The 57,671-nt window shown below is 34.9% G+C and carries 58 protein-coding genes, 2 pseudogenes and 3 riboswitches (1 of these 63 cut by a window edge); of the genes and pseudogenes, 35 read left to right on the top strand and 25 right to left on the bottom strand.

Annotated elements, in window-relative coordinates; all coding sequences use genetic code 11:
- The 3 genes from glmS to AC1Q51_RS26470 form a co-directional block, all read left to right on the top strand.
- Positions 1–421 carry the 3' end of a glutamine--fructose-6-phosphate transaminase (isomerizing) gene (gene glmS, locus AC1Q51_RS26480; protein WP_000334155.1) on the top strand. It extends 1,382 nt beyond the left edge of the window, so 421 of the gene's 1,803 nt are visible here — the last part of the coding sequence; its start codon lies off the left edge, out of view; it ends in the stop codon at positions 419–421.
- Between the two features lie 273 nt (positions 422–694).
- Positions 695–2,659: a S9 family peptidase gene (locus tag AC1Q51_RS26475; RefSeq protein ID WP_139213342.1), complete on the top strand. Its 1,965-nt coding sequence runs from the start codon at positions 695–697 to the stop codon at positions 2,657–2,659.
- Between the two features lie 107 nt (positions 2,660–2,766).
- Positions 2,767–3,333 (top strand): DUF4256 domain-containing protein, encoded by a 567-nt coding sequence (locus AC1Q51_RS26470; RefSeq protein WP_000147403.1) that lies wholly within the window; start codon positions 2,767–2,769, stop codon positions 3,331–3,333.
- A 72-nt stretch (positions 3,334–3,405) separates the two neighbouring features.
- Here AC1Q51_RS26470 and AC1Q51_RS26465 read toward each other — a convergent pair whose 3' ends face one another.
- Together AC1Q51_RS26465 and AC1Q51_RS26460 are read right to left on the bottom strand one after the other, a co-directional pair.
- Positions 3,406–3,912, bottom strand: coding sequence for a DoxX family membrane protein (locus AC1Q51_RS26465; protein ID WP_061660795.1), 507 nt, complete (start codon positions 3,910–3,912; stop codon positions 3,406–3,408).
- 157 nt (positions 3,913–4,069) lie between these two features.
- Positions 4,070–5,371, bottom strand: coding sequence for a DUF5068 domain-containing protein (locus AC1Q51_RS26460; protein WP_000038602.1), 1,302 nt, complete (start codon positions 5,369–5,371; stop codon positions 4,070–4,072).
- 439 nt (positions 5,372–5,810) lie between these two features.
- On the opposite strand from AC1Q51_RS26460, the gene AC1Q51_RS26455 reads away from it, so the two are divergent.
- On the top strand, positions 5,811–6,587 hold the full coding sequence (locus AC1Q51_RS26455; RefSeq protein WP_002094237.1) for an SDR family oxidoreductase: 777 nt from the start codon (positions 5,811–5,813) through the stop codon (positions 6,585–6,587).
- Between the two features lie 37 nt (positions 6,588–6,624).
- Here AC1Q51_RS26455 and AC1Q51_RS26450 read toward each other — a convergent pair whose 3' ends face one another.
- From AC1Q51_RS26450 to AC1Q51_RS26435, 4 genes are all read right to left on the bottom strand, one after another.
- Positions 6,625–7,293, bottom strand: a complete 669-nt coding sequence (locus tag AC1Q51_RS26450; RefSeq protein ID WP_061660792.1) for a methionine ABC transporter permease — start codon at positions 7,291–7,293, stop codon at positions 6,625–6,627.
- Positions 7,268–8,308 (bottom strand): methionine ABC transporter ATP-binding protein, encoded by a 1,041-nt coding sequence (locus AC1Q51_RS26445; protein WP_016084002.1) that lies wholly within the window; start codon positions 8,306–8,308, stop codon positions 7,268–7,270. The genes AC1Q51_RS26450 and AC1Q51_RS26445 overlap by 26 nt, the downstream gene beginning before the upstream one ends.
- 12 nt (positions 8,309–8,320) lie before the next feature.
- Positions 8,321–9,133 carry a MetQ/NlpA family ABC transporter substrate-binding protein gene (locus AC1Q51_RS26440; protein WP_097925016.1) on the bottom strand — a complete coding sequence of 271 codons (813 nt, stop codon included), beginning with the start codon at positions 9,131–9,133 and terminating at the stop codon, positions 8,321–8,323.
- 85 nt (positions 9,134–9,218) lie between these two features.
- A riboswitch (SAM riboswitch) is annotated at positions 9,219–9,333 on the bottom strand.
- Positions 9,334–9,412: 79 nt separating this feature from the next.
- The gene (locus AC1Q51_RS26435; RefSeq protein WP_097925014.1) at positions 9,413–10,321 is read right to left on the bottom strand and encodes an NAD(P)-dependent alcohol dehydrogenase; all 909 of its coding nucleotides are present in this window, start codon (positions 10,319–10,321) and stop codon (positions 9,413–9,415) included.
- Between the two features lie 157 nt (positions 10,322–10,478).
- On the opposite strand from AC1Q51_RS26435, the gene AC1Q51_RS26430 reads away from it, so the two are divergent.
- From AC1Q51_RS26430 to AC1Q51_RS26410, 5 genes are all read left to right on the top strand, one after another.
- Positions 10,479–11,243 carry a DUF6612 family protein gene (locus tag AC1Q51_RS26430; RefSeq protein ID WP_000713524.1) on the top strand — a complete coding sequence of 255 codons (765 nt, stop codon included), beginning with the start codon at positions 10,479–10,481 and terminating at the stop codon, positions 11,241–11,243.
- 66 nt (positions 11,244–11,309) lie between these two features.
- On the top strand, positions 11,310–12,746 hold the full coding sequence (locus tag AC1Q51_RS26425) for an FAD-binding oxidoreductase (RefSeq protein ID WP_000746313.1): 1,437 nt from the start codon (positions 11,310–11,312) through the stop codon (positions 12,744–12,746).
- Positions 12,743–13,276 carry an MFS transporter gene (locus tag AC1Q51_RS26420; protein ID WP_000222367.1) on the top strand — a complete coding sequence of 178 codons (534 nt, stop codon included), beginning with the start codon at positions 12,743–12,745 and terminating at the stop codon, positions 13,274–13,276. The genes AC1Q51_RS26425 and AC1Q51_RS26420 overlap by 4 nt, the downstream gene beginning before the upstream one ends.
- A gap of 78 nt (positions 13,277–13,354) precedes the next feature.
- Positions 13,355–15,073, top strand: coding sequence for a DUF3981 domain-containing protein (locus AC1Q51_RS26415; protein ID WP_098284246.1), 1,719 nt, complete (start codon positions 13,355–13,357; stop codon positions 15,071–15,073).
- 118 nt (positions 15,074–15,191) lie between these two features.
- Entirely contained in the window at positions 15,192–16,451 is a 1,260-nt protein-coding gene (locus tag AC1Q51_RS26410; RefSeq protein ID WP_223266695.1) for a multidrug effflux MFS transporter, read from the top strand.
- Between the two features lie 33 nt (positions 16,452–16,484).
- Here AC1Q51_RS26410 and AC1Q51_RS26405 read toward each other — a convergent pair whose 3' ends face one another.
- Positions 16,485–16,931 (bottom strand): hypothetical protein, encoded by a 447-nt coding sequence (locus AC1Q51_RS26405; protein ID WP_000282869.1) that lies wholly within the window; start codon positions 16,929–16,931, stop codon positions 16,485–16,487.
- Between the two features lie 274 nt (positions 16,932–17,205).
- On the opposite strand from AC1Q51_RS26405, the gene AC1Q51_RS26400 reads away from it, so the two are divergent.
- Positions 17,206–17,709: a hypothetical protein gene (locus AC1Q51_RS26400; RefSeq protein ID WP_000756523.1), complete on the top strand. Its 504-nt coding sequence runs from the start codon at positions 17,206–17,208 to the stop codon at positions 17,707–17,709.
- 16 nt (positions 17,710–17,725) lie between these two features.
- Here the strand turns inward: AC1Q51_RS26400 and AC1Q51_RS26395 are convergent.
- Positions 17,726–17,942 (bottom strand): annotated as a pseudogene (locus AC1Q51_RS26395) (DUF3951 domain-containing protein).
- A 169-nt stretch (positions 17,943–18,111) separates the two neighbouring features.
- Positions 18,112–18,217: riboswitch (SAM riboswitch) on the top strand.
- A gap of 136 nt (positions 18,218–18,353) precedes the next feature.
- Between AC1Q51_RS26395 and AC1Q51_RS26390 the strand changes: the two are divergent.
- The 5 genes from AC1Q51_RS26390 to AC1Q51_RS26370 are packed head-to-tail and all read left to right on the top strand — an operon-like array spanning position 18,354 to position 23,653.
- Positions 18,354–19,271 (top strand): ABC transporter permease, encoded by a 918-nt coding sequence (locus tag AC1Q51_RS26390; RefSeq protein WP_097925012.1) that lies wholly within the window; start codon positions 18,354–18,356, stop codon positions 19,269–19,271.
- Positions 19,272–19,287: 16 nt separating this feature from the next.
- The gene (locus tag AC1Q51_RS26385) at positions 19,288–20,292 is read left to right on the top strand and encodes an ABC transporter permease (protein WP_071713799.1); all 1,005 of its coding nucleotides are present in this window, start codon (positions 19,288–19,290) and stop codon (positions 20,290–20,292) included.
- Entirely contained in the window at positions 20,249–21,259 is a 1,011-nt protein-coding gene (locus tag AC1Q51_RS26380) for an ABC transporter ATP-binding protein (protein WP_090978586.1), read from the top strand. The genes AC1Q51_RS26385 and AC1Q51_RS26380 overlap by 44 nt, the downstream gene beginning before the upstream one ends.
- Entirely contained in the window at positions 21,256–22,029 is a 774-nt protein-coding gene (locus AC1Q51_RS26375; protein ID WP_000205645.1) for an ABC transporter ATP-binding protein, read from the top strand. The genes AC1Q51_RS26380 and AC1Q51_RS26375 overlap by 4 nt, the downstream gene beginning before the upstream one ends.
- Positions 22,030–22,042: 13 nt before the next feature.
- Positions 22,043–23,653, top strand: a complete 1,611-nt coding sequence (locus tag AC1Q51_RS26370; RefSeq protein WP_090978583.1) for a peptide ABC transporter substrate-binding protein — start codon at positions 22,043–22,045, stop codon at positions 23,651–23,653.
- A gap of 24 nt (positions 23,654–23,677) precedes the next feature.
- Here the strand turns inward: AC1Q51_RS26370 and AC1Q51_RS26365 are convergent, their stop codons facing one another.
- Entirely contained in the window at positions 23,678–24,145 is a 468-nt protein-coding gene (locus AC1Q51_RS26365; protein WP_053565429.1) for a YusW family protein, read from the bottom strand.
- Positions 24,146–24,318: 173 nt separating this feature from the next.
- Here AC1Q51_RS26365 and AC1Q51_RS26360 point away from each other — a divergent pair.
- Positions 24,319–24,523 (top strand): annotated as a pseudogene (locus tag AC1Q51_RS26360) (hypothetical protein).
- Positions 24,524–24,564: 41 nt separating this feature from the next.
- Here AC1Q51_RS26360 and AC1Q51_RS26355 read toward each other — a convergent pair.
- The 4 genes from AC1Q51_RS26355 to proC all read right to left on the bottom strand — a co-directional run bounded on the left by AC1Q51_RS26355 (position 24,565) and on the right by proC (position 30,278).
- Positions 24,565–26,205, bottom strand: coding sequence for a peptide ABC transporter substrate-binding protein (locus AC1Q51_RS26355; protein ID WP_000731063.1), 1,641 nt, complete (start codon positions 26,203–26,205; stop codon positions 24,565–24,567).
- Positions 26,206–26,609: 404 nt separating this feature from the next.
- The gene (locus AC1Q51_RS26350; protein ID WP_090978581.1) at positions 26,610–28,250 is read right to left on the bottom strand and encodes a peptide ABC transporter substrate-binding protein; all 1,641 of its coding nucleotides are present in this window, start codon (positions 28,248–28,250) and stop codon (positions 26,610–26,612) included.
- A 132-nt stretch (positions 28,251–28,382) separates the two neighbouring features.
- A riboswitch (SAM riboswitch) is annotated at positions 28,383–28,487 on the bottom strand.
- Between the two features lie 152 nt (positions 28,488–28,639).
- Complete coding sequence (locus AC1Q51_RS26345) at positions 28,640–29,473, bottom strand: aldo/keto reductase (protein ID WP_097925009.1); 834 nt, start codon at positions 29,471–29,473, stop codon at positions 28,640–28,642.
- Position 29,474: 1 nt separating this feature from the next.
- Positions 29,475–30,278 carry a pyrroline-5-carboxylate reductase gene (gene proC, locus AC1Q51_RS26340; RefSeq protein ID WP_090978577.1) on the bottom strand — a complete coding sequence of 268 codons (804 nt, stop codon included), beginning with the start codon at positions 30,276–30,278 and terminating at the stop codon, positions 29,475–29,477.
- Between the two features lie 186 nt (positions 30,279–30,464).
- Here proC and pnuC point away from each other — a divergent pair, with 186 nt between their 5' ends.
- A complete protein-coding gene (gene pnuC, locus AC1Q51_RS26335; RefSeq protein WP_053565424.1) occupies positions 30,465–31,115 on the top strand; it encodes a nicotinamide riboside transporter PnuC in 651 nt (216 codons plus the stop codon).
- 67 nt (positions 31,116–31,182) lie between these two features.
- Here the strand turns inward: pnuC and AC1Q51_RS26330 are convergent, their stop codons facing one another.
- From AC1Q51_RS26330 to modA, 3 genes are all read right to left on the bottom strand, one after another.
- Complete coding sequence (locus AC1Q51_RS26330; protein WP_000353546.1) at positions 31,183–32,034, bottom strand: GRP family sugar transporter; 852 nt, start codon at positions 32,032–32,034, stop codon at positions 31,183–31,185.
- Positions 32,035–32,334: 300 nt separating this feature from the next.
- Positions 32,335–33,009, bottom strand: coding sequence for a molybdate ABC transporter permease subunit (gene modB / locus AC1Q51_RS26325; RefSeq protein ID WP_002152004.1), 675 nt, complete (start codon positions 33,007–33,009; stop codon positions 32,335–32,337).
- Positions 33,010–33,014: 5 nt separating this feature from the next.
- Positions 33,015–33,821 carry a molybdate ABC transporter substrate-binding protein gene (modA, locus tag AC1Q51_RS26320; RefSeq protein ID WP_016513343.1) on the bottom strand — a complete coding sequence of 269 codons (807 nt, stop codon included), beginning with the start codon at positions 33,819–33,821 and terminating at the stop codon, positions 33,015–33,017.
- A gap of 160 nt (positions 33,822–33,981) precedes the next feature.
- Here modA and AC1Q51_RS26315 point away from each other — a divergent pair, with 160 nt between their 5' ends.
- On the top strand, positions 33,982–34,902 hold the full coding sequence (locus tag AC1Q51_RS26315; RefSeq protein ID WP_139213340.1) for a substrate-binding domain-containing protein: 921 nt from the start codon (positions 33,982–33,984) through the stop codon (positions 34,900–34,902).
- A gap of 65 nt (positions 34,903–34,967) precedes the next feature.
- Here AC1Q51_RS26315 and AC1Q51_RS26310 read toward each other — a convergent pair whose 3' ends face one another.
- Together AC1Q51_RS26310 and AC1Q51_RS26305 are read right to left on the bottom strand one after the other, a co-directional pair.
- The gene (locus tag AC1Q51_RS26310; RefSeq protein WP_001060018.1) at positions 34,968–35,069 is read right to left on the bottom strand and encodes a DUF3948 family protein; all 102 of its coding nucleotides are present in this window, start codon (positions 35,067–35,069) and stop codon (positions 34,968–34,970) included.
- A gap of 254 nt (positions 35,070–35,323) precedes the next feature.
- On the bottom strand, positions 35,324–36,190 hold the full coding sequence (locus tag AC1Q51_RS26305; protein ID WP_023520844.1) for a LysR family transcriptional regulator: 867 nt from the start codon (positions 36,188–36,190) through the stop codon (positions 35,324–35,326).
- 127 nt (positions 36,191–36,317) lie between these two features.
- Between AC1Q51_RS26305 and AC1Q51_RS26300 the strand changes: the two genes are divergently transcribed.
- On the top strand, positions 36,318–37,286 hold the full coding sequence (locus tag AC1Q51_RS26300) for a DMT family transporter (protein ID WP_142316442.1): 969 nt from the start codon (positions 36,318–36,320) through the stop codon (positions 37,284–37,286).
- A gap of 21 nt (positions 37,287–37,307) precedes the next feature.
- Positions 37,308–37,448: a YrzO family protein gene (locus AC1Q51_RS26295; protein WP_000894065.1), complete on the top strand. Its 141-nt coding sequence runs from the start codon at positions 37,308–37,310 to the stop codon at positions 37,446–37,448.
- Between the two features lie 60 nt (positions 37,449–37,508).
- Here the strand turns inward: AC1Q51_RS26295 and AC1Q51_RS26290 are convergent, their stop codons facing one another.
- On the bottom strand, positions 37,509–37,604 hold the full coding sequence (locus tag AC1Q51_RS26290; protein WP_001059387.1) for a DUF3948 family protein: 96 nt from the start codon (positions 37,602–37,604) through the stop codon (positions 37,509–37,511).
- Positions 37,605–37,941: 337 nt separating this feature from the next.
- On the opposite strand from AC1Q51_RS26290, the gene AC1Q51_RS26285 reads away from it, so the two are divergent.
- On the top strand, positions 37,942–38,547 hold the full coding sequence (locus AC1Q51_RS26285; protein ID WP_090978573.1) for a lysophospholipid acyltransferase family protein: 606 nt from the start codon (positions 37,942–37,944) through the stop codon (positions 38,545–38,547).
- A gap of 72 nt (positions 38,548–38,619) precedes the next feature.
- Here AC1Q51_RS26285 and AC1Q51_RS26280 read toward each other — a convergent pair whose 3' ends face one another.
- Positions 38,620–38,715: a DUF3948 family protein gene (locus AC1Q51_RS26280; RefSeq protein ID WP_001060007.1), complete on the bottom strand. Its 96-nt coding sequence runs from the start codon at positions 38,713–38,715 to the stop codon at positions 38,620–38,622.
- A gap of 305 nt (positions 38,716–39,020) precedes the next feature.
- On the opposite strand from AC1Q51_RS26280, the gene AC1Q51_RS26275 reads away from it, so the two are divergent.
- The 5 genes from AC1Q51_RS26275 to AC1Q51_RS26255 all read left to right on the top strand — a co-directional run bounded on the left by AC1Q51_RS26275 (position 39,021) and on the right by AC1Q51_RS26255 (position 43,440).
- Positions 39,021–39,998 carry a LacI family DNA-binding transcriptional regulator gene (locus tag AC1Q51_RS26275; RefSeq protein WP_001273903.1) on the top strand — a complete coding sequence of 326 codons (978 nt, stop codon included), beginning with the start codon at positions 39,021–39,023 and terminating at the stop codon, positions 39,996–39,998.
- 161 nt (positions 39,999–40,159) lie between these two features.
- Positions 40,160–40,489 carry a PH domain-containing protein gene (locus AC1Q51_RS26270; RefSeq protein WP_090978572.1) on the top strand — a complete coding sequence of 110 codons (330 nt, stop codon included), beginning with the start codon at positions 40,160–40,162 and terminating at the stop codon, positions 40,487–40,489.
- Positions 40,490–40,607: 118 nt separating this feature from the next.
- Positions 40,608–41,444 carry a YitT family protein gene (locus AC1Q51_RS26265; RefSeq protein WP_000248045.1) on the top strand — a complete coding sequence of 279 codons (837 nt, stop codon included), beginning with the start codon at positions 40,608–40,610 and terminating at the stop codon, positions 41,442–41,444.
- 138 nt (positions 41,445–41,582) lie between these two features.
- Positions 41,583–41,939: a YxeA family protein gene (locus AC1Q51_RS26260; protein WP_000728423.1), complete on the top strand. Its 357-nt coding sequence runs from the start codon at positions 41,583–41,585 to the stop codon at positions 41,937–41,939.
- A gap of 736 nt (positions 41,940–42,675) precedes the next feature.
- Positions 42,676–43,440, top strand: a complete 765-nt coding sequence (locus AC1Q51_RS26255) for a TatD family hydrolase (protein ID WP_053565421.1) — start codon at positions 42,676–42,678, stop codon at positions 43,438–43,440.
- 116 nt (positions 43,441–43,556) lie between these two features.
- Here the strand turns inward: AC1Q51_RS26255 and AC1Q51_RS26250 are convergent, their stop codons facing one another.
- Entirely contained in the window at positions 43,557–45,206 is a 1,650-nt protein-coding gene (locus tag AC1Q51_RS26250; protein ID WP_492331805.1) for a DUF2334 domain-containing protein, read from the bottom strand.
- 240 nt (positions 45,207–45,446) lie between these two features.
- On the opposite strand from AC1Q51_RS26250, the gene AC1Q51_RS26245 reads away from it, so the two are divergent.
- Positions 45,447–45,980: a transglycosylase SLT domain-containing protein gene (locus AC1Q51_RS26245; protein WP_098251195.1), complete on the top strand. Its 534-nt coding sequence runs from the start codon at positions 45,447–45,449 to the stop codon at positions 45,978–45,980.
- 33 nt (positions 45,981–46,013) lie between these two features.
- Here AC1Q51_RS26245 and AC1Q51_RS26240 read toward each other — a convergent pair whose 3' ends face one another.
- Positions 46,014–46,775 carry a DUF4931 domain-containing protein gene (locus AC1Q51_RS26240; RefSeq protein ID WP_098235941.1) on the bottom strand — a complete coding sequence of 254 codons (762 nt, stop codon included), beginning with the start codon at positions 46,773–46,775 and terminating at the stop codon, positions 46,014–46,016.
- A gap of 136 nt (positions 46,776–46,911) precedes the next feature.
- Positions 46,912–47,040 carry a hypothetical protein gene (locus AC1Q51_RS26235; RefSeq protein WP_053565418.1) on the bottom strand — a complete coding sequence of 43 codons (129 nt, stop codon included), beginning with the start codon at positions 47,038–47,040 and terminating at the stop codon, positions 46,912–46,914.
- Between the two features lie 420 nt (positions 47,041–47,460).
- On the opposite strand from AC1Q51_RS26235, the gene AC1Q51_RS26230 reads away from it, so the two are divergent.
- Together AC1Q51_RS26230 and abc-f are read left to right on the top strand one after the other, a co-directional pair.
- Positions 47,461–47,595 (top strand): RAxF-45 family protein, encoded by a 135-nt coding sequence (locus AC1Q51_RS26230; RefSeq protein ID WP_098284244.1) that lies wholly within the window; start codon positions 47,461–47,463, stop codon positions 47,593–47,595.
- A gap of 73 nt (positions 47,596–47,668) precedes the next feature.
- Positions 47,669–49,600 carry a ribosomal protection-like ABC-F family protein gene (abc-f, locus tag AC1Q51_RS26225; RefSeq protein ID WP_141541711.1) on the top strand — a complete coding sequence of 644 codons (1,932 nt, stop codon included), beginning with the start codon at positions 47,669–47,671 and terminating at the stop codon, positions 49,598–49,600.
- 340 nt (positions 49,601–49,940) lie between these two features.
- On the opposite strand, the gene AC1Q51_RS26220 is transcribed toward abc-f, so the two are convergent.
- Positions 49,941–50,138, bottom strand: a complete 198-nt coding sequence (locus AC1Q51_RS26220; protein ID WP_000369254.1) for a hypothetical protein — start codon at positions 50,136–50,138, stop codon at positions 49,941–49,943.
- Between the two features lie 368 nt (positions 50,139–50,506).
- On the opposite strand from AC1Q51_RS26220, the gene AC1Q51_RS26215 reads away from it, so the two are divergent.
- From AC1Q51_RS26215 to AC1Q51_RS26195, 5 genes are all read left to right on the top strand, one after another.
- A complete protein-coding gene (locus AC1Q51_RS26215) occupies positions 50,507–52,234 on the top strand; it encodes an ABC transporter substrate-binding protein (RefSeq protein ID WP_000730676.1) in 1,728 nt (575 codons plus the stop codon).
- 108 nt (positions 52,235–52,342) lie between these two features.
- The gene (locus AC1Q51_RS26210) at positions 52,343–53,299 is read left to right on the top strand and encodes an ABC transporter permease (protein ID WP_000860687.1); all 957 of its coding nucleotides are present in this window, start codon (positions 52,343–52,345) and stop codon (positions 53,297–53,299) included.
- Positions 53,300–53,311: 12 nt separating this feature from the next.
- Complete coding sequence (gene opp4C / locus AC1Q51_RS26205) at positions 53,312–54,235, top strand: oligopeptide ABC transporter permease (protein ID WP_000447957.1); 924 nt, start codon at positions 53,312–53,314, stop codon at positions 54,233–54,235.
- 10 nt (positions 54,236–54,245) lie between these two features.
- Positions 54,246–55,226: an ABC transporter ATP-binding protein gene (locus AC1Q51_RS26200; protein WP_065229648.1), complete on the top strand. Its 981-nt coding sequence runs from the start codon at positions 54,246–54,248 to the stop codon at positions 55,224–55,226.
- Entirely contained in the window at positions 55,223–56,188 is a 966-nt protein-coding gene (locus AC1Q51_RS26195; RefSeq protein WP_063546235.1) for an ABC transporter ATP-binding protein, read from the top strand. Before AC1Q51_RS26200 ends, AC1Q51_RS26195 begins: the two co-directional genes overlap by 4 nt.
- Before the next feature lie 34 nt (positions 56,189–56,222).
- Here the strand turns inward: AC1Q51_RS26195 and AC1Q51_RS26190 are convergent, their stop codons facing one another.
- The gene (locus AC1Q51_RS26190; RefSeq protein WP_000766424.1) at positions 56,223–57,095 is read right to left on the bottom strand and encodes a Cof-type HAD-IIB family hydrolase; all 873 of its coding nucleotides are present in this window, start codon (positions 57,093–57,095) and stop codon (positions 56,223–56,225) included.
- 441 nt (positions 57,096–57,536) lie between these two features.
- On the opposite strand from AC1Q51_RS26190, the gene AC1Q51_RS26185 reads away from it, so the two are divergent.
- Positions 57,537–57,644, top strand: coding sequence for a DUF3948 family protein (locus tag AC1Q51_RS26185; RefSeq protein ID WP_000664237.1), 108 nt, complete (start codon positions 57,537–57,539; stop codon positions 57,642–57,644).
- Positions 57,645–57,671 lie beyond the last annotated feature (27 nt).

The raw sequence follows: 57,671 nt of genomic DNA, 5'->3' as shown, positions 1-57,671 counted from the left end.
TAACTGTTTCTTCATCGGACGTAGCGTAGACTTCTACGTAGGATTAGAAGGTGCGTTAAAACTAAAAGAAATCTCTTACATCCAAGCAGAAGGATTCGCTGGAGGAGAGTTAAAACACGGTACAATCGCTTTAATCGAAAATGGTACACCAGTTATCGCACTTGCTACACAAGAGCACGTAAACCTTGGAATTCGCGGCAACGTGAAAGAGGTAGTAGCACGCGGAGCTAACCCATGTATCATCTCAATGAAAGGCTTAGAAATGGAAGGAGACAGCTTCGTATTACCAGCTGTACACGAAGCACTAGCACCGCTAGTAGCAGTTATTCCATTACAACTTATTTCATACTACGCAGCACTTCACCGCGAGTGTGACGTTGATAAGCCACGTAACTTAGCTAAGTCTGTTACTGTTGAGTAGGAGATTGGTAGGTTAATAAATATAGTTGTAGCTTTAAAATAAATTTACAAATTTGCACCCCTTTAGATATTTTATCTAAAGGGGTGTTTTTGTGTCGAAAAATAACATCTAGAATTGGTAAGTGGATAGAACCCTATAGATTAAAGTTTTACTTTATCGAATTCACTTTTATTTATCTGAATTTTCCATTATTATTTTAAGTATTCATGAACAATTTCTTTGATTACGACAAAAAGAGACGAGAGATTTATGGACATTTCAGGGGGGATATTGATGAAAACGATTAAAAAAACATATCTAAGTATAGAAGAGGTTATTTCATTACCAACCTTATCAAGTACAAACATAAGTGATGATGGTAAAAACGTAGCATTTGTAAAGAAGACGGCTGATTGGAAAGACAATACATATAGGAATCATGTATGGATATATGAAAAAGATAAGAAGCAGAGTTACCCATTATCAAATGGGGATATAGATAGTACACACCCATTATGGTCTCCGGATGCTAAGTGTATCGCATATCTTAGTCCAGTTGGTGATGGGAAAAATCAGATATTTGTTAAGTCGCTAGATGGTTATAGCGAGGTTCAAATTACTGATGAGAAGGAAGGAATTAGTACATTCAAATGGGATCCTGCTGGTAAAGGTTTTTATTATGTTGCACAGTCAAAAGAATGTGAGGAAATAAAGAAACGTAAGGAATTATATGGAGATTTCCATCATGTAAGTAAAGAACACCAGAATAATTGTTTATATTACATTGAAATAGAAAAGGTGATACAAAGTGATACAGATGAACACGAGAACAGAGTTGTTTATCGATTAACTGATGGTAAGGATTTTCATATCCATGAATTTGATATTTCAAATGATGGTAAAAAGGTTGTATTTATGGCGACACCAAGCTCAAATATGGCAGATTATATAAATGGAGATCTATACATACTCCATATTAAAGCTGGAGAGCTACAAAAGCTGAATGTGGATAAATTGTTGGGAGGGAGTGTTTGCTTTTCTCCAGAGGGCAGCAAAATTTGTTACTCAGCAAGCATAAGAGAGAGGGATTACTATAGAAACTATATACAAGATAGTACGTTAGAGATATATGATATTCATAATGGAGAGCTAATTCAACCTTTAACAGATTTTGATAGTACGGTTATGCCATTACAGTGGACAGCTAAAGGGATTTTAATTAGATGGCAGAATAAAACGAATTATCTTATTGGGTTGCTAGCTGAAGATGGAACTGTGGAAATACTAAGCGAAAAAGTAGATGGCTTTATAATGGATGCTTCTATAACAAAGGATGGCAAATATATATCCTACAATAAGGCAATAACAAATGAAACCTTTGAAATCTATTTAGACGATGAAAAAATAACGGATGAAAATAGCTTTTTCAAAGGGAAACTTAAAAGTAACAGGGAAATCATCTCATGGAAAAGTAGTGATGGTCTTGAAATAGAAGGGGTTATATCCACCCCAGTAGAGTTTGATATAAATAAAAAATATCCTTTATTAGTAGTAATTCACGGCGGTCCGGCTTGGGCATCTTTTCCGATATTTTCAGACTGCTTCAATGAGAAATATCCGATTGAACAGTTTGTTGAAAAAGGCTTTATCGTTTTAGAACCAAATTACAGAGGAAGTTCAGGTTATGGTAATGAATTTTTAAAAGCTAACTATAGAAAACAGGGGATTGCTGACTACGATGATGTTATATCTGGAGTGGATGAACTAGTAGAAAAAGGGATGGTAGACAAGGATAGAGTAGGAGTTATGGGATGGAGCAACGGTGGATATGTATCAGCTTTCTGTTCTACATTTAGTAGTCGATTTAAAGCTATTTCAGTTGGCGGTGGAATCACTAACTGGAGTACCCATTATGTAAATACAGATATACCTTACTTTATTAGAATGTATTTAGGAAATACTCCATGGGATGATCCAGAGATATATACGAAGACATCACCTATGACGTATATTGAATCAGCTTGTACGCCTACCTTAATTCAGCATGGAGAAAAGGATGCAAGAATTCCAATTACAAATGCATATGATCTATATCAAGGATTAATGGATATGGAAGTGGATACAGAATTAATTATATTTAAAGGAATGGCATATAGTCCTAATCAGCCGGGAATGAATGTAGCTATTATGAAGCAGAATTTGATGTGGTTTTCACACTATATTCTTGGAGAAAGTATGGAGGGTTTTAGAACTTTATAATGGATGTTTGTACAACACATAAGGCTGAAACGGTCTTCATCTTGAGATGATTTATTATAAAATATATACTTAAACTAATATCTGTACACACATCAGGGAGGACTAATATGACAGGAAATAAAAATGACTTACTAGTAGAAAAACGTCAAGAGTTATTGAAAGTATTGCAAGCTCGTTTTGAGAAAAATATGAACCGCCATGAAGGTCTTGAATGGGCTAAGGTTGAAGCTAAGATAGAAGCTAATGCTGAAAAATTATGGTCACTTAACGAAATGGAAGTAACTGGCGGTGAGCCGGATGTTGTCGGTTATGATGAAGAAAAGGACGAATATACTTTCTATGATTGTTCAAAGGAGAGTCCTAAAGGCCGCAGAAGTCTTTGTTATGATCTTGAAGCGTTAGAATCAAGAAAAAAACATAAACCAGAAAATAATGTTATTGATGTTGCAAATGCTATGGGCATTGAACTATTAACGGAAGAACAATATCGGGAATTGCAACAACTTGGGGATTTTGACATGAAATCATCAAGTTGGGTACAAACACCTTCAGATATTCGAGAACTCGGTGGTGCTCTATTTTGCGATTATCGCTTCGGACATGTTTTCGTGTACCACAATGGAGCAGACTCTTACTATGCTGCCAGAGGTTTTCGTGGCTCGTTAAAAGTTTAAATTAGGATAAATAAGAAAAAGAGCCTATACTCAGGCTCTTTTTCTTATTTATATTTTAAAAGTAAACTGTTACTACGCAGTTTTACTTAATTTATATGTTCCGTGGTTATTTTTACGGAAAAGTTTAGGGAAAACATAGTCATCTAATCCAATACGTCCAGCGTTTTGCCCTGCAACTAAAATGAACATAGTTAAAATAAGCAGATTTGGGTTTACACTAACAGTTCCGCTTAATAAAAATGAAAGATTCATTATGATTCCGAAAAATGCAGCTGTTTTTGTTAATCCGCCTAAAATTAAACCTAGACCTACTAAAATTTCTCCCCATTGAACTAAAAAGCTAAATAGGTCTGCGTTTGGAAGAACAAAATTTTGAAGAAAATCTGCCCACCAACTTTGTACTGCAGGATGGTCACCTGATGCTTGAGCGATAGCGCCCTTTAGAAAACCACTTGCATCAAAAGATTGTCCGAAAACTTTACCTATCCCAGCAGCGAGCCATGCATATCCTATGTAAAATCGTAAAAATAATAATATGAAAGCAGCACGTTTATCAGTTCTTAAAAAATTGATAACCATTGAAATCCCTCCAATATTCTATTTACATGTTTATTATATATCCATTGTGAAAAAATTCACAATGGATAAAGTGTGAACAAAAATGGTGTTTTTATAAAATGAAAAAGGCATATAACAATCATATGTTATATGCCTTTTCTATTATATATTTATTAATTTATTTAGGTAATGTAAATTTAGCTTTTTTACCTTGTGAAATATCTTTAGCTTCTTTATTTCTCATAGGTCCTAACTCAATCTCAAAGCTTTTGTCTTTCCAAATCTTTTCATACTGCTCTTGATCTAAAATATATACTTGTAGTAACTCTCCAGATGTTCCTGTTTTGACTGAAGCATTATAGTCATAATTTAATAGCATACCTTCATTAATCGTATATTGTGTACCATCATTCACTCTCAATGTAGAGCTTATAGGAGACAGTGAAACGTCTTGAGCATCTTTGTTATCAAGCTTGAATTTTACTGTTAACAGAACAAGACCGTTTTTAAAATTTGCAAAGCGTGGAGCTTCGACGGAATTTGGTGTGAATTGAGTGAATTGGTATCCGTCTAATGTAACATTAACAGCGCCTAATTCTTGATTGTTATTAATACTTGATTTCTCTTTTAACATTTTTTTATCGCCCATGTTATTAGCTGTAGCTTTATCTTGGTAGAAAGTATTATCTGTTGCAACTTTTTCAGCACCCTGTTTGTTTAAACTTAATGAAAAGCTTCCAGGATTTCCGATTGGAGCATCAAATTTTCCTTTATTAGCTTGTGCAGTTGGGACTGTGACTGAGACTGTTGAGAGACTTGAAATTTTCGCTAGATCATCTTTTCCGAATGGATAAGCGATATAACCAGAAATAGTTTCTCCTGCTTTTACTAAGTAATCATTCGTTGGAGCAAGTTTAGTTGGGAGCTGATCTTCTTTTGGAATTAAATCTTTATAGTTACTATATGCTTTCTGCGCGCCAGTAAATGACATGTCCAATGCTGGCATATAATAAATATCTTTAGCTGAACTATTTTTTACGCTGTAGTTCACAAGAATAACTCCGCCTTCTGTTTGACGATTAAACGGAATATCGAAGTTTGTATGGAATCCATTTAATTCAACTAATGTGTAACTATTCATTGATACTGAAACATCTTCAGCTTTATAGACTTGTGGTTCTTTATTTTCAAAAAGAACTTTTGTTTTACCACCTGTTTCTTTTTCCATATAGGAAATCAGCTTAGAGTAGTCGCTTGATCCAGTAGCTGTATTTTCAGGCTTTTTATCTTCAGTTTTTTTATCTTCGGATTTTTTTTCAGTAGGTTTACTTTCTTTCGTTGTATCTGTTTTTTCCGTTTTGCTTTCTTTTGTTGCATTCTCTTTTTGTTCTTTATTTGTCGTATCGCTTTGACCACAGCCGGTTATTACAAAAGCTGCTACGATTACTGCAGAAAATAAAGAAAGTAATTTTTTTGACATATTTCTTCCCCCTATTTGTTTAAAACTAAATTCTCACATTAGCCCCACGTTTTATTATAAGAAGGTTAGTCAATATTTGCCAGTATTTTTCTGATTATTTTCATTATTTATTATATTATAATATAATAAATTCGATAGAAGTTTGGAATGGAATATTGGTTTTTATTTTTTTATCATTTGAAATAGTACATCATATTGGTATGATAGAAACAGAGATATATGGAAAGGAGACAAGGACTCGATATGTGGATGAACTTGTAATGATTAGAAATTGGATAGATGAATTTTTCTCTCATAAGTGAGGGTTTATTTAGCTATTTGTAAATCATGCAAGGACTGCATAGTTGGCTTGTACATCCCTTTTGTAAGGACAGAGGTCTAGGTGGGGAAATTTATATCTCTTATATAAAATATGCGTCCTTTAAACTTGGAGGAGTATATGATGAACCAATTAAAAAATAAAGTAGCAGTTGTTACAGGCGTAAGTCGTCTAGACGGTATAGGAGCAGCGATTTGTAAAGAATTAGCTGAGGCAGGATACGATATATTTTTTACGTATTGGACGGATTATGATAAAGAGATGCCTTGGGGCGTTGATAAAAATGAACAAATACAATTAAAAGAAGAGCTATTACAAAAAGGTGTTAGAGTATTGAGCATGGAGTTAGATTTAACTCGGAATGATGCACCGAAAGAGCTTTTAAATAAAGTTACTGAACAATTAGGGTACCCTCATATATTAATTAATAATGCAGCATATTCTACGAATAATGATTTCTCTACGTTGACTGCTGAAGAATTAGATAAGCATTATATGGTTAATATTCGTGCGACTACATTGCTCAGTAGTCAATTTGCCCGAGGATTTGATAAGAAATCTGGTGGTAGAATTGTTAATATGACTTCGGGGCAATTTCAAGGTCCTATGGCAGGAGAACTAGCTTATGCGACAACGAAGGGAGCTATTGATGCTCTTACTAGTACGTTGTCAGCAGAAGTAGCTCAATTAGGAATAACAGTGAATGCAATTAATCCAGGACCAACCGATACAGGATGGATGACTGAAGAGATAAAACAAGGGTTAAAGCCGATGTTTCCTTTTGGCAGAATTGGTGAGCCAAAAGATGCAGCTAGACTCATTAAATTTTTAGTAAGTGAAGAAGCTGAGTGGATTACGGGGCAAGTTATTCATTCAGAAGGCGGATTTAAAAGATAAAAAGAAGGTATCTCACCCTGGTGAGATACCTTCTTTTTTAATCTTTCTTCAGTCTTCGTGCAACCCCATTACCTAAAGACTGTAATCCTTGAACGAGGATAATTAGAATAAAGACGGTTGCATACATTACTTCAGGTTCATAGCGTAAATGTCCGAAGCGATATGCTAAGTCCCCTAGCCCGCCAGCACCTACAAGACCAGCCATTGCTGTTGCGCCGATTAAGCCAATCGTTGCAATTGTTAATCCAAGTACAAGGGAGGGACGAGCTTCTTTAACCATGACGTGCCAAATGATTTTTATAGTAGAGACTCCCATCGCTTGATAGGCCTCAATAACCCCTCGATCTACTTCTAGTAAGGCTGTCTCCATTAAACGTGCGATATAGGGAGCTGTGAAGACGACAAGTGGTACGATAACACCTTGCACGCCAATGGATGTTCCCATTAGAAACTTTGTAAAAGGTAAGATGAAGAATAATAGAATGATAAATGGAAGAGAGCGAATGATATTAATAACTGTATTAAGAATAGGATAGATGATTTTATTTTCACGCTGCCCACCAGGTCTCGTTAAAACAAGTGTGACGCCAAGTGGCAGTGCAATAAGGAGTGAGATGAGTAATGAAATAGATGTCATTTGAAAGGTTTGAATTGTGGCTTCCCATATGACTTTACCCCATTCATCCAAAAAGGACTTGTTTCCCATAATCTGTTCTACCTCCTTCTACGATGATTCCTTGCTCTTGTAAAAATGATAAAGCACGGTGGATTTCATTTTGTTCTCCTTGCATATGAACGACTAGTTTCCCATATGCTTCATGTTTTAACTGCGTAATATTACCGGATAAAATATTCGGATACACTTGGAAACGTTTTGTGGCAACAGCTAAGGCAGGTTCACCTGAAGTAGTGCCAATAAATGAAAGTGTTACAATTTCTCCAGTATTCTGTAGTTCTTTCTGTACCTCTTCTGGAATTTTAGCTGCAAAGGCGCTATTTACAAATTTCTTCGTTGTTACATGTTGTGGGTTTGTGAAAATATCTTTCACAGTCCCGCTTTCGACTACAGATCCATGTTCCATAACGGCAACGCGGTCGCATATACGTTGGATAACGTTCATTTCGTGTGTAATGAGTAAAATCGTAATTCCAATTTCTTCGTTAATCTTTAATAACAAATCAAGAATAGAATCAGTTGTTTCTGGATCTAAAGCGCTCGTTGCTTCATCACTTAATAACACTTCAGGCTCATGTGATAGTGCACGTGCAATTGCAACGCGCTGTTTTTGACCGCCAGAAAGTTCACTTGGATAAGCATCTTTTCGATTGAAAAGATCGACAATGCGTAAATATTTTTCTACCCTTTTTTTAATTTCCGCTTTTGGAATGCCAGCAAGGCGTAAAGGTAATGCAATGTTTTCATAGATGGTAACAGTTTTAAGTAAATTGAATCCTTGAAAGATCATTCCGATTTTTTGTCTCGCTTTTGCTAGTTCTTTTGTCGATAACGTTGTTAAGTCTTGTTCGTTTACAATGATATTTCCTGTCGTTGGTTTTTCTAATAAATTTACACATCGAATCAATGTGCTTTTACCAGCGCCGCTATACCCAATGATTCCAAATACTTCGCCTTTTTCTACTTTAAGGGAAGTAGACTTAAGAGCCTCAACAGTCCCTTTTTTTGTTGAAAATACTTTGGATATGTTTTTTAATTCAATCATTATCGTCAGCTCCTACCAAGATGGTAAAACTGAACCATCAAATTTTTTCTCGATAAACTCTTTTACTTCTTTAGATTGATAAGCTTTCTTTAATTTGTTTACAACGGCATCATCTTTATTTTCAGTACGAACAACGACCCAGTTCACATATGGTGAATCTTTTCCTTCGCGGAAAATAGAATCTTTCGCTGGACTTAATTTTGCACCTAATGCAAAGTTTGTGTTAATTGCAGCTGCTTTCACTTCACTTAGTTGCGTTGGTAATTGAGATGCCTCTAATTCGACAATCTTTAATTTTTTTGGATTTTCAATTACATCTTTTGCAGTCGCTTTTTCTGTAGCCTTTGGATCAACTTTTAAAACCCCTGCTTGTTCAAATAATTTTAAAGCTCGCAGTTCATTCGTTGGGTCATTTGGTACAGCAATTGCATCGCCCTCTTTTAAGTCTTTTACATCTTTTATATCTTTAGAATATACGCCCATAGGGAATGTTACTGTTGAAAATACTTCAGCTAATTTCATATTGCGTTCAGCTTTAAATACATCTAAATACGATTTTGTTTGGTAGCTATTTACATCAAGGCTTTTTTCATCTAAAGATACGTTTGGCGCTACATAATCATTAAATACTTTTATATCAATTTCGAGGCCATCTTTTGCGGCAACTTCTTTTACCTTTTCAAAAATTTGTTCATGCGGCCCACCTGTTACACCGACAGTAATCTTTTTCTCGTCTAATGCTTTTACCTCTTTATCTGAACTCACGCTACATGCGCCTAATAATAATACTGCTCCGCTTACAATGCTTAATAATACCTTTTTCATCTATAAATCCCCCTTCATATACGTTCCAAAATAAAAAGCACCTCCCAAAAATAAGAGAGGTGCCGAATAGACGAAATAGATTCCTCTCTTATCTTCCAAAACGAAAACTCGTTTTGCAGGAATTAGCACCTTAGCTTATACGTCATAAGCTCGGTTGCCGGGCATCATCGGGCCAGTCCCTCCGCCACTCTTGATAAGAGTATGTGTATGTAGTTTTGAATATGGTACTAATAGTAAATCGTACAAAAAAAATTGTCAATGATATTTTCAGAATATATTTTATTTTAAGGTAATTGAAACGTTTCCTTTCTTATGGCCCATTTCTACATACGTATGGGCTTCTACAACTTCTTCTAATCGGTAAGTTCTATCAATAACAGGTTTTAGCTTTTCTGTTTCAGCTAGTTGTTTTAGTAGATTCATATCTTCTTTACTGACCTTTGCCATCATTCCGTTCACAGATACATATTTTCCATTAGGCATTAATGCATCTGTACAAAGAGACTTTTTATATTTTCCAACTGCGTCAAATATAATATCGTAGTGATCGCCCCGCTTAGTAAAATCTTCTTTCATATAATCAATTACGTTGTCTGCCCCTAAAGCTGTTACTAAATCGAAATTCGAACTACTACAAATGGCTGTGACAGTCGCCCCGAAGTATTTAGCAAGCTGTATGGCAGCTGTCCCTACTGACCCAGAGGCGCCGTATATAAGTACTTGTTGCCCTTTTTTTATCTGTCCTTTTCTAAGGAAGTGCAATGCTGAAGTTCCGCCAAAAGGAATAACGGCAGCTTCTTCATATGTCACATTGGTAGGTTTTAATGCTATTAATCCACTTTCATGCACGCATGTATATTCCGCATAACCACCAAGGTTTAGTTCTGTTAATGCAAAAACTGGATCTCCTTTTTTAAATTGTGTTACATCTGATCCAATGTCTTCGATTTCACCGGATAACTCTACGCCAAGTATAGGTTTTCTCGGTTTTCTGAAACCTAATATGATCCGCATAGGAATCCAAAATAAGAGGGGGCTATTAAAGCCACGTATTCTACAATCTCCAGTCGATACACTTGTTGCGTGAATTTTAACTAATACTTCATTTTTCTTAGGTTTAGGCTTTTCTATATTGTGAAGCTGGAGAACATTAGGTGGTCCATACTTTGTGCAAATAATAGCTTTCATAATGACCTCCTGAAATGAGTTGTTATTATTTACATCATATTTAAACTTTTTCTCAAACATGTTGCTATATAGGAAATAAATTTAAAGAAGAATATTACGAATTATATAGATTTCATAGGAAAAGAGATGATATTATTTTTGGGAAGGAGGGGACGTTATGAAAAAATTTATTTTAATTTCAAGTTTAGTACTTGCAGTCGGTCTAGGAGTAGGGTGTAGTAATGAGAAAACAAAAAAGACTGATGAGCCGAAAAAAGAAGCTGTGCAGAAAGAAAAGGAATTAACAGCGAAGGATGTTTTCAATAAAGCGAATGAAGCTTTTAAAAACGAAGAAAATGTAACGATGACATATGATGTGGGAATAAAGGCTGAAGGAACAGAGATGAATGTAATAAAGGCCAAAATGCAATTAGAGCCGAAGCAAAAAAATTCTCGTTCTGAAATGAATGTTTCTGGTACAGAGGTTGTTGTTTATGATGTGGGTGGCAAAATTGCTGGTCAGTTGAAAAATCCTAATACGGGTGAAGTGATGTCTGTACCAGAGGAACAATTAAATGCTAACGGAATGAATGCGACTCAAGGAATGGTAGATAATTTAGAGATTCCATCGGAAATTTTAAATAAAGTGAAGATGGAGAAAAGTGGAGATAATTATAAGCTGAAGTTTGCATTAAAAGGGCAAGAGACAGAGAGTATGTTAGCTAGTATGGATGAAAAGCAGAAACAAATGCTACAAGGCCAAAATGCAAAGATAGAAGAAATAGATGGGGAATATATTATTACAAAAGATTTTAAATATGAATCAGCAAAGATAGATATGGTTATGAGTAGCAATGGTGAGGATAAAGCGCACATTATTACGGATGCGAAGTTTACATCGTATGATAAATTTGATCCAATACAATTGCCAGCAGCAAAGTAATCACTGTCAAGAGAGGTACCTGAAAGAACGGGTATCTCTTTTTGTTGCTAATAAGGAGAGTGTCCTTTGAAAAAAAGAAAGATAGTAGTGGTCATTGTCGCATATACGGTTTTGCTTGCAACGTCTGTACATACGTATAAAAAACAAATTGATCATCCTATTATGAGTGATGTAGGTAAATTGCTTCCGACAAAAATAAAACGTGTTGAAAGTGCTACGGAAGAGCACTCGTTAATAAAATTAGTGCGAGATGCAAAAGTTTCAGGAGAGAAAATTTCCATTGCAGGCATGCAACATAGCCAAGGAGGACAGACATATTATCCGAATGGCACGATGCTCGATATGAAAGGATATAATAAAATATTAGAATTCGATCCAGAGAAGAAGCGTATTACAGTTCAAAGTGGTGTCACGTGGAATGATATTCAGAAGAAAATAAATCCATATGGCCTTGCGGTACAGGTCATGCAGTCTCAAAATATTTTTACTGTTGGTGGTTCATTAAGTGTAAATGTACATGGGCGTGATATTCGTCATGAGGCACTAATTGATACAGTAGATTCATTTAGATTGTTAATGGCAGATGGCACGGTACGTAATGTAAGTAGAGAAGAAAATGCAGAGTTATTTCCATATGTCATTGGGGGTTACGGTTTATTTGGAGTTATTTTAGATGTGACGCTGAAGTTAACAGATGATGAATTATATGAAATGCACACGAGAATGATAGATTATAAAGAATACGCATCTTATTTCAAAGAGAAAGTGAAAAGAGATGAGAATGTTCGTATGCACTTAGCGCGTATTTCTGTTGCTCCAAATTCATTTTTAAAAGAGATGTATGTGACGGATTATACTTTGGCACAAAATCAAAATATGAGAGAAGAGTACAGTGAATTAAAGGAAGAAAATATTATAGCTGCACCTAAATTTTTACTTGGGTTATCACGTTATAGTGATTGGGGAAAGAATACATTTTGGGATATACAAAGAGGTTATTTTGAACGTACAGATGGAAAGTATGAGACGCGTAATAATGTTATGAGATCAGATAGTGCTTTTATGGAATATGAAAATCCAAATAGGACCGAAGTGTTACAAGAATACTTTGTACCTATAGATGCTTTCACGGAGTATATAGATGATTTACGTAACGCATTAAATGAAGAAGAGTTTAATTTACTCAACATTACGATTCGTTACGTGGAAAAGAATGAAAATGCAGTTTTGTCCTATGCGAAAGATGATATGTTTGCGCTGGTTCTTTTGATTAACCAGGGACGCTCAGAGAGTGAGATAAAGAAAACAGAGGATGTCATTCGGAAGATGATTGATGTTACTTTAAAGCATAACGGTAGTTACTATTTGCCGTACTATTCTTATCCAACGAAAGAGCAGTTAAAAAGGGCATATCCTCGTATTGAAGAATTTCTCAAGAAAAAGAAGGAAGTAGATTCAGAAGAGAGATTTGTTAATTTATTTTATAGGGAGTATACGAAATGACATATAGAAGATTTGTGGCTTCGCAAAGTATTATCATGATGGCAGGAAGTATGGTATTTCCTTTTTATATATTATTACTTCGAAACGTTGGAAATAGCTTCTCGCAATTTGGCTGGGCGTATGGCTTATTTGCTTTAACATCAGCACTTGTATATCCACTAGTGGGAAAGGTATCTGATCAAGTAGGTGATAAAAAATTATTAATCATATACGCTTGGTCCATGGCAATCTTAATGCTTTGCTTTCCGATTGCCACGGAAGTATGGCATGTGTATATTCTTCAAATTGTAATGGGAGTTTTAGGTGCTGTGCAGCGTAATACTGAGAAGACTTCATTAGCACGAAAGGTTGCGCAGGAAAAGGCTGGTTATGAGATTGGAAAATACCATGTGTGGACATCCATTGGCGGAGCAGTAGCGGTTATTGCCACGGGATATTTAGTAGATTTCTTTACGATTGGTACAATTTTTTATATTGCATCTATTCTATATGTAGTGAGCGGGATTGTATTAAGTAGTAAAAAAATATAACTATTCCTATTTTCACCTTAATACCCTTTATTTGTTATACTAAAAGGGAATACAAAAGAAAAGGGGACAGTGCCTTTGATGAAATTTGTAGTTTTAGCTATTCTTACTTTGTTTTTGATTCCATGGACAAGAAGTAGTAGTAAGCTTCGAGCAGTGGATAAGAAGGGAGATAAGAAGGTTGTAAAGGGTAAGAAATCATCTATTTTAGTTATTCCTGTTTTATTTTGGATAGGTATTGCAATCTATGAATACTTTTGGCTAATTGATGATCGAGTAGACTCGATTCTTACTCATTATTCTGTTGCAGTAGCAATTTTAATTGGGCTTGTTTTATTTTCACAAGATCAAATAGGGAAATTAGAAGGTACATTAAAAGGATTTCTAATGTTTATTTTACTCGCAAGTTACGGCTACTTTGGTTATTTGCACGATATAGTAATCTCGCAAAAGAAATATGATTCTGTTGTTAAGATAGAGAAAGATATTTCAGAGCCATTTACTGAAAATGATCAGCCGTTTACAGTGCCGCCAAAGACAGCGGAGAATAAGATGAAAAAAGTATTTGGTGATATTCCGAAAGTAGCTTATTTTGAGCTAGGAGAATTAACGCCACAAATGGTAAACGGCGAAGCTTTATATGTAGCGCCGATTGAAGTTTCAGGATTTTTTAAAGCGCGTAAAGCTGAGACAATTCCAGGGTATGTAACGATGTCAGGTACGAATCCTGATGCGGAAGCGAAACTGCACCTCGGTTATAAAATGAAATATGTGCCAAGCATGTTTTTTGGTAATAATTTAGAGCGTGTGGTAAGGCAAGCAGAACCAAATTTAATCTTTAAAGGAAAACCTAAATTTGAGGTTGATGATAAAGGAAAACCATATTATACAATGACGTATGGTGAATTTATTTCAGGAAGATCTGGATTTGAGGTAGAAGGTGTTGTCGTAGTAGATGCACAAACAGGTGAAGTGAAAAGATATGATAAAGGAAAGGCACCTAAATTTGTTGATGGTGTATTAAATCATGAGACTGCATCTACGTTAAATACGTACTTTGGTAAATATATTCACGGATTTTGGAATACGAAATTCTCACAAACAGATATGAAAATTCCGACTGAGTGGGGAACGAAAGAAGGCGTGACCCCGATCTTTGGTAAAGATGGAACACTGTATTATTTTACAGACTTTACTTCTCCAAAAGAAGGAGTAGATTCAGCCCTAGGCTATTCATTAGTAGATGCACGCACAGGCAAGCTATATTACTATAATGGAAAAGAAGTGAAGGGGATTATGGATGGTTCAGCAGCTACAGAAGTAGTGGATAATTCCTTTAAGAGAGAGAAATGGCATGGGACAATGCCTGTCATTTATAACGTATACGGAAAACCAGCTTGGATTATTCCGGTTGTTGATGACGGAGGCCTAGTACGTGCACATACAGTTGTATATGCTGCTAATGCAAAAATATTTGCGACAGGTTCGACGCAGAAAGAAGCGCTTGAGAATTATAAAAACGTAATGAGCGGTAATGGTGATACCTTTAGACCAACCTCAACAGGAAAAGAAGCGCAAAAAGAAGGTATTGTACAACGTGTATATAAAGAGAAATCAGGTGAAAATACAATCGTGTACGTACTTTTAGAGAATGAACAAAAGGTATTTATGATACCAGTGAAGAAATTCCCGTATGCTATGTTTACAGAAGTAGGAGACCCAATTCAAATTACATATTTAGATACAGGAGAGACGATGGCCTCGGTATCTAAATTTACGAATAGCAATGTGAAAAAGTAAAGCGATAGAATTTCTATCGCTTTTTTTTACATTATGAAAGAGGAAAATGCGCTGTACTTGACGTATGTTTATGATGTAACTATAATTGTTACGATTCAGTGTGTATAGGAAAGGGTGAATTGAAAAAGTGAATGAAGTTAATCACGAAATATACAAACCTGTAAAGGCAAACAGGTTATGGATGATTCTTGTATTAGGAACACTTACGGCGATTGGGCCATTATCTATTGATATGTATTTGCCTTCATTACCGAAGTTAACGGATGATTTGCAAACAGGTGCATCCCTAGCGCAGCTTACATTAACAGCTTGTTTGCTTGGGCTGTCAGTAGGACAATTATTTGTTGGCTCAATTAGCGATATTTACGGAAGACGCAAACCACTTATTATTGCTCTTATTATTTATGTTGCTTCTTCTTTACTTTGTGCTGTTGCGCCATCTATTTGGACATTAGTATTATTGCGCTTCCTACAAGGAGCTTCAGGATCAGCCGGGATTGTTATATCACGTGCAATGGTACGTGATATGTACTCAGGTTCTGAAATGACGAAGTTTTTCTCACTGCTTATGTTAGTAAACGGAGCAGCACCTATTTTGGCACCGATTATTGGGGGGCAATTATTACAGTTTACAACGTGGCGCGGTGTTTTCATCGTTCTTGGAGCAATTAGCGTATTCATGTTAATCTCAGCTACTTTTGTATTGCGTGAAACATTACCTCCTGAAGAAAGAGAAACGGGTGGTTTGTCAGGGACTTTGGCGACGTACGGAAAATTGTTAAAGGACCGTCTGTTTATGGGATATGCATTGTCACAAGGATTAGTAACAGCGGCAATGTTTGCATACATTTCGGGCTCACCATTTGTGTTGCAGAACATATACGGAGCATCACCACAGCAATTTAGTTTATTCTTTGCGATTAACGGCATCGGTATTATTATTGCTAGTCAGGTAACGGGTCGTTTAGCGGGGAAAGTGAATGAGAAGACATTATTTGTTGCTGGTATTATTATCGCAGCTGTTGGTGGCCTATCTTTACTACTGACAATCGTACTAGGAATAGGTTTAATCGGTGTTTTATGTTCGTTATTCCTTGTTGTATCAAGTGTCGGGGTTGTATCAACAACTGGGTTCTCATTAGCGATGAGAAATCAGAAGCAAGCTGCAGGAACAGCGTCAGCTTTATTAGGCTTATTACAGTTCATTTCAGGAGCGCTTGTCGCTCCGCTAGTAGGTATTGGTGGGAGTAATACAGCGTTACCGATGGGTGTTGTTATTGCGCTTTGTGAAGTAGGAGCAGTATTATGTTATCTATTTATGGCCAGAAGAAGTGAGAAGCAGTTTGAACTGCAACAAAGACAAAATTTAGAGGCTTAACAAAAAAGAACTGATTCAAAGGGAATGTTTGAATCAGTTCTTTTTTTCATTTCTTTGAAATACCTCATACATATTATTCATGATCGTATCATATAAAACAGCAAGTTTATCCCACACCCAGCGATTACTATCGACTTCTTTTTCCCCACAGTCGATAATATCGGTATGGTCAGTAATTTTATACGCTTTTTTAACGATAATAGGAGCAATCTTCGGTATACGTGGGATTTCCTTTAAGGTATCTGCAAAGTTTCCAATGTAGACATGACCGATGATTTCGATTGTTAATGATTTATCCGATATATTTAGCACGGTATGAAATTGATTTGTATGTTGTTGTTTTAAATATTGAGCTAACTTAAATGGAGCATGCTTCTTCTTTAATACGCGGCGAAGGCTCTCTGTATTTTCGATATGAAGTGATTTTTCGCGAATAAGGACACGAATATCTTCTCCCATAAAAGGCATTGTGTTGTACATAGATGATTCTCCTTAAAACCTTACATATGTTTGCGTTATGCATATGTAAGTCTAGCATGGTTTGTTCTTTATGTGTGCTTACAGTTTTGTAAGGTGATGTAGTAAAGCATTGCAAAAGTTATTTGTATAAAGTGACGATACTGTGACAAACATGTTGGTATATATATTACGATGTCGTCTTAAGTGTAAAAAGTAGGGAGTTCTCGGTATAATAACAAGTGGAGATAAAAGAAACTATAACGAGTAATAGCTGTAGATAAAAGGAGAAGAAGAGATGAAGAAGGTTTTGGGTATTGCTGTAATGGGAAGTATGATCCTTCTAGCAGGATGTAATGGAAATAAAGATACGAAAGAACCGAAAGAAAAGGTAGAGCAATCTACTGAACAAACAGAAGAGATGAAAGAATACCTTGCAGTACATGAAAAATACGATATAAAAATGAATAAAGAAATTAATAAAGCACTCCAGTTATTTGAAGTGGCAAAAGAAAAGGGCGGTAAGGAAATAACGAATGCTACATATAAAGAAGACGTGCAAAAGGTAACAACGAGCATGTTAGAAGATATTGATCATATACGTAAAGAAATTCGTGTTCCGAAGTCGAAAGAGCAAGAACATGAGGTATATGTTGGTTTCTTGAATGAATCAGAACAAGCGATGAAAAAATTACAGAAGTTAGCTAAAGAAGAAGATTCATCGTTGATTCGTGATATAGAAATTAATTTTGCAACAGCATCGACATACTATAAACGTTTTCAAGCAGAAACGAAAAAATAACCTTGCCTGTGCAAGGTTATTTTTTCTTCTTACCATCTCCGTCTTCATCCTCAGATACTAATATTTTCTGTTCTTCGTGAAATTCGGAAATAGTTTGCCCGGTAATATTATCGAAAGGGGTATAAGAAAGAAGTGATACGTTTCTTTTTAATAAAGAGTTTATAGAAGCCGATGATGACAAGTATAACGATAGTTAAGGATAATCCTATAGTAGCAAGAAGTAAGGGATCCATCTTATAACTCCTTTAACATCATTTCTTGTTATGATAAGCAGAAAACTGTAATTTCGATAAAAGAATTAAAAACTGATTTTTCTAAATTTATCCAATTCAATTGACTTTTCAATTTTTCAGAATTATAATTCGAAATATACAATTTGAACCAAATAATAATATAGCAATTTACTTATCCAGAGAGGTAGAGGGACTGGCCCTATGACACCTCAGCAGCGGGTTCTGTAATAGGAACACCGTGCTAATTCCAGCAAGCAAGTCTTGAAAGATAAGTGATGGGCCTTTGTTTGTTAAGCCTTGATCTTATTTTTTAAGATCAAGGCTTTTTGTATTCTAAAAAGAGAAAAGGGAGTAATGGAAAAAGTACATTCATAAAACAAAGTAAATTCATGTGTTTAGGGGGTTATTGAAGTGTATGTAATTAAAAAATTATCGGTTATGGTGTTCACACTATGGGTTATTACGACAGTGACATTTCTAATTATGCATATTATTCCGGGAGATCCATTTTCATCAGATGCAAAAATCTTTCCTGAAGAAGTGATCCAAAACATGAGAGCGAAGTATCACCTTGATGAACCGTTATGGAATCAATATGTTGCTTATTTAGACGGTGTAGTTCATTTTGATTTTGGTGAATCTGTTCAATCAACCGGGCAAGGTGTATCAGAAATTATAACAACTGGCTTTGGTCCATCAGCAATTATTGGTCTACAAGCACTTGTTATTTCATTGTTAGTAGGAATTGCGGTAGGGACATTTGCTGCTCTATATCATGGGAGAGTAATTGACTATAGTGTGAGTTTGCTCGCAATTTTAGGTATTTCTATTCCAAGTTTTATTTTAGCACCACTATTTATACAAGTATTCGCTATCCAATTTGAGTTTTTACCAGTAGCCTCTTGGGGAACATTCGAACATACGGTATTGCCATCCTTTGCATTAGCGTTAGGGCCAATCGCAGTTATTACAAGGTTTGTTCGTTCTAATATGATCGAAGTACTGCAGAGTGATTATATTAAGCTAGCAAGAGCAAAAGGTATACCAATTAAGAAGATTATTATAAGACACGCTCTTCGAAATGCGATTGTTCCAGTACTTACATTTGTTGGACCGTTAATGGCTGGACTCTTAACAGGGACTTTCGTTATTGAAAAAATCTTTTCAATTCCTGGCCTAGGAAAATATTTTGTAGATAGTATTTTTAACCGAGACTATCCGGTGATTATGGGAACAACGATTTTCTATAGTGCATTATTAATTGCTTGTATTTTCATTACAGATATTATTCATCGCATTGTTGATCCACGTATTCGTTCTATTACGTAAGGAGGAGGGTATTTAGATGGGAGCTTATGAAATTAATGACCAGATATTAACAAATGAAGAGAAAAAAGAATTAACGATAAATAAAGATCAGCAAAAGATTAGCCGAAAGAAAGAAGTGTTTCGTAAGTTTGTATCGAATCCAATCGCAGTTTTAGGATCAGTGACGTTATTACTCATTATTGTTTTCTCGCTTGTTGGTGAAAGTTTAACGCCATTTACTGCGAGTGAACAAGTAAAAGAGGCCACAAACTTACCACCTAGTAGTGAGCATTGGTTCGGAACAGATGATTTGGGAAGAGATATATGGGCACGTACTTGGGCTGGCGGGAAAATTTCATTAACAGTTGGATTAGTGGCAGCTGCTCTTGATATAGGACTTGGTGTGCTAATTGGAGGATTTAGTGGATATGTGAGAGGGCGCAATCGCTTTGGGACATTAATTGATGAGTGGATTATACGAGGAATCGAAGTGTTATACGGTATCCCGTATTTATTGATTGTTATTTTATTATTAATTGTTATGAAACCAGGTCTTTTTACCATTATCATCGCCCTTGCATTAACAGGATGGATTGGTATGGCACGTCTCGTTAGGGCGCAAGTTTTATCTTTAAAACAAAGAGAGTTTGTTATTGCAGCGGAGCGATTAGGTACATCACATATGAAAATTATATACGGGCATTTAATTCCGAACTTAACAGGCATTATTATCGTAAATTTATCATTTACAATTCCAGCAGCTATTTTCTCAGAATCATTTTTAAGCTTTATCGGACTAGGAGTGCAATCACCGGCAGCAAGCTGGGGGACGATGACGAATGATGCACTTGGGACATTATTGAGCGGAGAATGGTGGCAGCTATTCTTCCCAGCAATCATGATTGCTCTCATTATGTTCGCATTTAATGCAATTGGTGATGGTTTGCAAGATGCGATTGATCCAAAAATCGTCAAACGGAATCGAAAGGAGAAAAAACATGGCACAAATCTTATCTTTAGAAAACGTAACGTTAGCCGTTGAAAAAGAGAATAGTAAACAAGCAATTGTGAAGCATGTTTCCTTTTCTATTAGCGAAGGTGAAATAGTTGCGCTTGTAGGAGAAAGTGGTTCGGGAAAAAGTGTCACAGCACAATCCATTATCGGCTTGAATCAAGAATCAATTCATATCGATGATGGGAATATAGCTTTCCAAGCAAAGGAATTAACGAATTTACAAGAGTCAGAATGGAATCAAATTCGCGGAAAAGATATTTCCTTTATATTTCAAGATCCGCTTTCATCTTTAAACCCAACGATGAAGGTAGGCAAACAAATTACAGAAGTAGTTTTGCAACATGGGAAAAAATCGAAAAGAGAAGCGAAGGAAATTGCGATTAACTTGTTAACAGGTTTAGGGATACATGAAGCAGAGAAACGCTTTGAACAGTACCCACATCAATTAAGCGGAGGTATGAGGCAGCGTATTTGTTTAGCAATTGCGTTTGCTTGTCATCCAAAGCTTGTAATTGCAGACGAGCCGACAACAGCGTTAGATGTAACGATTCAGAAACAAATTATGGGGCTATTAAAAGAAAGAAAAGAAAAACAAAATACGAGTATTTTATTAATTACACATGATTTGGCACTTGTACGTGAAGTAGCTGATCGAGTAGTTGTTATGTACGGGGGACGTGTCGTTGAAAAAGGAACGATAGAGGAAGTGATAGGTTCCCCTAAACATCCATACACAAAAAGCTTACTACAAGCAATTCCGAATATGGATGATTCTGAAAAGGTATTACGTGCTATAGAAGGAACGACACCTTCCATTGAAACATTAAATAGCTTTGGTTGTCCTTTTGTAAATCGTTGTCCAGTAGCGATAAAAGAATGTATTCATCGTTTTCCAGAGAGAACCACATATTCTAAGGAGCATAGTTCACATTGTTGGCAACATGTTCTAGAGCATAATAAAGCAAAATCAAAAGAGAAGGTGAATGCCTCATGACGACAGATTTAATTACTATAAAGCAAGTAACGAAAACGTATGGAAGTAAAAGTAAAGAAATCACAGCGTTAAAAGACATATCACTTTCTATTCCGAAAGGAACAACACTTGGCATTATTGGTGAAAGTGGTTCAGGAAAAACAACACTTGGTAAGCTCATAGCTGGGATCGAGAGCCCAACGTCTGGTGAAATTGATTATAACGGTCAAGTTGTTCACAAGTTGAAGGCAGCTCATAAACGTGATTTCTTACAGAAAGTACAGTTTATTTTTCAAGATTCCACAGCAGCGTTAAATCCGCGCTGGAAAGTACACGATAGCGTAACGGAAGGTTATATTTCATTCGGTTTAGGTGATAAAGGATTAAAGGATAAAGTAGCAGGTGATGCGCTAGAACGTGTGGGATTAGATAGACGATATATTGATCGCTATCCGCACGAATTTAGCGGAGGACAACGTCAACGAATTGCTATTGCAAGAGCGTTATTGTGTGAGCCAGAAGTATTAATTCTTGATGAACCAATTTCAGCATTAGATGTTTCATTGCAAATTCAAATTGTACATCTGCTGCAAAAAATCCAAAAAGAACAAGGTTATACATATTTATTCATCGCGCACGATTTACCGATGGTTCACTATTTATGTGAAAAAGTAGCTGTCTTATACAAAGGAGAACTTGTTGAATTTGGAAATACGGACGAAGTCTTCCGTAATCCACAACATTCTTATACAAAAACATTGTTAGCATCAACACCAAAAATTTCGGGTTAAAGGAGAATGTAGGATGAAGAAGTTTTTACTGTTTGTCATTATGACTGTTTTAGCAATTACTTCTGTCGCTTGCGGTAAGAAAGAGACGCAAAAGGCGAGTGCTGGTAAGGGAGAAGGAGATCGATTAGTAACGAATATTGGTAGCGATCCATATACACTTGATTCCGCTATTGCGACAGATAGTACTTCAGGTTATGTAATTGGACATTTATTCTCAAGCTTATATACGCAAGATAGTGATGGGAAATATCAAAATGAATTAGCAGAGAAAGAAGAAGTAAATGCTGATGGAACTGAGTATACAATTCATTTAAAGAAAGATATTAAATGGTCAGATGGTTCTGCTATTACAGCAAATGATTTTGAATTTGCATGGAAGCGATTATTAAATCCGAAAACGGGTTCTATGAATGCAACAGAAATGTATTTTATTAAAGGGGCAGAGGCATACAATACTGGAAAAGGTGAAGAAGGACAAGTTGGCATTCAAGTCATTGATCCTCAAACATTAAAGGTAACACTTGAGCACCCAGTGTCTTCTATTAAACAAAAATTGGCAAGTTCATTATTCATTCCATTATCTAAAAAATCAATTGATGATAATAATAAATTAAAAACAGATCCAAAAGAGTTAATTACGAACGGACCATTCACATTAAAAGAATGGAAGCATAACCAGGCTATTACAGTACAAAAAAATAAAGAATACTACGATAAAAAGGTAACATTAAAAGAAATTGAGTTTCGTATTATTCCAGACTCTAAAACAGCGTATCAATTATTTAAATCAAAAGAATTAGATTTACTAAGTGGTTTACCACAAGAGATGATTGAAAAAGAAAAAGGAAATAAAGAATATAAGCGTGTTGCAGGATTCTCATCTTATATTTATTCGTTTAACGTAGAAAAAGAGCCGTTTACAAATGCGAAAGTACGTAAAGCATTTTCATTAGCGGTTGATCGTAAATTTATCGTTGAAAAACTGTATAAAAATAATGCGCAAGAAGCATATGCATTCGTTCCAGAAGGAGCAAAAACACAAAGTGGTCGTGATTTCCGTAAAGAAAAAGGTGATTACGTTAAATTTGATCCATCAGAAGCGAAAAAATTATTAGAAGAAGGTATGAAAGAACAAGGGTGGTCTACATTACCTGAAGTAACATTAAAATTCACTACAGATACACAACATAAAAAAGTAGCAGAAGCAATGCAAGAAATGTTTAAGAAAAATCTTGGCGTAGATATTAAATTAGAAAATAAAGAGTGGAAGAGTTACATCGACACATACAAGCAAAGTGATTTCCAATTAGCTTATATGGGATGGGGCGGCTCTTTATTAGATCCAATTACTAAACTAGATTTATATGCAGGTGATGGTCCGAATAACTATGCAAAATGGCATAATAAAGAATTTGACGCTTTAGTAAAAGAAGCAAAAGTTGAACAAAACGAAGATAAGCGTTTTGACTTATTGCATAAAGCGGAAGATATTATGTTTACAGATTCACCATTAATCCCAATTATTTTCCCAAGTGCTTCATATTTACAAAAACCATCAGTATCTGGTGTTCAGTTCATTATCGGTTCTAGTCCAGAACTAAGATACGCAAAAATTAAAAAATAAAGAAGTAGGCAATTGCCTACTTCTTTATTTTATTTCTCTTTTATATTCTTTTTTCGTTCCATCAGAGAAGACAACTTCTAAATCGAATTTTTGGTAGTCTTTATCAAGTTTGAACACGTTCACTACTTGATCGATTACTTCTTGGTCAGCAGTATCTTTATCAAATTTTAATTCTTGTAGAAGTGGGCTTAATTTTGTAATAGCCTCGTCACCTGTAAACTTTGCATTTGTTTTATGGTCTTCAAGCTTTGCTTCCATTTTCTTATCAGCGGCTACATTTTTATAATCAGCTTCGTAGTCTTTCTTCGTATCTTGATAGTCTGCATCTAAACTAAATTCATTAAAGTTTAGTTTTAAATCTGCAGGAGCCTCATTTTTTGCTTCTTCAGTCGTCTTTTTATTAGAAGTTGTGTCTTCTTTTGCAGGCGCTTTACATCCTGTTAATGCAGGTACTAGCATAAGAGCTAATAAAACTGATAGTAGAATTCTCATTATAAATTCCTCCTTATGTAAATTCGTTCTATACAAGTTTTTCCCAAAAACATGTAATTATGTATGTGTTGAAAATAAATTATTATCCTGCAGTCACAAGGGCTCATCCGCAATTTAAATCAAAAATGATTTGTATGTATATGGTAAATTGAAGTTGTGAGGGAGGTACTGAAATGCTTTCTAAAACGTATCAAACCATTTCAAGTAACATATGCAGCAAATGGCTATTATACAATAATATTCGGAGGAGTTAGTTTAGAGAGAAATATTATTTCATTATTAGTTATTGTATTGGTTACACAATTAGTAGCAGTGAAGATTTTAGCTATAAAAGGAATGATAAAGGGAAGAAGAAGCTCTGTAGTTAAAGTTGTATAAAAGTAAAAAGGTATCCTTCGTAGGATACCTTTTTACTTTTGTTATTTTGCAACTTCTGTCCACTTGTAGTTAAATTCACCGCCGAAGTCAGTCGTTACAAGTCCTTTAATGAAAGAGCGTTGTAAGTAAGAACGACCTTGTTGGTATAAAGGAGCGACAGCGCCGTCTTGTAATAGAATTTTTTCAGCTTGCTTCATTGCTTCAAAGCGTGCTTTTTCATCGCCAGCTAAATCTGTTTTCACTTTATGAATTAGCTCATCGTACTCTTTGTTAGAGTATTTATCGAAGTTATAAGCACTATCTGTTGTAAATAAATCTAAGAATGTAATTGGATCAGCGAAGTCAGGGCCCCAGCCGTCAATACCAATTTCATAGTCACCACTTAATAGTAGTTTCAACTGTTGTTTACGTGGTTGTGGTTTTAAATTCACTGTTAATCCATCTAGGTTTTTTTCTAATTCACCTTTTAAATATTCACCAGTCTTTTTAGCTAAAGCATTGTCACTTGTTAATAGTTCGATTGTTACTTTGTCAGTACCAAGTTCTTGTTTTGCTTTTTTCCAGTTTTCTTTCGCTGTTTTCACATCATCCTTGACTAGATTTCCATTTTCTTTACGGAAGTCATTGCCTTCTGGACTCTTTGCAAATTTCGCAGGAACCATTCCTTCAGCTGGAATAGCACCGTTATTTAAAATTGTTTCTACGTAAGCCTTTTTATTCATTGCGCCGTTAATAGCAAGGCGTGCATGTTGATTTTTTAATGTTTCATTTTTCTGATTTAGTCGTAAGAATTGAATGCCGACTTCAGCGCGTTCCTTGAAGTTTGGATCGCTCTTATATTTATCAACAAACTCTGCAGTTAAAGCAACGCGATCAATTTGTCCTGAATCATATAAGTTCACTTCTGTAGACTTATCTTTAACGACATTGAAGTTGATTTCTTCTAATTTTACCGTTTTAGCATCCCAATAGTTAGGGTTTTTCTTCAATTGGAAACTTTGTTCGTGTTTCCAGTTATCTAATGTGAAAGCACCGTTGTAAATTAAATGATTTGTTTCTAAACCGTATTTATCGCCCTGAGACTTTAAGTACTCTTCATTAATTGGCAAGAATGTTGAGAATGTCGTTAAGCTTAAGAAGTAAGGAACAGGACGGTCTAGTTGTACTTCTAACGTTTTGTCATCAACAGCTTTGACCCCTAGTTGATCAATTGGTAATTGTTTTTGGTTTATTTGTTTCGCATTCTGTACATCGAAGAATAAGAATGCGTATTCAGCTGCTGTATCAGGATTTACGGCACGTTGCCAAGCAAAGACGAAGTCCTTTGCTGTAACAGGAGTACCGTTTGACCATTTTGAATCACGCAGATGGAATGTATATTTTGTTTTATCGGGACTAATGTCAACCGACTCAGCAACACCAGGAATCGGTTTATTATCTTCTCCCATTGCATATAAGCCTTCAAAAACATTGCGCATTACATTCATGGATTCCCCATCCGTTGCTTTTGCAACATCCATTGTTGGAATTTCTGAAGCGAATGATAAGTTAATCGCTTGTTTATCAGGTACTTTATCGTTTGCTTTCGCTCCGCCGGCATTATCTTTATTTCCCCCGCAAGCAGTTAGTAATAGACTTGCCCCTAAAACAGATGCAACAACAGGTACAACTTTTTTCTTCATTGTTCATTCCTCCCTAAATGTGTTGTTCGTAACGTCATAATGTCCATGTCTTGAAGTAGCTATAGAAGGAGATAGAACCTATTATAAATATTTGTTTATAGGTAATCAGGTGTTCTATATGTATATACATGTTGAGCTATAATCTATCGTTATATGTTTCAACTTAGTAGACATTATATTTTGATGGTGAAATATTTTGTTTCTTTGATTATTTAGAATATTAACACTGGAAAGAACTATATGTCAATAATAAAAATAGAATGTTAATTTCTTAGAATAATATATTAAAAAAGTAGATTCTTTTGTGTGAGAGAACCTACTTTTAATATATTTTGCTAAAAAAACAATTGGTGTGGGCTAATAATAAGTGGGGATGAAGAACCCCCACTTATTACGGTTTTACTTTATTTTTCAATTTTTGCCCACTTGAAGTTTAATTGACCCGCAAAGTCTACTTGCACAATTCCTTTCACATAAGAACGTTCTAAATAAGACTCGCCTTTTTGGTAAAGAGGAGCGATAACAGAGTCTTTAAATAATATTTTCTCGGATTCTAGTAATGCTTCCCAGCGAGCTTTTTCATCACCAGCTAAAGTTGTTTTCACTTTTGCTATTGTTTCATCGAATTCCTTATTAGAGTAATGATCTAAGTTATAAGGGTTATTCGTTGTAAATAGCTCAAGGAATGTAATTGGATCCGCAAAGTCAGGGCTCCAGCCGTCAATTCCGATTTCGTAGTCACCTTTTAATAAAAGCGAAACTTGTTGCTTACGCGGTTGCGGTTTTATATTTACTGTTAATCCATCTAGATTCTTTTCTAGTTGCCCTTTTAAGAATTCACCAGTTTTCTTATCAAGGTCAGCATCACTCGTTAATAATTCTAATGTTATCTTTTCAGAACCAAGCTCTTGTTTAGCATTTTTCCATAATTCTTGTGCAGATTTTGTATCAACTTTTGTTAAATCGCCGTTTGCAGTACGGAAGTCTTTTCCTTCAGGTCCTTTTGCAAAGTTTTTTGGAACGAGACCAAATGTTGGTGTAGAGCCATCATTTAATAACGTATTTACAAAGGATTTTCTATCAATTGTTTGATCGATTGCTTGGCGTGCAGAAACGTTTTGAAGTACTTTGTTTTGTTGATTCATGCGTAAAAATTGTACGCCTACATTTGGACGTTCTTTAAAGTTAGCATCTTTTTTATATTTATCAACGAAGTCAGATGTTAGTTTTATACGATCTAATTGTTTTGACTCGAATAAATTTACTTCTGTTGATTTTTCTTTTACGACGTTAAAATTGATTTCTTCTAGTTTGACAGTATCTTTATCCCAATAAGTAGGGTTCTTCTTAAATTTAAAGCTTTGTTCGTGCTTCCAATCGCTTAGTGTAAAAGCTCCATTGTACAAGATTGTATTATCTTCTAAAGCGTACTTATCACCTTGTGCTTTAAAGAATTCCTCGTTAATTGGTAGAAATGTTGGGAACGCTGTTAAGCTAATAAAATACGGAACAGGACGCTCCAATTCTACCTCAAACGTATGGTCATCAACTGCTTTTACACCAAGTTGGTCGGCTGGAAGTTCTTTGTTGTTAATTTTTGTTGCATTTTTAATATCAAAGAATAGAAATGCATATTCAGAGGCTGTTGCTGGATCTACGGCACGTTGCCAAGCGAACACAAAATCTTTCGCTGTAACAGGAGTGCCGTTTGACCATTTTGAATCTCGCAAATGGAATGTGTATTTCGTTTTATCGCCACTTACTTCATGAGATTTTGCAACACCAGGAACAGGTTTGTTACCTTCACCAAGATTATACAAACCTTCAAATACGTTTCTCATTACTTGACCAGAATCAGTATCTGTAGCACGAGCCGTATCCATTGTTCGTATTTCAGTAGGTGAAGATAAGTTTAAAACCTGTTTACTAGGTGCCTCGTCTTTTGCATTTGCTCCGCTTGCTTCGTTTTTATAACTACCGCAACCAGTTAATAAAATACTTACTCCTACAACTGATGCAATACCGGGTACAAACTTCTTTTTCATTTGATTTTCCTCCTAAATAATTAAGTTTGGATGATGATGAGGGAAATGAAAAATAAAAAATCCCTCTTTTCATATTGAGAAAGAGGGATTTTTACGTACAAGTTATGCACCCGTATATAAACGAAGTCCCTCATTCTATCTTTCAAGCATAAAGCTTGCAGGAAGTGGCACAGTATTCAAAATGAACCTGCTGCCGAGGTTTCAAAGGGCCAGTCCCTCCACCTCTCTTGATACAATGAGTAAACGAATAAATTTTATTAATTTTTGTGTTTCTTTGATAATTCAAAATCTTACACCTTGAATAATGAAGTGTCAACCAAATGGAATATAGTTTAAATTTTCAGTTTTCTTAAACAGAAAAACCACTGCATATGGCAGTGGTTTTTCTACTAGAAGTTAAAGTTATCTGGATCTGGACCAACGCGACGATCTTCATTTAAAGCTTGAATTGCTTTCATATCATCAGCACTTAATTCAAAGTCGAAGATGTTTGTATTTTCAATAATGCGATGTTCTTTAATTGATTTAGGGATTGTTACAACTTCGTTTTGTAAATCCCAGCGTAAAATAATTTGCGCAGTTGATTTATTATATTTTGTCGCAATTTCTTGTAACGTTGGATTATCTAGTAGTTGTCCTTGCATTAATGGTGACCAAGCTTCAAGCTGGATATTATGTTCTTTACAGAATGCATGTAGCTCTTCTTGTGCTAAACGTGGGTGATATTCCACTTGGTTGACCATTGGCTTAATTTCAGCAATTTCAAATACGTCTTGTAAGTGGTGAATGTGGAAATTACTCACACCGATAGCGCGAACACGGCCATCTTTATAAAGTTTTTCTAATGCTTTCCATGATTCAGTATATTTCCCTTTTACAGGCCAATGTACTAAATATAAATCTAAATATTCTAGACCTAATTTCTCTAATGTAGTTTCAAATGCTTGAAGTGTTGTTTCATATCCTTGATCACTATTCCATACTTTTGAGGTAATAAATAATTCTTCACGTGAAACACCGGATTCACGAATCGCTTGTCCAACGCCTTCTTCATTTTGATAGATTGCTGCAGTATCGATGCTGCGGTAGCCATTTTTAATTGCTGCTTTTACAGAATCAATTACTTCTGAACCATCTTCTACTTTAAAAACACCTAAACCAAACCAAGGCATTTTTACACCGTTATGTAATGTTGTATAATCTTTTAAACTTGTTAAAATCATATTATTTCCCCCTAGCTTTTTTGTTTGTTGCTTCTACTGCTTTTTGAATTGCCTCTGAAAAATTATATTCGTATAAAGTTTTGAGACCCTCAGCTGTAGAACCACCTGGCGTTGTTACTTGTTCGCGGAGGTTAGCTGGATTTTGCGTTTGCTCGAGCATAGAAGCAGAGCCAGAAATCATTTGAATGACAAGATGTTTTGCGGTTTCTTCATCGACTCCATAACTTTTTGTTGCTTCAATTAAGCTTTCAGCAAAGTAATAAAGGAAGGCTGGTGCACTTCCAGTAACTGCAGTAAGCTGATGAACTTCTTCCTCAGTACAAAGTTGCGAAGTACCAATACCTCTTAAAAGCAGTTGCAGGGTTTCTTGATGCATCTCGGTTACTGATTGTCCTATTGTATATAAGGAGATAGACTTTCCAATTTCAGCAGCTGTATTAGGCATAATCCAAGCAACAGGTGTGCCTTTTGGGAGTCTAGCTTCTAAATAAGATGATCCAATGCCAGCTGCTACTGTTACGACAAGTTGATTTGATATTAACGGAGATAGCTCAGCTAATAATTCTTCATGAGCAGAAGGTGGCATTGCTAAAACAACCGTATCGACAGATGTAATATGCTGCTTCCAATCCGTTGTAATAGACACATTATATCGCCTTTGTAATTGTTCTAACTTTTCTACGTTGCTTCGGTTAGAGATGATAATTTCTTCGATGTATTCTTTGCTTGTTTTAAGTAATCCGGAAAATATAGCTTCTGCCATACGACCAGCACCAATAAATAAAATTCGATGTTTGTTAGGCATATCCTTTATTCCTTTCTAGTAGAGATATGTTATAAAAACGATATCATCTTTAAGAGAATTTTGTAAAAAGAAAAGACTTACCGTAGATGGAATGGATAATGAGAAGGAGGAAATTCATGGTAAAGGAAAGGGCTATTCCTGATACTGGTGATAGGGAATTTATTACACATCTAGGGAGAGATAAATATGGTTAGAAGTCCACTTTTTTTACTTGTTTCTAGTATTATTTGTGTATTAGTTGGATTGTATATTCAATCGAGTTATATTGAAATTTTCGCATCAATTATGGGAATCATTAATGTTTGGTTATTAGCGAGAGAAAAAGTATCCAACTTTTTATTTGGCATGATTACTGTTGCGGTATTTCTATACATTTTTATTACACAAGGTTTATATGCAATGGCAGTATTAGCCGCTTTTCAATTTATATTTAATGTATATGGTTGGTATTATTGGATTGCACAAAGTGGGGAGGGAGAAGTAAAAGCAACAGTTCGTTTAGATTTGAAAGGGTGGACTTTTTATATAAGTTTTATTTTAGTTGCTTGGATTGGTTGGGGTTATTATCAAGTCCGTTATTTAGATTCAACAAGTCCATATTTAGACGCTTTAAATGCCGTATTGGGACTAGTGGCTCAATTTATGTTAAGTCGAAAAATATTAGAAAACTGGCATTTATGGATTTTATATAACGTAGTTAGCATTGTAATTTATATTTCTACTGGTTTATACGTCATGCTAATATTAGCTATTATTAATCTCTTTATATGTGTAGCTGGTTTGCTAGAGTGGAAGAGCAATTATAAGGGGCAAGAACATACAAATAATTATATCTAGAAAATAATTAGAATTAAAAAACCCCTGAAGCATATATGCTTCAGGGGTTTACTAATAGAATATAAGATTAAGCTTTTGTCATACCAAGTAATACAGCGCCGCCGATAATTAAAACACTACCTAGTGCAATAAAGATCAATTGACGTTTTGTTTTCTTTTCACCTAAGAATACAATCGCACCGAATGTTGAGATAACGATTCCAGTTTGAGATAATGGGAAGCTTGTTGCTACTCCAACACGTGGTAATGAAAGAAGTAAGAATAAGTTTCCAGTTCCCCATAGTAAACCAGATAAAGCATTACGGATTGCATATTTGTTAAATGGTTTATGTTTAGATGTCAGTACAACCGCACCAACAAACATACCAACTGCTTGTGGTAAAATAGCAGACCAACCATCGATATTATACCAACGAATAATAATTACATATACAAGATAGCCGAAAGTAGAAACAATTAAAGTAAGAAGTCCTTTTTTCAATTGTCCTGGTGGCTGAGCATTTTCTTTATCATCTAGTGATGTGAATACAACACCAACTACGATTAATAGGATTGCAATCGTTCCCAGAATAATCGTTGTAGTAGTAGTCCACTCACGGAAAGCGATAACCCCAAAGATAGAAGTTGCAACAAGTTGCATACCAGTAGAAATTGTTACGGTAGTTGAAACACCTAGTTTTTCAACTGTTTTTAATTGGTTTACTTGTCCTAAAGCCCAGAATAAACCTGAAATAAATCCAACAATTAAGACTGTCATTGTTAAAGCTGGTTGAGTAAATACATACATAATTGTTGCGAAGAATAGAGCACCGATTGTCATACCTACCGTTTGGCTATATGCACCACCGCCCATTTTTACGCTTACTAATAAGATGTTTCCCCATGCAATTGCAGGAAGAAGCGCTAATAAAATGTCCATTACAAGACTCCCTTCGGTTTGCTATACCAATATAGTTACATATCGTTCTAACGATCGGTAATGCCCCACTAATAGAGTAGAAGATTACCGATCGCTAAAACAGGATGAAGAATTCATGATATAAATGCGTTTTCATTTCTTCATTTTTTGAAACACCTCCATATAATAACAGGAAATTGCCTATTTTAGAAAGTGAATTCAAATAAAATGTATATTTAAATAAGAGGTAAAATTCAGTTATTTCCCGGTGGTATATTTTATTTCCTAAGAAATAAAGAAGCAGCTTCCAAAAAAGCTGCTTTAAGGGTTAGTAATTCTTTTGTTAATAAGCTGAATACATAGCAGAAATAGGAGTGACATACTAATAGTGATAACCACAAGTGTCCAGGCGAGTTGCATATTACTTGCGTCAATGGCCATGTAAATTGCAGTCGGGATTGTCTGTGTTTTACCAGGGATATTCCCGGCAAACATGAGTGTAGCACCAAACTCACCGAGCGCGCGGACAAAGCTCAAAATCATCCCGCTTAGTAATGCAGGAAATGCGAGCGGAAGTGTAACGTGCAGAAAAACTTGATATTCACTTGCGCCAAGGTCACGAGCACTTTCTTCAATTTGTACATTTGCGATAGAAAATCCCGTTTTCGCTGATTGGTACATAAGTGGAAATGCAACAACTGTAGAAGCGATGATCGCAGCGGTAGATGTGAACATAATAGACTGCTGAAATAATGATTCAACCCACCTTCCGATCGGGCTGTTGTTTCCAAAGATGATAATGAGAAAGAAGCCGATAACAGTTGGTGGAAGTACCATTGGTAATAAAAATATGGTTTCTAATAGTACTTTATATCGCCATGAGGAGCGAGCTAGTGCTCGTCCGACAATCGTCCCTAAAATTGTAACGAGAATAGTGGCACACGCAGCTACTCTTAAAGATAGAAAGACAGGCGATATAATAGCATCAATGCTCATAGTAATTACGACAGGACTGTAAATCCATATTTCTTAAAGATAGATTGTGCATCTTTTGACTGCAAATACTCATAAAATGAATTCGCCTCTTTCTTATGTTTAGATTCTTTTATAACACCTAAAGGATAGTGGATTGGCTCATGAGAAGTAGCTGCTGCTGTCTCACCAATCTTTACTTTATCTGAAATGAGAGCATCTGTTTTGTATACGATACCAGCATCGACATTCCCTGTTTCTACATATGTTAACACTTGGCGAACATCTTTTGTAAATACGACTTTATTTTGAACATCATTCCAAAGGTTTTCGTGTGTTAGAGAGGCCTTTGCATATTTGCCAGCAGGTACAGATTCAGGTGTACCAAGTGCGATTTTTTTGATTTTCTCATCTTTTAAATCTTGAAATTTTGTAAGAGAACTATCTTTAGGGATGACTAGAACTAGTTCATTTCCAAGAAGATTTTTCCCTTCCTTTTCATTAATGAATCCTTTTTTTACAAGGATTTGGAATTTATCTTCTGCAGCAGAGAAGAATAAATCAGCAGGTGCACCTTGTTCAATTTGTTGTTGAAGTGCTCCAGAAGCACCGAAGTTAAAAGAAAGTTTAATATTTGGTTCTTTTTCTTTATATTGTTTTTCAATTTCTTTTAATGCATCTTGTAAGCTTGCAGCAGCTGAGATAGTCAGTTCAACTGTTTTATCCTCTTTAGCAGCTGACTTTGTATGCTTTTCTCCACTTGTACAAGCAGCGCTAAATATAAGAAGGAAAGAAAGTATAAGTGCCCCAATCGAACGTAATGTAAATTTATTCATAAAAAAATCCCCTTTCGTTTTGACACATCTAATTATAACTAAATATAACTAAATATAACTAGTTATAATTGAATATAATTTGAACATATATCTATTTTTAAAAAATAGGAGAAATATTCTTTTCTTTGTTACAATGAAAGAAGAAAGTGAGGAATCGTCTATGGATCATCATTCCTACACAACGGAAGAAGTAGCAAAGCGATTAAAAGTATCAAAATTAACTGTATACGACTTAATTAAAAAAGGAGAACTTCCTTCTTATAGAGTTGGTAGACAGATGCGCATTGATGCAGCAGATTTAGATCAATATATAAAACAAATGAAAACAGGAAAGGTACAAGTTACTCCTGTAAAAAACGATGGTAGTAGTATCTTGAACACGTGTATTATTAGTGGTCAAGAACTAACGTTAGATATGTTAGCTAAACGTATAGAAAATCGTTTGCCAAGTTCTAATGTTTTAAGGGCGTATCAAGGTAGCTTAACAAGTTTAGTGAAAATGTATCAAGGAGAAGGAAGTATCGTTAGTTTGCATTTGTTTGATGGTGAAACGGGTACATATAATGTTCCTTATGTAAAACGCATTTTAGTAGGCCAGCCATGTATTATGATTAATTTATTGTCCAGAAATGTAGGATTTTATGTCCAAAAAGGAAATCCGAAGAAAATAAAGACATGGGCCGACATATCTGGATCCACTATAAAGTTTGTAAATCGAGAAAAGGGTTCTGGTATTAGAGTGTTAGTGGATGAACAATTACGAATCCAAAAATTAAATAAAGCTGATATTAGTGGATATGAATGGGAAGAATCGAATCATCTGGGTGTTGCCACGCGAGTTGCAAATGGAAAAGCTGATGTAGGAGTAGGTTCAGAAAAGTTTTCGCAAATTGTAAATGTGGACTTTATTCCAATCATGAAAGAACAGTATGATTTAGTAATTTTGAAGAATAAAGAAAATGAAGAGCTGATTGAAGTCGTGAAAGACATTCTGCAATCGGAAGAATTTCATAATGAATTAAATGCAATTGGCGGATATGATATTACGAAAACAGGTCAAATAATATATGAAACAAACTAAAAAGCTGCTTGTCTATAAGACGAGCAGCTTTTTCTATATATAAAGGGGTTCGGGGAAACAAAGTGTTAAACAAGACCTTGAGCAAGTGTATAAATGAAAGCCGTAAGAAGAGTAGCTCCACTTGCAAGTCCGATAAAGTCTGATTTGTTGAAAGTAATGTTGTTCATTATAATCTCTCCTTATTTGTTTAATGTAGTTGCAACAGCTTTTGCATCGACAAGTGCGGATAGCACCATGCCCATTGTATTTAAAAATTTATTTGATTTCATATTGTTCATCATGCGTATCCGCTCCTTTTCGAATTGTAGTTGCCCTGCTTATGTCTTAATTATAGGAAATATGTCCACTTGCAACTATCGAATTAGCTTACGAAAGACTTACACTTTTGTAAGAAAAAAAGACATTCATGTAAGAATGTCTTTCACAGCATATTGATATGATGATGTTCTTCAATTGTTTTTAAAAAACTACGCATTGAATTCGTCATATAGCTATCTTTGCGGCGTATGAAAACCGTTGAAATACTGCCGTATTTTTCAGGAATTGCATGACAATGCACCTTACCTGCTTTAGAAAGATGATGGACAGCAGACTGTGGTACGAGTGTAATTCCGAGGCCGAGTGCAACGCTGTTTAATATTGTCTCTAATATATTGAATTCCATAATTCTTTTTGGTAGCAAACCTTCGTCTTTCAGCCATCGTTCTAGTTTGGAACGGTATCCGCATCCTTGGTTAAAAACGAGTAGAGGCGTTGTTGTAAATTCTTCTATATGAAAAGCTTTATTTTGTGTTACAAGCATTAATTTTTCTGTACTAACATCGTATTGTTCGATTAGTGGATGTTTAATAGGACCTGATATAAAGGCACCATCTAATTGATGATCAAGTACTTCTCTAATTAATTCTTCTGTTAGACCCGCTTGTAATGATAAATCGACATTCGGATAGCTTTTATAGTAAGAAGATAAAATGGTAGGCAGTGTACTTACTGTTTCGACTGTACCGATTTTTAATATACCGGAGGGTGTTTCGCTATCTAAAAATACTTGTTTTAGTTCGTCGACATCTTGCAAAATTTTACTAACATAAACGAGCATTTTTCTTCCTTCAGCTGTTAAAGTCATTCCTCGTTTATGGCGGTAGAAGAGTGGGGTTTTTAATTCGTTTTCTAGTTGTTTAATACGTGCAGTTACATTTGATTGTACATAATTTAATTCCTTTGCTGCGCTACTTACACTACCCTGGTCGGCAACGCTTTTAAAGATTTGTAAGTCTCGTAATTCCATTTTGTAATCCCCCTTGATGTTAACTATCATTATAAATGATAGTTAACATCATTTTGAATCATTTTACGTGATATATTTTTTCTTTTACAATTCTCTTTGTGCAAATAGAAAGAAACGGGGGATTGCGGTGAGAAGAGGTCAAATGATATTAGGGGCTTTAGCGTGTTTAATTGCGAGTATGTCATGGGGAGCGATGTTTCCAGTTGCTGATCATGCGCTAGAATACATAGATCCATTTTATTTTTCGCTTATTCGTTATGGAGCAGTGGCGATAATGCTGATTGTATTGTTGTTAATGAAAGAAGGAAAACAGGCATTTCGTTTAGAGGGAAGAGGAAAGTTACTCGTCTTTTTTGGAACGATGGCATTTACAGTATATAATGTCCTCATATTTTTAGGGCAAATGTTAATGGGTAAGTCGGGTGTAATGGTAGCTTCCATTATGGAATCACTTATGCCGATGATTTCTATTTGTATTTTATGGGGATATAAGCATATAAAACCGAAGAAGTATATGATAACGAGTATGGTTATTGCTTTTGTAGGAGCTGTGTTTGTTATTACAAAAGGTGACATGAGTTTCTTTGTAACATTGAAAGATAATATGTTCTCATTAGCATTTATATTTATTGGTGTTGTAGGCTGGGTTATTTATACGATGGGTGGTCAAACGTGTAGTGATTGGTCAACATTACGTTATTCTACGTTGACGTGTGTATTCGGTACGACTGTTACAGGAATTATAACGGTAATTATTACGTCGCTTGGATATGTTTCAGTTCCTGGTATGGGAACGATTTCTATTGTGAAGTACGATTTGTTATTTATGATGACATTGCCAGGTATTGTAGCGCTACTTGCTTGGAACTATGGTGTGAAAATTTTATCATCCATTAATGGGATTTTATTTATTAATTTTGTACCAATTACGACTTTAGTTATTATGATGATGCAAGGGTATCAGATCACAATGTTTGATATTATAGGGACTGTACTTGTTATTGCAGCGCTTATTCGCAATAACGTTTGTCAGAGAAAAGAAGAAAATATAAATAAGAGAGTTTTACAAGAAGAGCAATTACGTCAAGCTGTTTAATAGGCAAATGGAGGATTTCACATGTTAGAAAGTTTATTGTTTTTCTTCGCCGTCGGAGTTGCCTGTGAGCTTGCAGCAATTAATCGAAATGGTCGTAAAAAGATAAAACAACAAGCTGAGCTGATACAGCTTTTAAAAGAATTGAAAGAAAGAAAAAATTAAAAAGACGACCGGGCATAGACGGTCGTCTTTTTCTATATAAAGGGGAAAGGGGACACAAAGTTATACAAGCGTAGCAGCGTAAATGAAAGCAGTAAGAAGAAGAGAGCCGCTAGCTAATCCTAAAAAATCTAATTTGTTAAAAGCAATGTTATTCATAATACATTCTCCTTACTTGTTTAATGTAGAAGCAACAGCTTTTGCATCGAAAAGAGCCGATAATACCATGCCCATTGTATTTAAGAAATTGTTCGTTTTCATTTTGTTCATCATATTGATCCACTCCTTTTCGAATAATTGTTGCCCTGTTTCTGACTTAATTGTATGAAATATAGTAAGAAGTAACTATCGAATTAGCTTACAAGAAAATTACACTTTTGTAAGAATTGAAATTTAACAATTCATCCTTAATTTTATTACCAACTCCTAAAACTTAGTGTTATAATTATTATAAGAATATGATTATACTTCGGATGTTTAGAAAGGAACGAAATAAATGTATAAACCAATTACATTTTTGTTGAAATATATATTTAAAACAGCTGGGAAAGTAGAAGTGCAAGGAAGAGAAAAGCTACCAGAAGGTGGACCGTATGTTGTTGCATGTACACATACAAGTTTTATGGATGTATTAATGTTAGCTACAGGGATGTATCCAACTCAAATTCATTACATGGCCAAAAAAGAATTATTTGAAGGGAAATTCAAAAATTGGTTCTTTAAAAATGTAAATGCATTCCCTGTAGATCGTGCGAATCCAGGACCAAGTACACTTAAAATTCCATCACGTTTATTAAAAGAAGGAAAGGTAGTAGGGATTTTTCCGAGTGGAACAAGATCAGCGGAAGATGTTTCATTAAAAGCGGGTGCTGTGACAATTGCGATGCGTTCTAATGTTCCGTTAGTACCAGCAGCTTATGTTGGTCCATCAAGTGTAAAAGAATTAATAAAGGGGAAAAAGGCACAATTGATTTTTGGAGATCCAATTCAAATTGAGGCTGGGAAACAAATAGATCGAAAAACCGCTATGAAAATGATGACAGATCAATTAAATGAGAAGTTTGAGGAGTTAAAAGAAGCTTTGCAATCAAATCAAAAATAAGAAAAGACGACCGGGCATAGACGGTCGTCTTTTCTATTACTATTTATAATAAAGGGGAAAGGGGACACAAAGTTATACAAGCGTAGCGGCGTAAATAAAAGCAGTAAGAAGAAGCGAGCCACTAGCTAGTCCTAAAAAATCTAATTTGTTAAAAGTGATGTTATTCATAATATATTCTCCTTACTTGTTTAATGTAGAAGCAACAGCTTTTGCGTCGATAAGAGTGGAAAATACCATGCCCATTGTATTTAAGAAATTGTTCGTTTTCATTTTGTTCAGCATATTAATCCGCTCCTTTTCGAATAGTTGTTACCCTGTTTCTGACTCCATTGTATGAAATGTTGCGGAAAGTAACTATCGAATTAGCTTACAGAAAAATTACACTTTTGTAAGAGAAACGAATGAAGGTGTAATGATAAGAAGATTTGACATATGTTCATGAGATTCATTAAGTTAAAGGTAGAGGTGAGTGTATGGCTAATATTAAAGATATTGCAAAGATGGCGGGAGTTTCAGTTACGACTGTTTCGAGAGTGTTGAATGATCACCCATATGTAAGTGAAGAAAAAAGGAAAGCGGTTATAGAGATAGTTGAGAAATTGAATTACTCGCAAAACGCAAATGCTGTTCATTTATCAAAAGGAAAAACGAATATTGTTGGTGTGATTTTACCGTATATTAATCATCCGTGTTTTGATGCGATGGTGAGCGGAATGATGGAGACTGCGTTAGCGCATAATTACAGGGTGCTACTTTGCCAAACGAATTATAATAAAAAAGAAGAAATGAAAAGTTTACATATGTTAAAAACAAAACAATTGGATGGTCTTATTATTTGTTCACGTGCAAATGATTGGGAAACGATAGAACCGTATGCTTCTTACGGCGCAATAATTGCTTGTGAAGACAATGATATTTCAAACATCTCAAGTGTATATACGAATCATTCAGCGGCCTTTCAATTAGGAATGGATTATTTGATTGAGAAAGGTTATAAAAAAATTGGTTATTGCACGGGAAGGAAATTAGGGCCAAGTAGCCAAAAACGTTTTGATGTTTATAAACAGCAATTGCAATCTATAGACGAAGAGGTTAATGAAGAATGGATTTTTACAGAATGTTTTACACTAGAAGATGGTGTAAAAGTGGCTCATAAGTTAAAAGAGATGCAGGATCTTCCTGAAGCATTAATAGTAGCAGGTGATGAAGTTGCGATTGGGGTTATGACAGAGGTTGAAAAATTAGGGATTCAAGTTCCTGAGGATTTAGCGATTATTGGCTTTGATAATCAACCTATCTCGCAAGTGTTACAATTGACAACTATTGATCAAAATTTAAAGGAGATAGGGAAAACTGCTTTTGAAATGTTGCATAGAAAAGTGAATGACGAGAGTTCTGAACAAGAAAAGCTGGAAATTCCATACGAACTTGTGGAACGCTCTACAGTTTAATCGTAATCCGTTATGTGTATAATCGCATAACGGATTATTTTTTTGAAATATCTTTGACAGGAAACGCGTTTCATACTTTATAAAGGAGTTAAACCGGTCTGTAATAATCCATGGATTCTTTTCAAGTGTTAATGCAGTGAATAGAATTTGGAGGAATATGCATGAATGAACTTTTATCGAGTATGAAAAAGTATGTAGATGATGATGAAAAGATTCTGGCTTTTGTGGTAGGGATATTTGAGAAGGATAATTTTATATTATCGTATCAACATGGGGTTTTTGTTGCCACTACTAGACGTCTCCTTTTTTACGGGAAATTTCCGTACTATTCTTCAACATTTAAAGAGTATTCATATTTGCATATAGATAGCATAGATTTTTATCCGTATTTTGAATTTACTTGTAGTCATGAAACCATTCGCGCTAAGTATATTCAGAAAGGGAATGTGGAGCGATTTGTCCGTGCAGTTAGAGCAAATATGAATAATTAATCAACCCTCTGTTTAAACATAATATTTCAATTTTTAAGAGGGAAAATGCGGAATAAAAACCACTTCTAAACCTCTAGGAGATAGTGATACAATGTCAAATGGGGGGAGGGTATGAACTATGGTTAATCAACGTATAAAGGAAATAACACTAATTACAATTGGTTCATTATTATTCGCAATTGGTATTAATTACTTTGCAATTCCAAACCGTTTATCGGAAGGTGGAATTATTGGTTTAACGGTTGTTACGTACTACTTATTTGATTGGTCACCAGGAATTGTGAACTTTGCTATAAATGCAATTTTACTAGCTGTTGGTTATAAATTTTTTGATAAGAAAACAATGATTTATACAATTTTAGGGATTGTAGAAACATCTTTGTTTTTATACGTTACAGAACATATTGAGTATCATGTAAATAGTGATACATTATTAGCAGCTTTATTTGCTGGTTTATTTGTGGGCATTGGATTAGGCTGTATGTTCAAAGCCGGAGGTACATCGGGAGGATCAGCAATTTTAGCTCAGTTAGCAAATCAATATTTAGGTTGGAGTGTAGGGAAAGGCGTACTAATTATTGATATTGTTGTAATTGCTGGTTCTGTATTTATAATAGGGCAAGAAAAGGCGATGTATACACTTGTGGCTGTGTTCATTGGAGCGAAGGTGATTGATTTCATTGTAGAAGGAATGGACACAAAAACGGCTGTTACGATTATTTCGAATCAACCAGATTTAATTCGTGAAGCTATTACGAAAAATATGACACGCGGTGTTACTGTATTAGAAGGGCGCGGCGGATATACTGGTAAAAATAAAGAAGTTTTATATGTTGTTATTAATAAACAAGAGCTTGTTAAGTTAAAACAAGTTATTAGCCGGGTAGATGAAGATGCTTTCGTTGTTATACATGATGTACGTGATGTACTTGGCGGTGGCTTTAAAGCAAGCTAAAAGGTGAACGAGTAAATTCGTTCACCTTTTTTAATTCTTACAAAAATGTAAGTGTAATGTAATGAGATTCAATAGTAGATTTTATTCCCCCTTTTTAAAATGGATGTATATATATCCTGCAGAGGAGGAATGTTTATTATGAAGAAAAAAATGATCACTACTATAATAGCGATGATAGTGATAGTAGTAATGTTACTGCCTACGAAACTTGGACCGGTTATCGATAAATATAATCCATTTTATAAGACGAAAGAATACTATACGGTTGTGAATACAATTGGTCAGCATATCGGTGATGAGTGGTATGAATATGAATTTATTGCATTCGATGAACGTGGTAGAGAGCAGAAAATAAAGAAAACGGTTAAGCATATGTTAAAGAGAGATGAAGCATTAAAGGTTTTTGCAAAAGGGCGTTACGGTGAGTCCATTGAAGAGATTGAGGTTGCAAATATTCCTATAAATGCGAAGAGTAAACTTTTAACGGTGAGATAGCGAAATATACCCCCAGCTATTTTTTGTCGAAAATAAAAATACTGGGTAAGGGTATTTTTAAGGTTAACAAAAAAGCCTTAGTCCATATAGACTAAGGCTTTTTTGTTATATAAAGGGGAAGGGGGTACATTGTAGTAGCATGGGTGAAAGGTATAAGAAGAGTAGCTACTAGCAATGTAATTTGGTTATGTGATTGTTCTTCTTATTTGGCTTACTTTCTAACTTTATTGTACGAAATATAAGTAAGGAGAACTATCGAATTACATTACACATAACTTACAAACATGTAAGCCTTCTGTAATGTAATTCGATAGTTAAAAGATAGTAATTTTCATATAGTGTAACTAGAAAGTATCAATGTATTACTTTCTGTTTGTAATGAAGAATGAAAAACCAACTAATTTTTAATAATCCTCATCTGAATAAAGATGGGGATCTTTTTTAAACCTTACAACATTGTAAGGTTTACGTAAGTTAATTCGATAGTAAATTTGTCATATTTTTTGCATAATAGATACAGATAGAAAAATAATTAGGGATCTAGTAAGAAGGGAGAAAAATGGGATGCGTAAAGAAGAAGTAGTGAAGTTACCAATTAAAGATTTCTGTAGCTACTTTACTGTTGCCGTAGTGTGTATTGGATTATTTGATATCATAACAAACTTAATTGTTAAATAATATAGATGCTAAAACAAGAAAGGAAGTCCTTTCTTGTTTTTTTTATGGGGGCATAAAGATGAAATGGATTGATAGTCATATACATGTTGATCAATATAAGGATGAAGAGAAGAGCAGATTACTAAAAGAGGTGGAAAATAGTAAAGAAATAAAGGGGCTTATTGCGGTATCTATGAATTATCAATCTTGTAAGGAAACGTTATCTTTAGCGAAGAAGTATCCCTTTATATATCCAGCGATAGGGTTTCATCCAGAGCAACAGATTCATAAAGAAGAGTGTGAACAGATTTATCAACTTATTGAACAGAACGCAGAGGAAATTGTTGCGATTGGTGAAGTAGGTTTGCCCTATTATTTGAGAAAAGAAGATGAAAGAATTGCTGCAGATCCATACATAGCTGTATTGAAAAAATTTATAGAACTAGCTAGTAAGTATAATTTGCCGATTGTATTACACGCAGTTTATGAAGATGCTGACATTGTATGTGATTTGCTAGAGAAATATAAAGTTTCACGTGCACACTTCCATTGGTTTAAAGGAAGCGATGAAACAATGAAACGGATGATGAGAAATGGTTATTATATTTCGATTACACCGGATGTTTTACATAAGGAGAAGATTAGAAAAATCGTTTCGTATTATCCGCTTGAATATATGATGGTAGAAACAGATGGTCCGTGGGAATTTCAAGAGGATGTTATAACGCACCCAAGAATGATTCGAGAGGTATTAAAGGAAATTAGTTCTATAAAAAACATATCCATTGATAAGGTCGCAAAAACAATATATGAAAATACAAGTCAATTTTATTTGAAAGGATAGGGGAATTATAGTTTTAATCATGTAACGGAAAAAGTAAAAGTTGAATTTATTTAGTAAAATGCCACGGTTTGATATATGACAAAAAACCACCAAGCGTTCCGCTCGGTGGTTTTGTATTAGGATTCTAATTTTTTCGCACGTTTTAATAATAAAAGAAAGACAATGATAACGAATCCTAGTATAAGGAAGAAGCCATATTGCTTTATATAATCAATTATGTCATTTGCACTTGTTGTTTTTTTAACGTGAATGCCGTCTTTATTCGTAGTAATATGAATATCTTTCATTTTTACTTCATTCTTTTCCTTTTGTAAATCAATCCATTCTATATTTGGAATACTCTCTAGATCCTTTAACACTTCTTTTAATGGTTTCACACCTAAGTAAGGATGATAGAATGCTCCAATAATCCCATCGGATAATTTAGCAACAGATAAAGCATTTGCTTTCATTTTAGCAATAGCTTGTGGCTTATCTTCTTCAATAAAACCGACTGTTTCAGGCATTAATTTCATTCCATGTAGAAATGATGGTGTACTTCTATATGCTGGAGAGTGCATGGATTTCCAAGTTGTATCACTTAACTGTAGTTGTCCTACATAAGTTGAAAAGTATCTTGATAATATTTCATACCCTTTTTGAGACATTGTGTAATGAGGTGCTTCAAAGGCGACAGGATATAGTTTAGCATCTACAAGTTCTTGAATCCCCTTTTCGATATGATCTGTCGTATATTTTTCCTCAAACTCTTCCCCTTTTTTTACATATTGGTTATATGACTCTATATTTGGAAATTCATCTTTTCTCTTCGGTTTTTCATGTTTCGATTGGCGAATTGGTTGATCCGTCTTTACGTCCCAAAATTCAAAACCTTCCCCAGTTTCACTATCATAAAATTGGTGAGTGTAACCATGCATAATAATCGCTGCGCCATCATCTTGCATAGAGCGTAAAAGATCGACTAGTTCGGGTTTATCTTTTAAATGTAGTGTTTTACCTGTATCTGGATCTGTATATACAGGAATAACAGTGATCATGTAAGGGATCTTCTTCTCTTTTAGTAATTCAGCAATTTCTTTCAATTGATTTATATCTGCTGCTGGGTGAACATCCTCAAGACGTAAATAAGCTAATTTTTTATTGGTTTCGGGTTTTTGCTGAAAATAAGAAAATAGGCTTTCGCCAATATAATAAGATATCCAATCAAAGAGGTTAGAAGTAGCTACATAATAAGAATTATTTTGCTGTACAATTAATGGATAAGTATTATTTCCTCTTAAAGCATGTGCGAGAATTGTTCCGTTTGTATCAAGTTGTTTAATTGATCTTTCTTCTTCTAATATATTCTTTAGTTTACGTGTTGGATATTCAATTGTATCAGAGTTTATATCTTCATTTTTAAGTGTGATAAATGAAAAACGAGTAGATAACTGTTCTATATTTTGACCTAAAACTAGTAATGGTCCTGGGAAGCCTTCTAGAAATTCCTTTGCTTCAGTAGAAAGTTCTTCTTGTTTTTCACCCATGTAAATAACATGTGTATACGAAGATTTATCAGTTATTTCAGCTAACTGTTTTATGTTTTTAATTGTTATATTATTAGTGAAATGCCCTACTTGTGTATTAAGTATTTGGATATCGCTTGTAATTTGATCATCGTTTGAACTATATAAAATAAGGGTTTTTGGTTGTTCAGTTTTTTGTGCGGAAATAGGGACAGGAATTAATAGTAGTAAACTAAATAAGAGTAACAGCCATTTTTTCATATTATTATTCTCCTAGTTTATATTTAGAATTCAATTTACAATTATATACAATAAATGCGTTATAGTCTATGAAAGTTACATTTTTGCACGTATTTACCAGCTGTTTTTTCACAAAATCGGTCTAAAGCATGATGATAATATGTATAGTTATTTGCTATGATAAAAGAGTAATAGAATGTAGGTAATTGTAAAGGGAAGGCTGAAAGGGGAAAAATTTCAGCGGAGAAAGAGGTAGAGGTAGTGAAGAAATTCTTTGTAGGATTTTTAGTTGTTCTTGGAGTATATTTATATTTCCAAGGAAAGTCTGAAGGAATGGATAAGCTAGTGAATGGAACAAGCTATGTTGATTCAGAAGAAGCAAAACAGGTGAAACAAATCATTATAGAGGAAGCGAAGAAAGTAAATCTTCCGGAATGGATACCTCTTGCAATTGCTGAGCATGAAAGTCGATTAAATCCAAGGAGTGTTGGAGATAATGGAACTTCATTCGGATTGTTTCAACTGCACCGCGGCGGCGGGCTTGCACCAGAAAATTTAACTGATGATGAGCTAAAAGATCCACGTACAAATGCACAAATTGCAATGCCGCATTTACTGAAAGGATATAAGCGCGGGGTGCAAAAAGGTTTGACTGATTTTGCATTACTGAAATATATAGCGAATACATCTGGATGGCCAGGGAATTTAGGGCCAGAGTGGACGGATAATAACATGAAGTATAACATCGGATTAGAAGATGTGTACTATCGAAATAAAGGTGTAATAAAAGAGTAGGTTTTAACCTACTCTATTTTTTTGATAATCGTGTCATTTTGTGAAATACTCCGCTAGTTGTATTTTTACGTCTTCTAGTTTTGTAGAAACTTGAGGTATTTTATATCCTACATACAGCGGTGAAACGACAAACCTAGGAACAACTTTACAAATAATTTTTCCATTTAAGTAATAGAAGAATAAGTTATAACTACTGCATCCTTTATGGAAATCTGTCAGTATGTAACGTACAGTTTGCTGAATGTAATTTGCCATATCATCTATATATGAAATATTATCAATGATTATATTGAATTCAGTGAAGCCAATAATGGGACGCTCTGAAATGTTAAGCTCAATGCGTTCGTTTTTTTGAACAATTACCCCTTGGAAATTTTCTTCTTCAATATTTTCAAGATAATCTACATGTTTCATTCCGATAATTTGCATGTGTGCATGATGCAAACTTCCACCTGAAAATGGACCGTGATTTTTGTATAAAATCACAGACGCGAACTCTTCTTTCTTCTGTAAGTGTAACCAATGTTGAATAGAAAATTGCATTAATTTCCGCATATGTTCTTCTGTATATGTTGCGATATGATCTTCGCAATTATCGGTTTCAATTAACACTGTTTGAAATGTATCTTGTAATGTAGGAAATTTATTTTTTAACCAAATAATAGAACCATCAGTTGTTAAAATATCCGTTAAATGTTCTTTATCGCAAAATGGACATGCAGCGCTTCTATTCCGAATACTTTCTGGTTTTTGTTTACCGATATCGTTTAAAAAATATAGTTGTTGTGTATCCATTTATATATATGCCCCTTTAAAATATGTGTAAAAATCCCGCTTAATACATTCGGGAAAAGGAGAAGGAAATCCTCTAAAGGCAATAGAGAAAAAATAAAAGACAAGATATCCTCATTACGATAGGGTACCTTGTCTTTTATTTTTTCTCTAATAGTGTGTATGGATAATATAGAACATTTTCATTATTTCTCTTTTTTCTATTTTTTATTGTGTATAAAGTAATTGCTGTGCTTGCAATTATAATAATGGCTTTCTTCATATTCATATACCCCTTTTTATTGTTGGTTTAATTCTTGGCTAACTGCTTTTGCATCGACTAAAGCGTGTAAAATCATTTTCACCATGTTTATCATATTTCTTCACTCCTTTTTATAGTTCATTTAGTTCTTTTACAACTGCTTGTCCGTTCACTAATACCTCAAAGATTGCTTTTACGATTTCTTTCATCATGTTTGTTTCCTCCTTTTGTTTGTCTCTCTTGTTTACATCTTTATTGTATAGGGAGGCATCTTTTCGTACTATCGCTTTCCATTACGTGAACATAACAGTTTTGTAAGATTTGATGTCACTTATTGAAATGTTTAGTCTATCTTCATTATTTTCAGAAAAATGACTATTCAAACATGAAATTGGAAAGTATAATAAAGAAGTAAGTATTAAATTCCGTACGAAAGGGGTGAATGAGATGAAACGTTCTTTAGCTGCACGTGCCAAATTTTTAGATTTTATCTATTTTTGTCGTGCGATTTTTCATGATGTAGTTGTTAACGGGATACGTATGCTCTTTTTTAACAATTGCATAGTGACTATTGAACGATAGAAATCTCTTCACCCATTTTTAATAAACGTGTGAAAAGGGAGCTATTTGGCTTCCTTTTTCTATGCCGAAAACCATGGGGAATGTTTCTTTCTCATGGTTTTTTATATTGAAAGGAGTACGGAAAATGACTATTTGTAGTGTAAATAATGTAACGAAATCTTTTGGTGGAAACACTATATTTGAAAATATATCGCTTGAAATAAAGAATGGTGAACGTGTTGGATTAGTTGGTCGTAACGGTAGTGGGAAGACAACAATCTTTGGGCTTCTAACGGGAATGGAGAGTTTGGATGCAGGAGCCATTCATATGAAGAAAGGTACACGTATTGGTCATGTCGCACAAATTCCGAAGTTTGATGAGGCTATGACTGTATATGATGTATTGAGTTCTGCTTTTAAAGTAGAAAAGGAATTAGAAAAAGAAATGCATGCTTTAGAAAAAAATATGGCGGTGGAACAGGAACAATCTGCTTTGGAAAAGCTAATGGAGAGGTACGGAGTCATTCAAGAAAAATTTGCGTTTCTCGGTGGTTATGAAATCGAGGCAAATATAATGAAGGTAGCAAATGGCTTACAAGTGACAGACTTATTTTCAAGAGTATTTACGGAATTAAGTGGAGGAGAACAGACGAAAGTAAGCCTTGCATATATGCTATTGCAGAAACCAGATTTACTTCTATTAGATGAACCAACAAATCATTTAGATTTATTTGCAGTTGAATGGTTAGAGCAATTTTTAAAAGAATACACTGGAACAGTTATGGTTATTTCACATGATCGCTATTTCCTTGATGAAGTTGTAACGAAAATTTTTGATTTGGAAGATGGAGAGATTCACGTGTACCATACGAATTATTCTCAGTTCGTTGAGGAGAAGGAAGAAAGATTACTTCAAGAGTTTCAAGCTTATCAGGAGCAACAAAAGAAAATAAAGAAAATGAAAGAAGCAATTAAGCGTCTACGTGAATGGGCAAATCAAGCGAACCCTCCGAATGAAGGATTGCATAAAAGAGCGAGAAATATGGAACGTGCGTTAGAACGTATAGAGAAATTAAAGAGGCCAATTTTAGAACGAAAACAGATGGGTCTTCAGTTTGAAGGGCAAGAGAGAAGCGGGAAAGATGTTGTTGTAATGAAAGAAGTGAGTAAAGGTTTTGCTGGCCGACCTTTATTTGAACAAGCGAATTTACATGTTCGTTTTCAAGAGCGTGCGGCTATCGTTGGTCGTAATGGTACAGGAAAGACTACATTATTAAAACTACTATTAGAAGAAATAAATCCAGACGTTGGTGAAATTCGAATTGGTAGTAGTGTCAAAATTGGTTATTTATCACAGCATACGTATGGAAATGTGAAGAGTAATGTATTAGAAGCGTTTAGAGAGTATGTAGCTGTAACTGAAGGAGAAGCAAGGCATATATTGGCTAAGTTTTTATTTTATGGTCCAGCAGTATTTAAGAAAGTAACGCAACTGAGCGGTGGAGAAAAAATGAGGTTAAGACTTGCGCAACTTATGTATCAAGACATCAATTTTCTAATTTTAGATGAGCCGACAAACCATCTTGATATTGAATCAAGGGAAGTTTTAGAGGAAGCCCTTGAGCAATATAATGGAACAATCCTAGCTGTTTCACATGATCGTTATTTTTTAAATAAGTTATTTGAAAAGACGTACTGGATTGATGAATGTAAATTATTTGAGTTTGCAGGAAACTATGCATGGGCTCGTCAAAAATGGGAAGAAAAGCTTGAGAAGCAAGTAATAAAGCAAAAACGCCAAGGGAGAAAGAGTGTTGAAATGGTTCCAGTAAAAGAGAAAAAAGCTAGGAATCTTGAAGAGATTGAAAATGAGTTAATGCATGTAGAAGAAGATATATATGCAATAGAATGTGAAATGGAACATGTAGCTGATGTTGAAAGACTTGAAAAATTATATGAGGAAAAAACGATGAAAGAGTTGTTACGAGCGAAGTTATATAGTGAGTTAGAGAATATTGTGGAGTAAAGAGTAGAAAGCCACTTCCTTTCAGTTTTGCTGGAGGAAGTGGCTTTTTCATAATGATATTTTGCTTTAAAGATTAAATGAAGCGATGTGTTTCACGTGAAACAGTAACTTAGATAAATCCGTGTTTCTCAATTTGCATAGCTTGTGAAGCGTATGAAATGATAAGGTGAAAAATAAATGCCATTAGTGGCTTTTCAATAGGAGTAATCACAAAAACAAAGGCTAATTATTTCCCGAGAGATAAAGTGAAACTTTAATCAGTGGGGGGGTACTGCCCGGCAAATAGCGGGATAAATATGTGTAACAGAGACTAGTGATTGAAAACGAAAAGAGAGCAAAGTTACAGCTTTACGCGCTGAACTCTGCTCTCTTTCTGCGTGGCATCTTCTCTTGTTGAAATTATAATAGCGATCCCGAGCATGATAAAAAAAGCTAAAAAGAGGACGAACTTTGGGAAGAACGGGAATAGTAATAGCGCCCCGACTATCATAATTGTTAATAATACGTAGTGCAGGACGTATTGGAATAGGTTGTCCATATTTTCGCCCCCTTTTTGGTAATTGGTTATTAGTATTCTATGTTGCATGCTGAAGAAATAGAAGTAGATTTTTAAGTTTTTAATACGAATTATAGCTGAGTTTTCTTAAAGTATAAGGATAGAGTGATAATTTTGGGAAAATTCTCAAAATATTTATTTAGAAAGAATTGACAAAATATAATGAACGATATAAGCTAATAACCATAAAGTCTACCGGAAAGGTCGGAATAAGATTGTTACCCCTCAAAAACATCTATTTTTTTCTGATTAAAACCGACTTTTCCGATTGGCTATAAATGTGCTGTGGGAGGCATACATAAGCTAATAAGTTCAAAGGGTATAACTATTAAACAGTTAGGGTGGGGACAATGAAGAAAAAGACAAAAAAATGGGCTGGTGTATTTTCAGTATTACTTAGTAGTTCGCTTGTGTTATCTGCTTGTGGGGGACAGGAGGATACGGCTTCTACAGAACCAGTAAAAAAGCAGGATTTAAAAGATTCTAAGATTGAATCAATTCCAGCTACAGATAAAAAGAAAAGTCCAGAGAAAGCAAATCAACGAAAAGATACTTTCATTACAGCCATTTCTAAGCCAGGGGGAGTTTTCCTTCCGTATTTCCAAGATAATGGTTGGGATGGAAATGTAACGTCGGTTATTTTTGCTTCATTAGTAACAACAGACAAACAAAGTAAACCTGTTCCGGATCTTGCAGAAAAATGGGATATTTCTGCTGACCAGTTAACATATACATTCCATTTACGTAAAAATTTAAAATTTAGTGATGGGTCGCCTCTAACAGCGGATGATGTAGCATTTACATTAACACTACTTCATGATAAAGCGTATGAAGGTGGATTGGATATTGCTCAGTATGCTGTTAAAGGTGGGAAAGAATATAAAGAAGGAAAAGCAACTTCTATTGAAGGAATCCAAGTTGTTGATCCACAGACAATTAAAATTACAACTGAAAAAGTTAATTCACAGGCGCTAACGAATTTAGGTGGCCCAGTGCTATCAAAAGCTTATTATGGAAAAGATTATAAACAAAATACAAGTTTAGACTATTTAAAAGCATTATATGGGCAACCAATTGCAGCGGGTCCATATAAATTTGAAAAATATGTTCCAGGTCAAGAAGTCCGCTTTGTTGCTAACGAAAATTATTATGCAGGTAAACCAAAAATTAAAAACTTTATTTACAAAATCACATCAGGTGATACTGGATTCCAATTATTCCAAACAGGTGAACTGGACTATAGTGGATTTAGAGCGAACCCTGAAAATATAGACCAATTAAAAGGATTGGAGTTTGCAAATATTAATCTTGAATCATCAAGTGATATTGCTTATATCTATGTAAATAATAAGAAGTCGTATTTGAAAGATAAAAAGGTACGCCAAGCACTTACTTATGGATTAGACCGTAAGAAGTATGTGGATACAGCTTTACAAGGCTATGGCTCTGTCGCTAACGTACCAATTGCTCCAGTTTCATGGGCATATACAGAAGAAGGTATTAATAAATATCCGCACGACGTAGAAAAGGCTAAAAAATTATTGGATGAGGCTGGTTGGAAAGTAGGTTCTGACGGGGTTCGTGAAAAAGATGGTCAAAAATTAAAATTAACATACTACGCATCAAATACAGGTAAAACAAATGATATCTTTATTCCAATTGCAAAAGAAAGTTACAAAGAAATTGGTGTTGAATTAAATCCAGAGTTGATGGACTTTAATACGATGCTTTCAAAAGTAGGAAAAGGTGACTACGATTTAGCGGCAGTTTCAACACCAGGAATTAGTGATCCAAGTGAAGTTGTAAGTGAGTACTTATCAACTAATCCAAAAAGTGATACGGGTTATAATAATCCGAAAGTAGATGATTTGATTGTAAAAGGTATAGGAACGACAGATATTGAAAAACGTAAAGCGATTTATAAAGAGCTGTATAAAGAGTTAAGTGATGATCCACCAGTTATTTTATTAAACTATCGTAAACTACTTTATGCTCATAATGCACGTATAAAAGGAATTGATCCAGAAAAGTACGATAGCATCAGTTCCAACTTACCAGTGTTATCTATTGAACAATAAGGGTTGACCTAAATAATAGAAGACGTTTTTTCACACAGCAATGGAATGGTAGCTGTTTTGAAAAAATGTTCTTCTATTTTTAAGTAAATAGGATTGGGGAGACAAAAGGTGAAAACATATATCATTCGTAGGTTTCTACAAATGATTCCTACATTGTTTGGTACGTCTATTATTATCTTTTTCTTATTTGCACTCTTACCGGGTGATTATATCGATTCAAATCCAAAATTAACACCAGAGAGAGCTCAAGAATTAAGAGAGTTGTACGGTTTAAATAAACCGATTATTGAAAGGTATTTTCATTGGCTAGTGAATGCTTTGCATGGTGATTTTGGATTTTCTTTACAGTACCAAGAACCGGTAACTTCATTACTTAATAAATTCATTTGGAATACATTTATTGTTGCTGCTGCAGCTTTATTTTTCACTTGGATTATTGCTCTTATTATTGGGGTTATTTCTGCAACAAAGCAGCATTCTTGGTTTGATAGATTGGTAACAATCGGTGTCTTTGCAGCAATGTCATTTCCATCATTCTTTATCGGACTATTTTTAATTAAATTATTAGCAGTTGATTTAAAGTTATTACCTATTGGTGGCATGATTGATATTGGGAGTAACTCAACAGGGATAGCATACATATTAGAAGTATTACGTCATATGATTCTACCTGTATTTATTTTAACGCTTCTTGGTGTAGGATCGTTAACACGCTATTTTAGAACGGGCATGTTGGATGTTATTAGGCAAGATTATATTCGTACTGCTCGTGCAAAAGGTTTAAAAGAAAGAACCGTTATTTATAAACATGCATTGAAAAATGCAATTTTGCCAGCAATTACATTACTCGCTTTTGAATTACCGGGTTTATTTTCAGGAGCCATTATTATTGAACAGATTTTTAATTGGCCAGGGATTGGGAGTATTCAATTAGAAGCATTAAACTTTCGTGATTATACGGTATTAATGGCCTTTACAATGTTTCTTTCTTGTTTAACAATTATGGCTAATTTCTTAGCTGATATTGTCTATGCGTTTGTTGATCCAAGAATTCGATTGAAGTAAGGGGGGAAAGATATGGAGACTATTACACCTATAATAGAGAAAAAGAAAGAACGGAAAAAGAGAAATGAATCATCACCATGGCGCCAAGCGTATAAAAAAATCAAGAAAAATAAGATGGCACTGTGTGGCTTATACGTTTTAATATTTATGTTTTTATTTAGTTTTATCGGTCCAATCTTTTCACCGTATGCTGATGGGAAAGTACAAGTAACACAAATTAATAAACCACCCAGCCTGTCACATTGGCTTGGGACAGACCAGTTGGGACGGGATATTTTAACTAGACTTATGCAAGCAGGGCGTATTTCATTAACAATCGGTTTAGCGTCGATGCTACTATCCGTTATACTAGGAGCTCTATTAGGAGCAATTGCTGGTTTTTATCGAGGAGTTGTAGATCATTTAATTATGCGTGTTGCAGATGTGTTAATGTCCATTCCAGGATTACCACTACTTATTATAATGGGAGCAATTTTATCAGAATGGAAATTACCATCGGAGTACCGTTTATATGTTGTAATGATTATTTTAAGTTTAGTAGGATGGCCAGGACTTGCCCGTCTTGTGAGGGGACAAATTTTAACATTGCGGGAGCAAGCCTTTATGCAAGCGGCAGATGTATTAGGATTAAAAGATTCTCGGAAAATCATTCATCATCTAATTCCTAACGTCTTTCCGTTACTTATTGTTGTAGCAACTCTAGGTGTGGCTGGATCTATTTTAAGTGAATCCGCACTAAGTTACTTAGGTCTCGGCGTCGTCCCACCTACGCCATCATGGGGGAACATGATTAGCGCAGCTAACTCATTAATTGATTTCCAAAAGCGTCCGTGGTTATGGATTCCGCCTGGTTTTGCAATCTTTATAACAGTTGTATCAATTAATTTACTTGGTGATGCACTTCGTGATGCGTTAGATCCAAAGATGAGACGGTAGGTGAGAAGGTATGAGTAGAGCGGTAGTAGAGCTAAAAGACTTACAAACACACTTTCAAACGGAGGAAGGGACAGTGAAGGCTGTAAACCATGTTAGCTTTGCTGTTCGAGAAGGTGAAACGGTTTGTGTAGTAGGAGAATCAGGTTGCGGGAAGAGTGTAACGGCTTTATCTATTATGGGGCTTATTGCTGAATCTGGCAGTGTAGTAGGTGGAGACATTTTATATGAAGGAAAAAGTCTTTTAGGAATGAAAGAGAAAGAACTTCGTAGTTTACGAGGCAATGATATTGCGATGATTTTCCAAGAACCGATGACATCGCTAAATCCGGTCTTCACTGTAGGTGAGCAAATTGTAGAAACGCTAAGGGAGCATGAATTACTTAGTAAAAATGAAGCGTATAAGAAAGCAATTGAGTTAATTCGTAAAGTTGGCATAGCCCGTGCTAATGAAATTGTTCATTCTTATCCGCATGAACTGAGCGGCGGGATGTTACAACGTATTATGATTGCTGTTGCGCTTAGTTGTAATCCTAAGTTATTAATTGCAGATGAACCAACAACAGCTCTTGATGTTACGATTCAAGCTCAAATATTGGATTTACTAAGACAAGTGAAAGAAGAATTTAAAACGTCAATCTTATTAATTACACATGATTTAGGTGTCGTAGCAGAAATGGCTGATTACGTTGTCGTTATGTATGGCGGGAAAGTTATTGAAGAAGCTCCAGTACTAGAGATATTCCAAAATCCAAAACACCCTTATACGAAAGGATTGTTGAAATCAAAACCAGTAATGGGAAAACGAATAGATAAACTATATTCTATTCCAGGGCAAGTTCCGAATTTAGTTGGTTTAGGTGAGTTTTGCTACTTTAGTGGGCGTTGTGAGCATTGTATGGAAATATGTGAAAAAGAAGCCCCAAATCTAAATGTAAATGATGAAAATCATAAAGTAGCTTGCTGGTTATATGAGGAGCGTGCGGAACAATGAGTGAACCATTATTAGAGGTGAAAAACCTAAAGACATATTTTCCAATTAAAGGTGGCATATTTAGTAGAACGATCGGGCATGTAAAAGCAGTTGATGGAGTAAGTTTTACTATTAATAAAGGTGAAGTGTTTGGTCTCGTTGGCGAATCAGGGAGCGGAAAAACAACGATAGGAAAAACAATTTTACGTCTCGTTCAAAAAACGGAGGGGGAAGTGAAGTTTAAAGGGAAAGATGTTCATTCTTTATCCAAGGATGAATTGAGAAAACATCGCCCTAATATGCAGCTCGTTTTCCAAGATCCATTTAGCTCATTAAATCCGAGAATGAGAATTGGTGAAGCGCTTGGAGAGCCGATGTTGGCCCACGGATTAGCGACGAAAGAAAATGTTCGTGAAAAGGTAATTGAAGTATTGGAGTTATGTGGCTTAGCTCCTTATCATATTGACCGGTATCCCCATGAGTTTTCTGGTGGACAACGTCAGCGTATCGTAATAGCAAGGGCTATGGTATTAAATCCAGAATTCATTGTAGCTGATGAACCTGTGGCGGCACTAGATGTATCTATCCAAGCACAAATTATTAATTTATTTAGTGAGTTACAGGAGAAAAAGGGATTATCTTATTTATTCATTTCACATGATTTGAGTGTAGTAGAACATTTATGTACGAAAATCGGAATTATGTATTTAGGTACAATTGTGGAGACGGCGCCGCGTGATGAGTTATTTACCAATCCGCTACATCCGTATACAAAAGCATTGTTATCAGCTGTTCCAATACCAGATCCAACAGTGAAGCGAGAGCGAATTATACTAGAAGGGGATATTCCAAGTCCAGCAAGTCCACCTTCGGGTTGTCGTTTTCATACACGTTGCCCGTTTGCAACAGATGTTTGTAAAAAAACAATACCAGAATTTCGTAATGTTGGTGATAATCATTTTGTTTCTTGTCATCATGTATAAAAAAAGGACTCTTTCAAATTGAAAGAGTCCTTTTTTATTTACTAGATGAAGTTTGTTTCAATACAAATTGCTCGATTGCGTGAGCAACACCATGTTCATTGTTTGTTAGTGTTACAACATCACATAGTTTTTTTACATCTTCTTCAGCGTTGCCCATTGCAACAGATAAGCCTGCTACTTCTAGCATTGGTACATCATTAAAATTATCACCAATAGCAACTGTATCTTCAATAGGGATATTAAAATGAGCTGCCATCTGCTGTAGCCCGTTTCCTTTATGTCCATTCTTATCCATAATTTCTAAGTTAGTAGGAGCTGATGCTGTAACCATAATATCAGCGTCTTCTTGTAACACGCTTAATAGCTGTGCGCGATGCGCTGCATTAAATGTTGAAATGAAGAATTTAGATATTTCTAGTTCTTGGTTATTTACAACATCTTCTATTTTTTTGAAATCAGTAATTAGGTTTGATTTCTTTTGCTTTTCTGTAATTCGTTCAAGCTCCTCTAATGTAACATCGAGCGCATGCTTATTTTCTTCGAACGCTTGCATCACTTGATCTTGCCATGTATATGGAGAATAAACTCCTTTATTCGTATATAGCTTATATGGGAAACCTTCAGATTCTAGTAATTTTGCAAGTTTGTACACTTTGTCGTTTTGTATACAACGAGAGTTAATTACTTTTCCATCCACATAAACAATAGCCCCATTGCTTGCTCCGACTGGAAGAGATAATTTATATTCTTCCAATAGCTTTAAAGCATCCTCTTTCGCACGACCAGAACAAATCATTACAATATGACCAGCTTCTTGTGCAGTTTGGATTGCTTGTAGGTTTTCTTTGGAGATTTCAAGATTAGATGATAGTAGTGTACCATCCATATCTAATGCGATTAATTTCAAAATGACCACCTCTTTGTTTTTATTATACATAGTTATATAGAGGAAACATATAAACTTATCTTGGAAAGACGGTATTTTATCTCATATTAAAAGTAAGTAAAGATTAGATAGGTTTAGTGTCACTAAATAAACTGTTTGTAACAAAAATAGAGAGAAGGATGACTACATTTCACTTTATGACTTTAATATTACAAAAATGTTACAAGTGTGAGCTTAGTGAAAAGTGCATTAAATAAGGGTTTTTGGGGAGTGTTATAAAAAAACGTAAAAAAAGTGTAATAAATTTCACGTTATTATATTGCAACGTAACAATAGTTATGTTACATTAATGTTACAAACGTTACGTTATCAAATTTAATGTAACGTTAACATAAAAACTATGAAATAAACATTTCTTAGAAATTACATATAGATAACTTATGAAAAGGGAGGATAAATGATATGAAAGAGCAAGTATTACAAGTAACAAAAGGTGACTTCGTAGGATCAGCAAGTGGGGCGGTAGTATTAACAGCATTAATCGTATTTCTATCAAGCGTATTAGTATAATAGAAGTTTTGTAACAAAAGAAAAAGA

It is taken from the genome of Bacillus sp. MT94 (assembly GCF_058792475.1).
This window is presented reverse-complemented; position numbering and strand designations above follow the sequence as displayed.

Bases quoted from the DNA above. Each gene is read 5' to 3' on its own strand.
- AC1Q51_RS26275 (WP_001273903.1), top strand. From the start codon at position 39,021: ATGGCTAATATTAAAGATATTGCAAAGATGGCGGGAGTTTCAGTTACG.
- AC1Q51_RS26280 (WP_001060007.1), bottom strand. From the start codon at position 38,715: ATGAATAACATCACTTTTAACAAATTAGATTTTTTAGGACTAGCTAGT.
- AC1Q51_RS26220 (WP_000369254.1), bottom strand. From the start codon at position 50,138: ATGGACAACCTATTCCAATACGTCCTGCACTACGTATTATTAACAATT.
- AC1Q51_RS26265 (WP_000248045.1), top strand. From the start codon at position 40,608: ATGGTTAATCAACGTATAAAGGAAATAACACTAATTACAATTGGTTCA.
- AC1Q51_RS26375 (WP_000205645.1), top strand. From the start codon at position 21,256: ATGACGACAGATTTAATTACTATAAAGCAAGTAACGAAAACGTATGGA.
- AC1Q51_RS26385 (WP_071713799.1), top strand. From the start codon at position 19,288: ATGGGAGCTTATGAAATTAATGACCAGATATTAACAAATGAAGAGAAA.
- AC1Q51_RS26240 (WP_098235941.1), bottom strand. From the start codon at position 46,775: ATGGATACACAACAACTATATTTTTTAAACGATATCGGTAAACAAAAA.
- AC1Q51_RS26315 (WP_139213340.1), top strand. From the start codon at position 33,982: ATGGATCATCATTCCTACACAACGGAAGAAGTAGCAAAGCGATTAAAA.
- AC1Q51_RS26290 (WP_001059387.1), bottom strand. From the start codon at position 37,604: ATGAATAACATTGCTTTTAACAAATTAGATTTTTTAGGATTAGCTAGC.
- AC1Q51_RS26250 (WP_492331805.1), bottom strand. From the start codon at position 45,206: ATGAAAAAATGGCTGTTACTCTTATTTAGTTTACTACTATTAATTCCT.
- AC1Q51_RS26310 (WP_001060018.1), bottom strand. From the start codon at position 35,069: ATGAACAACATTACTTTCAACAAATCAGACTTTATCGGACTTGCAAGT.
- AC1Q51_RS26445 (WP_016084002.1), bottom strand. From the start codon at position 8,308: ATGATTGAATTAAAAAACATATCCAAAGTATTTTCAACAAAAAAAGGG.
- AC1Q51_RS26475 (WP_139213342.1), top strand. From the start codon at position 695: ATGAAAACGATTAAAAAAACATATCTAAGTATAGAAGAGGTTATTTCA.
- modB (WP_002152004.1), bottom strand. From the start codon at position 33,009: ATGAGCATTGATGCTATTATATCGCCTGTCTTTCTATCTTTAAGAGTA.
- AC1Q51_RS26345 (WP_097925009.1), bottom strand. From the start codon at position 29,473: ATGATTTTAACAAGTTTAAAAGATTATACAACATTACATAACGGTGTA.
- proC (WP_090978577.1), bottom strand. From the start codon at position 30,278: ATGCCTAACAAACATCGAATTTTATTTATTGGTGCTGGTCGTATGGCA.
- AC1Q51_RS26405 (WP_000282869.1), bottom strand. From the start codon at position 16,931: ATGTACAACACAATGCCTTTTATGGGAGAAGATATTCGTGTCCTTATT.
- modA (WP_016513343.1), bottom strand. From the start codon at position 33,821: ATGAATAAATTTACATTACGTTCGATTGGGGCACTTATACTTTCTTTC.
- AC1Q51_RS26195 (WP_063546235.1), top strand. From the start codon at position 55,223: ATGAGTGAACCATTATTAGAGGTGAAAAACCTAAAGACATATTTTCCA.
- AC1Q51_RS26365 (WP_053565429.1), bottom strand. From the start codon at position 24,145: ATGAGAATTCTACTATCAGTTTTATTAGCTCTTATGCTAGTACCTGCA.
- AC1Q51_RS26255 (WP_053565421.1), top strand. From the start codon at position 42,676: ATGAAATGGATTGATAGTCATATACATGTTGATCAATATAAGGATGAA.
- AC1Q51_RS26260 (WP_000728423.1), top strand. From the start codon at position 41,583: ATGAAGAAAAAAATGATCACTACTATAATAGCGATGATAGTGATAGTA.
- AC1Q51_RS26350 (WP_090978581.1), bottom strand. From the start codon at position 28,250: ATGAAAAAGAAGTTTGTACCCGGTATTGCATCAGTTGTAGGAGTAAGT.
- abc-f (WP_141541711.1), top strand. From the start codon at position 47,669: ATGGGGAATGTTTCTTTCTCATGGTTTTTTATATTGAAAGGAGTACGG.
- AC1Q51_RS26285 (WP_090978573.1), top strand. From the start codon at position 37,942: ATGTATAAACCAATTACATTTTTGTTGAAATATATATTTAAAACAGCT.
- AC1Q51_RS26270 (WP_090978572.1), top strand. From the start codon at position 40,160: ATGAATGAACTTTTATCGAGTATGAAAAAGTATGTAGATGATGATGAA.
- AC1Q51_RS26455 (WP_002094237.1), top strand. From the start codon at position 5,811: ATGATGAACCAATTAAAAAATAAAGTAGCAGTTGTTACAGGCGTAAGT.
- AC1Q51_RS26380 (WP_090978586.1), top strand. From the start codon at position 20,249: ATGGCACAAATCTTATCTTTAGAAAACGTAACGTTAGCCGTTGAAAAA.
- AC1Q51_RS26305 (WP_023520844.1), bottom strand. From the start codon at position 36,190: ATGGAATTACGAGACTTACAAATCTTTAAAAGCGTTGCCGACCAGGGT.
- opp4C (WP_000447957.1), top strand. From the start codon at position 53,312: ATGGAGACTATTACACCTATAATAGAGAAAAAGAAAGAACGGAAAAAG.
- AC1Q51_RS26440 (WP_097925016.1), bottom strand. From the start codon at position 9,133: ATGAAAAAGGTATTATTAAGCATTGTAAGCGGAGCAGTATTATTATTA.
- AC1Q51_RS26400 (WP_000756523.1), top strand. From the start codon at position 17,206: ATGAAGAAGGTTTTGGGTATTGCTGTAATGGGAAGTATGATCCTTCTA.
- pnuC (WP_053565424.1), top strand. From the start codon at position 30,465: ATGGTTAGAAGTCCACTTTTTTTACTTGTTTCTAGTATTATTTGTGTA.
- AC1Q51_RS26420 (WP_000222367.1), top strand. From the start codon at position 12,743: ATGACATATAGAAGATTTGTGGCTTCGCAAAGTATTATCATGATGGCA.
- AC1Q51_RS26230 (WP_098284244.1), top strand. From the start codon at position 47,461: ATGAAACGTTCTTTAGCTGCACGTGCCAAATTTTTAGATTTTATCTAT.
- AC1Q51_RS26370 (WP_090978583.1), top strand. From the start codon at position 22,043: ATGAAGAAGTTTTTACTGTTTGTCATTATGACTGTTTTAGCAATTACT.
- AC1Q51_RS26450 (WP_061660792.1), bottom strand. From the start codon at position 7,293: ATGGGAAACAAGTCCTTTTTGGATGAATGGGGTAAAGTCATATGGGAA.
- AC1Q51_RS26460 (WP_000038602.1), bottom strand. From the start codon at position 5,371: ATGTCAAAAAAATTACTTTCTTTATTTTCTGCAGTAATCGTAGCAGCT.
- AC1Q51_RS26295 (WP_000894065.1), top strand. From the start codon at position 37,308: ATGTTAGAAAGTTTATTGTTTTTCTTCGCCGTCGGAGTTGCCTGTGAG.
- AC1Q51_RS26465 (WP_061660795.1), bottom strand. From the start codon at position 3,912: ATGGTTATCAATTTTTTAAGAACTGATAAACGTGCTGCTTTCATATTA.
- AC1Q51_RS26330 (WP_000353546.1), bottom strand. From the start codon at position 32,034: ATGGACATTTTATTAGCGCTTCTTCCTGCAATTGCATGGGGAAACATC.
- AC1Q51_RS26200 (WP_065229648.1), top strand. From the start codon at position 54,246: ATGAGTAGAGCGGTAGTAGAGCTAAAAGACTTACAAACACACTTTCAA.
- AC1Q51_RS26235 (WP_053565418.1), bottom strand. From the start codon at position 47,040: ATGAATATGAAGAAAGCCATTATTATAATTGCAAGCACAGCAATTACT.
- AC1Q51_RS26435 (WP_097925014.1), bottom strand. From the start codon at position 10,321: ATGAAAGCTATTATTTGCACAAAGTATGGACCACCTAATGTTCTCCAG.
- AC1Q51_RS26215 (WP_000730676.1), top strand. From the start codon at position 50,507: ATGAAGAAAAAGACAAAAAAATGGGCTGGTGTATTTTCAGTATTACTT.
- AC1Q51_RS26470 (WP_000147403.1), top strand. From the start codon at position 2,767: ATGACAGGAAATAAAAATGACTTACTAGTAGAAAAACGTCAAGAGTTA.
- AC1Q51_RS26430 (WP_000713524.1), top strand. From the start codon at position 10,479: ATGAAAAAATTTATTTTAATTTCAAGTTTAGTACTTGCAGTCGGTCTA.
- AC1Q51_RS26415 (WP_098284246.1), top strand. From the start codon at position 13,355: ATGAAATTTGTAGTTTTAGCTATTCTTACTTTGTTTTTGATTCCATGG.
- AC1Q51_RS26355 (WP_000731063.1), bottom strand. From the start codon at position 26,205: ATGAAGAAAAAAGTTGTACCTGTTGTTGCATCTGTTTTAGGGGCAAGT.
- AC1Q51_RS26185 (WP_000664237.1), top strand. From the start codon at position 57,537: ATGAAAGAGCAAGTATTACAAGTAACAAAAGGTGACTTCGTAGGATCA.